Annotated in this window: 48 protein-coding genes and 1 pseudogene (1 of these 49 running past the window's edge); 29 read left to right on the top strand and 20 right to left on the bottom strand. The window is 34.1% G+C overall.

The genetic code is table 11. The annotated features are described in order from the left end of the window. From KKG99_09535 to KKG99_09515, 5 genes are all read right to left on the bottom strand, one after another. Positions 1-206, bottom strand: partial view of a hypothetical protein gene (locus tag KKG99_09535; protein MBU1013238.1) — the beginning only. It extends 625 nt beyond the left edge of the window; only the first 206 of its 831 coding nucleotides appear in the window; the start codon lies at positions 204-206; the stop codon falls past the left edge of the window. A gap of 237 nt (positions 207-443) precedes the next feature. Further along, positions 444-1,088, bottom strand: coding sequence for a response regulator transcription factor (locus tag KKG99_09530; GenBank protein ID MBU1013237.1), 645 nt, complete (start codon positions 1,086-1,088; stop codon positions 444-446). Between the two features lie 8 nt (positions 1,089-1,096). Continuing rightward, a complete protein-coding gene (locus KKG99_09525) occupies positions 1,097-2,893 on the bottom strand; it encodes a HAMP domain-containing protein (GenBank protein MBU1013236.1) in 1,797 nt (598 codons plus the stop codon). Positions 2,894-2,994: 101 nt separating this feature from the next. Then, entirely contained in the window at positions 2,995-3,390 is a 396-nt protein-coding gene (locus KKG99_09520) for a DUF2007 domain-containing protein (protein MBU1013235.1), read from the bottom strand. 27 nt (positions 3,391-3,417) lie between these two features. Further along, positions 3,418-4,056: a class I SAM-dependent methyltransferase gene (locus KKG99_09515; GenBank protein MBU1013234.1), complete on the bottom strand. Its 639-nt coding sequence runs from the start codon at positions 4,054-4,056 to the stop codon at positions 3,418-3,420. A 235-nt stretch (positions 4,057-4,291) separates the two neighbouring features. Here KKG99_09515 and corA point away from each other — a divergent pair, with 235 nt between their 5' ends. Then, complete coding sequence (corA, locus tag KKG99_09510; GenBank protein ID MBU1013233.1) at positions 4,292-5,356, top strand: magnesium/cobalt transporter CorA; 1,065 nt, start codon at positions 4,292-4,294, stop codon at positions 5,354-5,356. Positions 5,357-5,491: 135 nt separating this feature from the next. Here the strand turns inward: corA and KKG99_09505 are convergent, their stop codons facing one another. Further along, positions 5,492-8,083, bottom strand: a complete 2,592-nt coding sequence (locus tag KKG99_09505) for an ERAP1-like C-terminal domain-containing protein (protein MBU1013232.1) — start codon at positions 8,081-8,083, stop codon at positions 5,492-5,494. 110 nt (positions 8,084-8,193) lie between these two features. Here KKG99_09505 and KKG99_09500 point away from each other — a divergent pair, with 110 nt between their 5' ends. The 9 genes from KKG99_09500 (at position 8,194) to msrA (ending at position 19,123) form a co-directional block, all read left to right on the top strand. Continuing rightward, complete coding sequence (locus KKG99_09500; GenBank protein MBU1013231.1) at positions 8,194-9,726, top strand: M20/M25/M40 family metallo-hydrolase; 1,533 nt, start codon at positions 8,194-8,196, stop codon at positions 9,724-9,726. Between the two features lie 35 nt (positions 9,727-9,761). Beyond that, positions 9,762-10,907, top strand: coding sequence for a hypothetical protein (locus KKG99_09495; GenBank protein MBU1013230.1), 1,146 nt, complete (start codon positions 9,762-9,764; stop codon positions 10,905-10,907). Between the two features lie 135 nt (positions 10,908-11,042). Continuing rightward, positions 11,043-12,680, top strand: a complete 1,638-nt coding sequence (locus KKG99_09490) for a M20/M25/M40 family metallo-hydrolase (protein ID MBU1013229.1) — start codon at positions 11,043-11,045, stop codon at positions 12,678-12,680. Positions 12,681-12,685: 5 nt separating this feature from the next. Further along, positions 12,686-13,351, top strand: a complete 666-nt coding sequence (locus tag KKG99_09485; protein MBU1013228.1) for an oxidoreductase — start codon at positions 12,686-12,688, stop codon at positions 13,349-13,351. A 118-nt stretch (positions 13,352-13,469) separates the two neighbouring features. Next, positions 13,470-14,510 carry a 23S rRNA (adenine(2503)-C(2))-methyltransferase RlmN gene (gene rlmN, locus KKG99_09480; GenBank protein ID MBU1013227.1) on the top strand — a complete coding sequence of 347 codons (1,041 nt, stop codon included), beginning with the start codon at positions 13,470-13,472 and terminating at the stop codon, positions 14,508-14,510. Positions 14,511-14,580: 70 nt separating this feature from the next. Beyond that, positions 14,581-15,690 (top strand): response regulator, encoded by a 1,110-nt coding sequence (locus tag KKG99_09475; protein ID MBU1013226.1) that lies wholly within the window; start codon positions 14,581-14,583, stop codon positions 15,688-15,690. Further along, positions 15,677-16,327: a response regulator transcription factor gene (locus tag KKG99_09470; GenBank protein ID MBU1013225.1), complete on the top strand. Its 651-nt coding sequence runs from the start codon at positions 15,677-15,679 to the stop codon at positions 16,325-16,327. The genes KKG99_09475 and KKG99_09470 overlap by 14 nt, the downstream gene beginning before the upstream one ends. Positions 16,328-16,508: 181 nt before the next feature. Continuing rightward, positions 16,509-18,467, top strand: coding sequence for a response regulator (locus KKG99_09465; GenBank protein MBU1013224.1), 1,959 nt, complete (start codon positions 16,509-16,511; stop codon positions 18,465-18,467). Positions 18,468-18,652: 185 nt separating this feature from the next. Beyond that, the gene (msrA, locus tag KKG99_09460) at positions 18,653-19,123 is read left to right on the top strand and encodes a peptide-methionine (S)-S-oxide reductase MsrA (protein MBU1013223.1); all 471 of its coding nucleotides are present in this window, start codon (positions 18,653-18,655) and stop codon (positions 19,121-19,123) included. 13 nt (positions 19,124-19,136) lie between these two features. Here the strand turns inward: msrA and msrB are convergent, their stop codons facing one another. Next, a complete protein-coding gene (gene msrB, locus KKG99_09455; protein MBU1013222.1) occupies positions 19,137-19,535 on the bottom strand; it encodes a peptide-methionine (R)-S-oxide reductase MsrB in 399 nt (132 codons plus the stop codon). 216 nt (positions 19,536-19,751) lie between these two features. Between msrB and KKG99_09450 the strand changes: the two genes are divergently transcribed. Beyond that, positions 19,752-20,570: a purine-nucleoside phosphorylase gene (locus KKG99_09450; protein MBU1013221.1), complete on the top strand. Its 819-nt coding sequence runs from the start codon at positions 19,752-19,754 to the stop codon at positions 20,568-20,570. A 263-nt stretch (positions 20,571-20,833) separates the two neighbouring features. Here KKG99_09450 and KKG99_09445 read toward each other — a convergent pair whose 3' ends face one another. The 5 genes from KKG99_09445 to KKG99_09425 all read right to left on the bottom strand — a co-directional run bounded on the left by KKG99_09445 (position 20,834) and on the right by KKG99_09425 (position 25,807). Beyond that, entirely contained in the window at positions 20,834-21,364 is a 531-nt protein-coding gene (locus KKG99_09445) for a hypothetical protein (GenBank protein MBU1013220.1), read from the bottom strand. A gap of 23 nt (positions 21,365-21,387) precedes the next feature. After that, positions 21,388-21,762 carry a hypothetical protein gene (locus tag KKG99_09440; protein ID MBU1013219.1) on the bottom strand — a complete coding sequence of 125 codons (375 nt, stop codon included), beginning with the start codon at positions 21,760-21,762 and terminating at the stop codon, positions 21,388-21,390. Positions 21,763-21,949: 187 nt separating this feature from the next. Further along, positions 21,950-24,118, bottom strand: coding sequence for a carbohydrate binding family 9 domain-containing protein (locus KKG99_09435; GenBank protein MBU1013218.1), 2,169 nt, complete (start codon positions 24,116-24,118; stop codon positions 21,950-21,952). Between the two features lie 148 nt (positions 24,119-24,266). After that, positions 24,267-24,776 carry a GNAT family N-acetyltransferase gene (locus KKG99_09430; protein ID MBU1013217.1) on the bottom strand — a complete coding sequence of 170 codons (510 nt, stop codon included), beginning with the start codon at positions 24,774-24,776 and terminating at the stop codon, positions 24,267-24,269. Positions 24,777-24,862: 86 nt separating this feature from the next. Further along, entirely contained in the window at positions 24,863-25,807 is a 945-nt protein-coding gene (locus KKG99_09425; protein ID MBU1013216.1) for a glucosaminidase domain-containing protein, read from the bottom strand. Positions 25,808-26,052: 245 nt separating this feature from the next. Here KKG99_09425 and rsmG point away from each other — a divergent pair, with 245 nt between their 5' ends. The 8 genes from rsmG (at position 26,053) to KKG99_09385 (ending at position 35,108) form a co-directional block, all read left to right on the top strand. Further along, on the top strand, positions 26,053-26,679 hold the full coding sequence (gene rsmG, locus KKG99_09420) for a 16S rRNA (guanine(527)-N(7))-methyltransferase RsmG (protein MBU1013215.1): 627 nt from the start codon (positions 26,053-26,055) through the stop codon (positions 26,677-26,679). 155 nt (positions 26,680-26,834) lie between these two features. Beyond that, positions 26,835-28,400, top strand: coding sequence for an MFS transporter (locus KKG99_09415; protein ID MBU1013214.1), 1,566 nt, complete (start codon positions 26,835-26,837; stop codon positions 28,398-28,400). A 131-nt stretch (positions 28,401-28,531) separates the two neighbouring features. Then, a complete protein-coding gene (locus KKG99_09410; GenBank protein ID MBU1013213.1) occupies positions 28,532-29,992 on the top strand; it encodes an aminoacyl-histidine dipeptidase in 1,461 nt (486 codons plus the stop codon). Positions 29,993-30,112: 120 nt separating this feature from the next. Next, entirely contained in the window at positions 30,113-30,259 is a 147-nt protein-coding gene (rpmH, locus tag KKG99_09405; protein ID MBU1013212.1) for a 50S ribosomal protein L34, read from the top strand. Positions 30,260-30,429: 170 nt separating this feature from the next. Continuing rightward, positions 30,430-30,693, top strand: a complete 264-nt coding sequence (locus KKG99_09400) for a DUF4834 family protein (protein ID MBU1013211.1) — start codon at positions 30,430-30,432, stop codon at positions 30,691-30,693. A 43-nt stretch (positions 30,694-30,736) separates the two neighbouring features. Then, positions 30,737-32,053, top strand: a complete 1,317-nt coding sequence (locus tag KKG99_09395; GenBank protein ID MBU1013210.1) for a glycosyltransferase — start codon at positions 30,737-30,739, stop codon at positions 32,051-32,053. Positions 32,054-32,278: 225 nt separating this feature from the next. Beyond that, on the top strand, positions 32,279-33,463 hold the full coding sequence (locus KKG99_09390; protein MBU1013209.1) for a hypothetical protein: 1,185 nt from the start codon (positions 32,279-32,281) through the stop codon (positions 33,461-33,463). Between the two features lie 352 nt (positions 33,464-33,815). Beyond that, positions 33,816-35,108, top strand: a complete 1,293-nt coding sequence (locus KKG99_09385; GenBank protein ID MBU1013208.1) for a hypothetical protein — start codon at positions 33,816-33,818, stop codon at positions 35,106-35,108. A gap of 470 nt (positions 35,109-35,578) precedes the next feature. Here KKG99_09385 and KKG99_09380 read toward each other — a convergent pair whose 3' ends face one another. The 4 genes from KKG99_09380 to KKG99_09365 all read right to left on the bottom strand — a co-directional run bounded on the left by KKG99_09380 (position 35,579) and on the right by KKG99_09365 (position 39,432). After that, the gene (locus KKG99_09380; protein MBU1013207.1) at positions 35,579-36,625 is read right to left on the bottom strand and encodes a glycosyltransferase; all 1,047 of its coding nucleotides are present in this window, start codon (positions 36,623-36,625) and stop codon (positions 35,579-35,581) included. A 69-nt stretch (positions 36,626-36,694) separates the two neighbouring features. Continuing rightward, on the bottom strand, positions 36,695-37,564 hold the full coding sequence (locus KKG99_09375) for a 3-keto-5-aminohexanoate cleavage protein (protein MBU1013206.1): 870 nt from the start codon (positions 37,562-37,564) through the stop codon (positions 36,695-36,697). 28 nt (positions 37,565-37,592) lie between these two features. Continuing rightward, complete coding sequence (locus KKG99_09370) at positions 37,593-38,225, bottom strand: acetyltransferase (GenBank protein ID MBU1013205.1); 633 nt, start codon at positions 38,223-38,225, stop codon at positions 37,593-37,595. 88 nt (positions 38,226-38,313) lie between these two features. Further along, the gene (locus tag KKG99_09365; protein ID MBU1013204.1) at positions 38,314-39,432 is read right to left on the bottom strand and encodes a DegT/DnrJ/EryC1/StrS family aminotransferase; all 1,119 of its coding nucleotides are present in this window, start codon (positions 39,430-39,432) and stop codon (positions 38,314-38,316) included. A gap of 320 nt (positions 39,433-39,752) precedes the next feature. Here KKG99_09365 and KKG99_09360 point away from each other — a divergent pair, with 320 nt between their 5' ends. Both KKG99_09360 and KKG99_09355 read left to right on the top strand, forming a co-directional pair. Beyond that, complete coding sequence (locus KKG99_09360; protein ID MBU1013203.1) at positions 39,753-40,433, top strand: hypothetical protein; 681 nt, start codon at positions 39,753-39,755, stop codon at positions 40,431-40,433. A 50-nt stretch (positions 40,434-40,483) separates the two neighbouring features. Beyond that, positions 40,484-40,693, top strand: a pseudogene (locus tag KKG99_09355) (transposase). A gap of 353 nt (positions 40,694-41,046) precedes the next feature. Here the strand turns inward: KKG99_09355 and KKG99_09350 are convergent. From KKG99_09350 to KKG99_09335, 4 genes are all read right to left on the bottom strand, one after another. Beyond that, the gene (locus KKG99_09350) at positions 41,047-41,688 is read right to left on the bottom strand and encodes a hypothetical protein (GenBank protein ID MBU1013202.1); all 642 of its coding nucleotides are present in this window, start codon (positions 41,686-41,688) and stop codon (positions 41,047-41,049) included. Between the two features lie 263 nt (positions 41,689-41,951). Next, positions 41,952-42,869 carry a hypothetical protein gene (locus KKG99_09345; GenBank protein MBU1013201.1) on the bottom strand — a complete coding sequence of 306 codons (918 nt, stop codon included), beginning with the start codon at positions 42,867-42,869 and terminating at the stop codon, positions 41,952-41,954. Between the two features lie 261 nt (positions 42,870-43,130). Continuing rightward, the gene (cysC, locus tag KKG99_09340) at positions 43,131-43,739 is read right to left on the bottom strand and encodes an adenylyl-sulfate kinase (protein ID MBU1013200.1); all 609 of its coding nucleotides are present in this window, start codon (positions 43,737-43,739) and stop codon (positions 43,131-43,133) included. A gap of 256 nt (positions 43,740-43,995) precedes the next feature. Further along, the gene (locus KKG99_09335; GenBank protein ID MBU1013199.1) at positions 43,996-45,480 is read right to left on the bottom strand and encodes a polysaccharide biosynthesis C-terminal domain-containing protein; all 1,485 of its coding nucleotides are present in this window, start codon (positions 45,478-45,480) and stop codon (positions 43,996-43,998) included. A gap of 146 nt (positions 45,481-45,626) precedes the next feature. Here KKG99_09335 and KKG99_09330 point away from each other — a divergent pair, with 146 nt between their 5' ends. From KKG99_09330 to KKG99_09295, 8 genes are all read left to right on the top strand, one after another. Then, on the top strand, positions 45,627-48,116 hold the full coding sequence (locus KKG99_09330) for a YfhO family protein (protein MBU1013198.1): 2,490 nt from the start codon (positions 45,627-45,629) through the stop codon (positions 48,114-48,116). 297 nt (positions 48,117-48,413) lie between these two features. After that, entirely contained in the window at positions 48,414-49,529 is a 1,116-nt protein-coding gene (gmd, locus tag KKG99_09325) for a GDP-mannose 4,6-dehydratase (GenBank protein ID MBU1013197.1), read from the top strand. After that, complete coding sequence (locus KKG99_09320) at positions 49,529-50,629, top strand: GDP-L-fucose synthase (protein ID MBU1013196.1); 1,101 nt, start codon at positions 49,529-49,531, stop codon at positions 50,627-50,629. The genes gmd and KKG99_09320 overlap by 1 nt, the downstream gene beginning before the upstream one ends. Before the next feature lie 9 nt (positions 50,630-50,638). Next, positions 50,639-51,403, top strand: a complete 765-nt coding sequence (locus KKG99_09315; GenBank protein MBU1013195.1) for a glycosyltransferase — start codon at positions 50,639-50,641, stop codon at positions 51,401-51,403. A gap of 2 nt (positions 51,404-51,405) precedes the next feature. Then, a complete protein-coding gene (locus KKG99_09310) occupies positions 51,406-54,021 on the top strand; it encodes a YfhO family protein (GenBank protein ID MBU1013194.1) in 2,616 nt (871 codons plus the stop codon). A gap of 65 nt (positions 54,022-54,086) precedes the next feature. Next, positions 54,087-55,775 (top strand): methyltransferase, TIGR04325 family, encoded by a 1,689-nt coding sequence (locus KKG99_09305; protein MBU1013193.1) that lies wholly within the window; start codon positions 54,087-54,089, stop codon positions 55,773-55,775. Further along, positions 55,768-56,496, top strand: a complete 729-nt coding sequence (locus KKG99_09300; protein MBU1013192.1) for a class I SAM-dependent methyltransferase — start codon at positions 55,768-55,770, stop codon at positions 56,494-56,496. Before KKG99_09305 ends, KKG99_09300 begins: the two co-directional genes overlap by 8 nt. Next, the gene (locus tag KKG99_09295; protein MBU1013191.1) at positions 56,489-57,460 is read left to right on the top strand and encodes a glycosyl transferase; all 972 of its coding nucleotides are present in this window, start codon (positions 56,489-56,491) and stop codon (positions 57,458-57,460) included. The genes KKG99_09300 and KKG99_09295 overlap by 8 nt, the downstream gene beginning before the upstream one ends. The last annotated feature ends 211 nt before the right edge of the window (positions 57,461-57,671 follow it).

Here is a 57,671-nt window from a genome sequence, read left to right as displayed (position 1 = left end):
TGGTTTTCAGATCCAAACCCAAACTCCAAATAAGGTTGTATGCTGGGTGACGAAGCTCCGAGATTTAATCCGCGCCAAATATATCGGCTGGTAAAATCAACACCCATACTCCAGTGCGATTCTTTGGGTTCCTCTTGCGCAAATAAATTGCTCATACTCATTAAAAAAAGAAGTAAGACACTTAAAAGTTTAGCTTTTTGTTTCATAGGTTTTATTATTTAGGATTAATTGTCGGGATAGGAAAATAGTAAAGCATGATGCTTTGATGGGCGATGTAACTGCATGATTTCTCTCCATAGAACTATTGTGCATAGGGCAAAATTATCGATAGCAGTGCACACCTACAATCGGTAAAAAAGCTGAAAATTATATAGGAAAATCTTTGAGGAAGTCTAGGTAATATTACTTAGAACCAAAATTTTGTCTAAGTATTTCCCTCAATATTAATCTAGCATAACCAGATTGTTTTTAATGGCGTATTTTACCAATTCGACAGAAGATTTTAAGCCGAGTTTATGTAAAATGTTATTCTTATGGGAATCAACAGTTCTGACACTAATATTTAATTTCTCTGCAATCTCTTTGTTTGATAAACCCTCAACCACCTGATGAACAATTTCTAATTCACGGGAAGTTAAGTTATCATTTTTTGAAATCTTAGATTTGTTGACCATTGACTTTAGAATGGTATCTGAAATTCCTTTGTTGAAATAATTCTCCCCTTTAGCAATAATGTTGATGGCTTGGAGAAGCTCATTCATGCTGGTATCCTTGGGTAAATATCCATTTGCTCCGGCATTTAAGGCTTTTGTGATAAACTCTTCGTTTGAATGCATGGAAAGAATTAAAATGTTGATTTCGGGAAAGTTTTTGGAGACATATTTTGTGATATCGATTCCGGAAATGTCAGGCATCGAAATGTCGGTAATAATCAGATCAGGTGAGGTAGATTCCAGCAATTTATATAAGTCGTTTGCATGTCCAACTTCGCCAATAATCGCTATGTTTTCTTCATCTGATAAAACCGATTTGACTCCATCTCTGAACATCTGATGATCATCCACCAATATGACCTTAATTTTTCCCATAGCTTAACTTAAATTGGAATCCCAATTTTTATTTTAGTTCCTTCTTTTTTGTTTGTAATTAGATCAATTTCGCCATTTAACAAATGTACTCTTTCTTTCATGTTTGAAATTCCGTTCCCGCATAATTTCCTGCCCTCTTTATAACAAAAGCCGGAGCCATCGTCCGAAATATTTAAATACACCCGTTCTGCGTCTGCGATTAATTCAATTTTTGCAGATTTTGCATTAGAATGTTTAATGATATTACTCAGTGCTTCCTGAGAGATTCGGTATAGATAAGTGTTTATTTTATCTTCAACTTTGATCGAAAATTGTTTATGATTGAATTCTATCGCAATTCCTGAACTGTCCGAAATCTCACGACATAGATTTGAAAGTGCATCAACCAAACCAAATTCATTTAATATAGCGGGCATTAAATTATTGGAAATGCTCCGAACCTCATTAATGGTATTGGCAAAAAGTTCCTGAACTTCAGCCATAATTATCTTTGTCCTTTCTGGAGAGGAAGTTGCAGTGCGTTCTAATCGCATCTTAATTGCAAGAATCGACTGTCCGAGCCCATCATGCAATTCCCGCGACAATCTTTGACGTTCGAGTTCTTGCCCATCGATCATGGAGCTCACGCGCATCGATCGCTCTAATTTCAAGTTTTCCGTCTGCTCCTTAATCTTTGCCGACATCTCGTTAAATGCATCTACTAAACTTCCAATTTCATCGTTGCTAACAATATCTTCGACGATAACATCATAATTTCCATTTGTAATATTCTGTGCCGCATGTTTCAATTTAACAATGGGCAAGCTTATTCGTTTAGCGATGATATAGACAAAAGCAAATAAAAGCAGCGACATCAGTACGCTTAAATAAAGAATATTATTTCGGATGGAATCAATGGGGATCATAGCTTCTTTTTCGTCAATCTCTGCCAGAATGGCCCAGTTAAGAATAGGAATATCTACTTTGCTATAGGAGCTTAAAACCGAAATATCCCGATAATCTTTGATCACCTCTGTACCCGTTTCCCCATTAACCGCTTTTTTAAAACCCGTAGTTCGGACAAAAGTCTTAAAAATTGCATTGTCCTGAAAACGAGAGGTGCTACGCATCAGTGAGTCGCTTCCAACAAGATATGATTCCCCAGACTTTCCTAATCCGTTGTGAGGATTGTTTTCGTACATGATAGAGTTGATGGCATCAATATCTATTTCAATGACAACCGTGCCACCTTGATTCCCTGAATTATCTGTCACCTGTGTTCCAATAAATATACTGGGAAGATTTGTTGTTGAATCCAATTTGTAATCTTCAATTGAAATGCCTGAACTGAAGTTAATTTTATGGTACAAATTATTGATGGGCAATTGCTCCACCGCACCATAATCCATTCGCGTGGTTTCATCAAATAATGCTATAAAGGAAACAGCTTGCCCTGACTGATTTATCACAAAAAATCGTTTATAATAATTAGCCGATAAAAAATGTTTTCGTAAAAAATTGTCGTATTCCTGCTTTATAAGTGTATCATTATCATGATTCGGCAAATTATTATTCAGCAGTTGAATGATGTTTTTCACATCTTCCGATTTTGAAACGAGGTTGACATCCAACATGCGATCTTCGAAAAATCGTTCAATCCTGTATTTTTTTTCAATCCGTAAAGAGGTTAGTTGATCAAATGTCCTTTCTACCAAAGCATCTTTCGCCCGATAATAGGAGTAAGAACCTACTACGATTACAGTAAAAATATTTAGTAATAAAAAATAGATGATTAATTTTTTTACAATGGAAGTACTTTTCTTCATGTTAACTTATTGATCAATAAATATGCAATCCAATATCAACAAATATAAAGAAAGAACTACATCGCGTAATATATTTCCGGCTATTGGACCAATAAAATGCGTCAAATTTTAAATTCGGCTTTACAGTCCGTGCATCTATAACTGTAAAAATTGCTTTGCGGTGCAGTGTTCGCAAAGAGTGAAATGAATATTTTAAAGAAATTATGGAGTTTATTTTTTCCTAAACTTACAGTCACGTTTTTCGAACTACACTTTGGGCAAACGATGTGTATTTCGTTGTTGCCCAAATGTAAATCAACAATTTTTTTAGCTTCCTCGATGTCTGAATCATTAATAAAAATTTGAACTCCAGAATTTGAACCCATAAAAAGATGAGGTAATAAAGTTGCAGCATTTTCATTTGTAAGAAAACTGTCAATGCCTGCTAGTTCAAGTTTGTTCTTGATGAAATTGGCCTCAATTGCATCTTTACAAGTAGCTATTGCGATTGTTTTCATTAGTTGCTTTTCTAAAAATATAAAAAATCAGGAGGATTTTTTCATTACAACATAGACAAGTGGGAATCTACCTTCAACTTTCACAAATTTTTTAATTTCAAATCCATTGTCAATTAACACACTTTTAAAATCATTGATGCACCATTTGTTCACAATTTTAAAACCGCTCAGTGCACCAGCAATGCTTGAGATGATTTTGCTTTTCAGGCTTTCGCCAACACAAAAAGTAGGAGCAATAAAAATTCCATCATCTTTCATCACTCTTTTAATTTCGCTGATGGGTTGTTCAGGTTCATAAAGTAGGTGTAAGATATTGGAAGCAATTACCAGATCGAACGAATGATCGGCGATGCTTAATTGATAAGCATCCTGGACCTGAAAATCAATATTTTTGATGTGTAATTCGCTTTGCTTTTGTTTGGCAATCAGGATCATTTCGGGCGAAATATCTGTAGCAACTACGGAATTTACTTTGGTGCAAATTGTAAAAGGAATAATTCCTGTTCCCGTGCCAATTTCCAAAACATTTTGATTGGGATAAAGCGCTGTATCTATATTTTCTAAGATAACTTCATAGGTTTTGCCTAGCGTTTTTTTGATAAATAAATCATAATAACGGGCAAATTTATCCCAGAATTTCTGCTCTTTAAGTTGACGGGTTTTCATTTTTTAAGGCATCTTATTTATTGAACTATTTATTAAAAATCACAAGATATGAATCCAAGTTCCAGGAGGTGCCTATAATCAATACCATCATTGATTTATTAATGGTGTATATACTTAGGAAATACTAGTACTCAAATGTAATTGATTTTTTAATTAAGCCCAAATGTATGATCCTTCATTTTTCAAACATCAGATTAAAATTTAGTACATTTAACTAATTGAAAAATGATGACAAATGAATGAAAATCCAAAATCATTATCCAAAAAAGCTGGTTTACCTCCGGGAGCCTTGGTTCACATCGGGACACGCAAAGCCAACAAAATAAAAGTCACGGTTATTGATTACAACGAAACGAATTTTTCGGAAGTCAATTGCAAAACAATTGAGGAATGCTTTCCATACAAAGATACCTCTTCCGTGAGTTGGATTAACATTGATGGGTTGCATGATACGGAAGCTATCGGGAAGATTGGCCAACATTATGGACTGCATCCGCTTTTGCTTGAAGATGTACTAAATACGAGTCATCGTCCCAAAGTTGAAGAATTTGATGATTATCTGTTTCTTGCCCTTCAAATGTTTGAAATAAGTAAAGATGGAAAATATGTTGTTTCGGAACAGATTAGCCTTGTTCTGGGCAAAAATTGGGTAATCTCGTTCCAGGAGAAGGAAGGTGATGTTTTTGATACAATTCGACAACGAATAAAAGAGAAAAAAGGAAATATCAGGCATAAAGGGACTGATTATTTAATGTATCGCTTGATAGATACAGTAGTTGATAACTACTTTTTTGTGACTGAACATTTAACTGATGTCATTGAAAAGCTGGAAGAAAAGGTAATGAATAATCAGGATAAAGAAACCTTGCAAGAAATACAGCATTTGAAAAAGCAATTTGTAAATCTTCGCAAATCAGTTATGCCCTTACGAGAGGCTGTTTCAAGCCTGCAAAAAGATGGGAACGAATTTGTTAAGCCGGACACTATTCGTTATTTAAGAGATGTTTACGAACATCTGATCCAGGTGAACGAAACCATAGATTCAGAGCGGGATAGACTCGCAAGCATCATGGAACTTTACTTATCAGGCGTGAGTAATAAGATGAATCAAATCATGAAGATCTTAACCATCATCGCAACTATTTTTATCCCACTCACCTTTATTGCCGGTGTTTATGGCATGAATTTCGATAACATGCCTGAGCTTCATTGGCAATACGGCTATTTTGCCGTATGGGGAGTTATGCTTGCCGTTATTTTTATCATGATCATGTTCTTTAAACGAAAGCGCTGGTTATAGTGTTTTAGCTGTTAGCTGTTAGCTGTTAGCTGTTAGCTTTTAGCTGTTGGCTTCTATTTTTTTCAATCTGGAAAAGTCAATTAAAAAGTACCATTTAAGGTAAATGAAGAGTTTCCAATTTTTTAAAACTTCCATTTATTTTTGTTGAACCAGATTCTGTGATCTGAAAACAAAATCAGCTGATTGTAATATTTTGGCCTTCAAGTTTTCGGGATAATCCGGATGATCTTGCAGAAATTCATTTACAATATCTGCCGCTTTTTTCGACTGATATCCACCAAGCACGGCATCTAACCATTGTTTAGGGAAAAAGATATCACCCGTTAACTGAATTTCCTGTAAAAGTTCCAGGCTCACTTTCAAATATTTTATTGAATATTCGGCACGTAAAGGGTGATTCAGATAATTCAATGAGGTTACGACCCATCGCTCATGTTCACGGTTTATAGGGCTTCGCAAACTCTGGAAAAACAAATCTCGTTCCTTATCAACATTTGATAAAGAAGGCATCACAAACCTGATCTCGTCTTTACGGTCCTCATTCTTTATCCGATCTAGTTGTTTAAGGAGAATATCTTTGCTTTGATCAGGGATTTTTAGAGCCAAGATATAGGCCAGTACGGTTTTATTATTATCCGATAATTCCAAGCCTTTAATTGCTGTTTTACCTTCCCAAATATCAAATAATTTCATAAGGGCTTCAGCACTCAGGGCAATATCCTGGTAGCTGTCAAAATAATTCTTTTTAAGTCCGGGATCATTCGTGCTATTTATTAAATTCCACAGTTTTTCTTCCGATTTGGCAGTCCATTCCTGCCTTTCCTCCTTAGAAAAAAATTGCCAGTAAATGGTACCGGTTTGAGCCAGAATCTTACCAATTAACAGCGGATTGGTTTCGACATCCAGTGAATTTAGTTGAAGTTGGTAAAGTTGAGTTTTGTCTATATTTAAATTCAACATATTCTCCCAAAGGGTTATCCAGGCAATCCCCCGTTTAAGCGGGTCCTTAAATGAATTAATATTGTTGAGCAGGTACTGTTTACTGGTTTCATCCAATTCGAAATAAGCATAAGCGTTACCTTTGCTGTTAGGTGTTATCATCAATGGAACATCCATATTTGTTGTCTGATTCAGTCCTACTTTTAACGCGTCAAAATTGATATCAAAGACCTTATTTTTTTCAGGATTATCATAGTATAATTCAAATTCTAATTGTTGAGGCCAAACCCTGTTTTTACCGGCAGGGTCACTTTGGCTGATTGTTGCTGTTTTTATTCTATTGGATTCAATTTCAATATGAGTTTTAATAATCGGCATTCCGGCCTCTTTTACCCAAATATTGCTCCATTTTATTAAGTCAAATTCTGTTTGTTTATTTAAAATTTCAATTAATTGATCCCAGGTTGCATCACCAAATGCGTAATTTTTCAAATATTCCTGTAACCCTGATCGTAATTTTTCGGCACCCATTAAACTCTCCAAATGTCTCATCACAATTGGGGCCTTATGATAGATAATATTGCCATATAAGGCACCGGCATCTTTCATGTTTTCCAGTTGCTGACCAATGGGATTTGCGCCTAAAGTTCGATCGATTTCATAAGCTGCCGGATAATGAGAAAGCAAAAATTTAAGATCATGGTTAACCTCGGGGAAACTAGGGTTAATGATTTTATCGGACATAAACCCGGCAAAAACCTCCTTCAGCCAAACATCATCAAACCATTTCATGGTAACATAGTCGCCAAACCACATGTGGGCTGTTTCGTGTGAGATTAAACCTGCACGGGCCAATTTTTGATTTTGGGTTGCGTTTTTTTCAAGAAATAATGAATTTGCACGGTATTGAATTGCACCTGCATGTTCCATCCCTCCATATTGAAAAAATGGAATGGCAACAAAATCAAATTTTTTAAAGGGATATTTTATCTGGGTATAATCTTCTAGCCAATTTAATGCTTTGGCATGTAAACTGAAAATCTCATCCACATTTCGCGCTACCAGATTTGAATCAGGCTCCCGATGAAGCATGGTCATTTGCCTTCCGTCGGTATTTCTGGTAATTTGCTCAAACTTCCCTGCCACAAACGAAAACAGATAGGTACTTAATTTATCTGTTTTATCGAAAAAAATTGTTTTCCGCGCATTTTTTTCATCAAGTATTGTATTGTTAGCAGGTGCATTCGAAACGGCAGTCCAGCCTTTAGGTATGCTAAGCTCAAGGGTATATTTGGCTTTCATATTGGGCTGATCAAAACAGGGGAAAGCAGTTGATGCACGATCGGGGACAAATAGCGTGTACAAAAATTCTTTGTTCCTGTTTAATGATGTTTCCCCGGCCCTGAAAACGATATTTATTCTATTTAATCCTTTTTTTAAGGATGAAATTGGAATAACGAGATGGCCGTTTTGCATTTCAAATCCGGCGTTATTATTTGCATTTACTTCCTTAATATACTCAGGCGGGGCACTAAAATCAAGAAGAAGAGGATGGGACAAATCATTCAATTCTAATGAAACAGACATATTTGCCTCTATCGTTTGGTGAAGTGAATCAGGAATTGAAAAGTGTAATTTATATTCGGGATTTGAAATACTTTGGGTTCTATGATCAGCAATGGTTTTTGAAACTCCGTGTACTATTTCGATTTCTTGGGATTTGTTGCAGGCTATTAAGATTATTCCACTTAATATGATCGCCATACTATAATATGATACTTTTTTCATAAAACAGGCTTTTATTTCAACCCTTAAAAGTAGCCATTTTTGCATTTAAATTCTATATTTGAAGAAATAAGAAATCCGTTAATTTAATATTCATTTAAACAATATCTGTTATGCGTATTCGTGTAAAAGTTTTCTCTCTGGTTCTGGCCCTTTCGCTTTCATTATCAACAGCAGTTTATACCCAACATATTAATAAAGCTTTGATTAATGAATGGGTTCAGCCTCATTTGCAAAAATCTTTTTCTGAATTGAAAGCGTTTTTGAGTATCCCCAATGATTCGCATTTTGAGAACCAAATTTTGGAAAACATGCAATGGCTCGAAGAAGCTTTCAAGAAGCGGAATTTTAATACTGTTGTTTTAAAATCGAAGGGAAACCCATCACTATTTGCAGAAAAAGCGATTGATTCGAATCTTAAAACGGTACTTTTTTATATGCATTTCGATGGGCAGCCTGTTGATTCTTCAAAATGGTTACAGCCGAATCCTTACACCCCGGTTTTAAAACAAAAAAATCAAGCGGGTGGATGGGATATAGTGGATTGGAATCTTTTGCAATATGCCCCTGATGAAGAATTGCGGTTTTTCTGTCGTTCATCGTCGGATGATAAATCACCAATAAATATGCTGCTTTCTGCACTTGATATATTAAATGCAAATAATCATAAGCCGGCTTTTAATATAAAAGTAATATTGGATAGTGAAGAGGAAATGGGCTCCCCAAATTTGCCTGACATTGTTGATAATTACCATGATCTTTTAGCTTCAGACATGATGCTAATTCTTGATGGACCCCGACATATCAGTAATAAGCCAAGTATTTTCTTCGGTTGCAGGGGTTTAGCTTCTGTCGAGATTACGATTTTTGGCCCAAAGAATGCACAGCACAGCGGCCATTATGGAAATTATGCGCCAAACCCTGCTTTAAGCCTGGCTAAATTATTAGCCACAATGAAGGATGATGAAGGCAAGGTAATTATTCCCGGCTTTTATGATGGAATTAAGATGGATAAAAAAACTTTAGAAATATTGGCACAAGTACCTGATGACATAAATGAAATCAATCAAAATCTGGGGATCGCAATACCAGACAGGGTAGGAGCCGATTATCAACAATCCTTGCAATATCCTTCACTAAATATTCGAGGAATGTCATCCGGATGGGTTGGCTCTGAGGCCAGAACTATTGTTCCAACTACGGCAACTGCTGCGCTGGATATTAGGTTAGTGGTTGAAAGTAATCCGGTAAGACTGATCAATTTAGTAAAAAAACACATTGAAGGACAGGGTTTTTATGTAATTAATCATCTTCCTAACGATCAGGAGCGGGCTAAATATCCAAAAATCGCGATGTTTAATTCAGGGTTCGAAAATTTAGCTTTCAGAACCGAATTTGACTCGGAAATAGGGAAATGGGTGAACCGATCATTGATAAAAGCATTTGAAGAACAGCCGGTAAGGGTGAGAACAACAGGGGGTACGGTGCCGATATCAGCGTTTATAAGTAAACTAGGGATCGAGGCTGTAATTCTTCCAATGGTTAATTTAGATAACAATCAGCATGGACCAAATGAAAATTTGAGGTTAGGCAATTACATAGATGGGATTAAAACTATTGTTGCTTTGCTTACCGAAAAAATCTAAATCATGCTGTTGATAAGTCATCAACAAATTGTTCTATGATAAAAAATTTCGAAAAATTTGCAGTTTTATTCCTGTTGATCATTTCAGGTTTCCAATCTCTGCATGCTCAAGAAACAAAAAATTTGCAGGAGAAGTATCCCAAAGTTTTTAAAATTAACCCATATACTTTTGACCTGACTGAACTTGCCCAAATAGATTTGGTGGATTTGAAACATCAGGCATATTTTTTAATGCTTAATAAGGATTATGAAACTGCAGCACGCTTTTACTTATATATCGTAAGTCGAAGCATGAGCGATGCAAGTGCTTGTTATGATCTGGCAAGGTGTTATGCATATCTCGGTCAGGCGGGTTATGCAGCTAATTTTTTGATACTTGCTATCAATAATGGCTTCAATGACTTTACTTTCATACGTAAAGATGAGGCATTTAACCAATTACAGCAAAATCCTGAATTTTTTAACCGATATCAAGCCGTTTTGAATGCAGGAAAGAGTTTGGGCGAAAATATTTATGTAAAAGGGGAAAAACTCATTAAATGCCGTGTATTGTTACCTGAAAATTATCAGCCTGAAGTATCATATCCCTTAGTCATTGGTATGCATGGATTTGGTGGTACTACAGAGGAATTCACAAAACTTTGGGCATATTTTGAAAAGCATTCATTCATTTTCGTGATGCCGGAGGGCCCGTATAATGCTTATTCTGATGTTAGCGTTCGACCTAATGCATATTCCTGGGATATTCGTGTTGAGGACATAGATTTATATAAGCGAGCCGACAACTTGAGCTCCCAATTCATTGTTAATGTTAAGAAATATGTCAGAGAAAAATATAAAATCGAAAAATCATATATAATGGGGTTTTCGCAAGGTGGAGGATATGCATATGTTACTGGAATTAAAAACCCTGATGAATTTGAAGGGATCATTTGTTTCGGTGCCCGTTTGCCCGATACTAAAAAATATTCATGGTTTCTTTCGGATGAAGATATTGTTAAAGGTAATAAATTAAAGGTATTTATTGCGCATGGTAAGGAGGATCACATAAAGAATGCCAATGAGGCCAAAAAAATCTTAAAAAAGAATGGCTATGAGGTTAATTTTCATGACTTTGCAGGTGGTCATTTTGTTGATCCTACCGCTTTTAAAGCAGCGCTCGAATGGTTTGGGATACAATAACAAGTCAAATTTAATGCTGGCCGTATAATAATCGACAAACATCCATCTTTAGCATATAAATGTTGCACAAATTATTCATTTCTCATTTCAGTCATTGGTGAAAAAATTGTAATTTTCAAGAAAAAACCAAAAATCATGAAATTGAAATTTCTATCCTTTATTTTTTTGCTTGCAATATTGGCAAGCTGTAATCAAAAAGTTTCTGACCTTCGACAAGCAGAGAATAGTATTAATGTAATTGATATGGAAAAACATGTCATCACGCTTGCATCTGATGAGTTTTTAGGACGTCAGCCATTCACCGAAGGGGAAGAAAAAACAGTTTATTATCTAAAGTCTGTGTTTGAAAATTTAGGCTTAGAAGGTGCTAATAAAGGCAGCTATTTTCAAGAGGTACCCATGGTTGAAATTACATTTGGCTCACCTGAAAAACTGGAATTGAAGACTTCTGGTGGGATTTTGGAATTGGAGTTAATTAAAGATTATGTTTTTTCGACAAGTCAGGTTAAGGAGCAAATAAATGTTGAAAATTCTGAGCTGGTTTTTGCAGGTTATGGAATAGTGGCTCCTGAATTTAACCGAAACGATTATGAAGACTTGGATTGCAAAGGTAAAACTGTTCTGGTATTGGTAAATGACCCTGGTTTGATAACTCAGGACCCTGCAATATTTAATGGGAATGCCATGACTTATTATGGTCGTTGGTCATATAAATATGAAGAAGCAGCTCGTCAGGGTGCAACCGGAGTTCTTGTAATTCATGACACGAAAGGGGCGGGATATCCCTGGAAAGTGATAACAAATACTGCCGATAATAAGCTCTTTATTCAGTCAGAAGATGGAAATTTGTCGAATTGTGAGTTGAATGGATGGATTACTGATGAAGCAACTTCAAGACTTTTTGAGCAATGCGGGTTGAATTTTAAAGAAATATCAAAGCAAGCATTAAGCTCAGAATTCAAACCTGTTTCATTGAACACAAAGCTCAGTATTACCATGAACAATAAATTGCGTTACGCAAGTTCTAAAAATGTACTGGCGATGTTAAAGGGAACCGATCTGGCCGACGAATGTATTGTTTATACTGCTCATTGGGACCATTTTGGTATTGGCCCTGTGATGAATGGAGATTCCATATATAACGGTTCAGCAGATAACGGAATCCCAATAGCTGCAATGCTTGAGACTGCTAAAGCCTTCGCTAATTTAAAACAGAAACCCAGACGAACTGTTATTTTCTTAGCCATAACAGCTGAAGAAACCGGGTTGCTGGGATCAAAGTATTATGTCGAAAATCCGGTAATTCCTGTTCAGAAAACAGTTGCAAATTTAAATTATGAATTATTTTTACCCATTGGCCGGATGAGAGATGTTACCATTACAGGGTTTGGGCAATCCGAACTTGACAGATACGTGGAAGAAGCCGCAAAGGAACAAGATCGATATATTATGGCCGATCCTTTTCCTGAAAATGGAATGTATTACCGTTCTGATCATTTTAGCTTTGCACGACAGGGAGTTCCTTCATTATTTATAAAAGGATGGTCGGATCACCGCGAAAAAGGAAAGGATTTTGCCACTGAAAAAATAAACTATTATTGGGCAAATACATATCACAAGCCTTCAGATGAATATGATCCGGCAACGGCAGATTTGTCGGGGAATGTTGAAGATGCCAAATTATTCTTTAAAATAGGAATGAAATTGGCGATGGAAAACAATTTTCCAAAGTGGTCTGAAGATTCTGAATTTAGAGCCATGCGAGAAAAATAAATTAAGTGAACACTAACGACGGATATAATTTTTTTCAGGCGAATGTGCTGAAATTAGAAGAAATCACCACAGGTGTGTTTGTTCTTGCATATAAAAAGATACATGAATTTCTGGCAGGTCAGGTTGTTGCAATTACCACAGATTTGAATGATAAGCCAAGACTTTATAGTATTGCAAGCGGCATTCGTGAAGAGGAGGTAAGAATTCTATTTAATGTAGTGCCGGAAGGTAAACTAACTACACAAATGTCGCAATTAATTGAGGGGGACAAGATTTTTATTTCAAAGCCTTTCGGAAAGTTTACCGGGACAAAGGAACCTGCTTATTGGATAGCTGCCGGTACCGGAATAGCCCCATTTACATCCATGTTTTATTCCGGACTTGCATCTAATAAAATCATTATTCACGGAGGCAGGACATTAAGTGCCTTCTATTTTAGAAATGTATTTGAGGCTTATTTTAAAGATAATTATATCCCTTGCTGTTCGCAACAAACCGGACAGGGAGTTTTTAAAGGCAGGTTAACAGAATATCTAAAATCGTTAAATGAACTGCCTCCCAAACATAAATATTATCTTTGCGGCAGTGCTGAAATGGTGGTTGAAACCAGGGACATCCTTATTCAAAAGGGGATCCCGTTCAAACAGATAATTGCGGAAATTTATTTTTAATGATAAGCGTCCGATCGGGTCAGTTCTTTTGCCAAAATCGGGACAGGCTATCCAAGCAACCTTATTGCACCTGCCTGTCGGCAGACAGGGTAGGCAAGTTTTATAAATTTAATTACGGATGAAAGATAAATTATTCGGAAAAACATTAAGTGAACTACAGGAAATTGTTGTTCAGGAAGGGATGCCTACTTTTGTTGCAGGACAAATTTCTGATTGGCTGTATAAAAAGCACATCACAGAAATTCAGGATATGAAAAATCTGTCGAAGACTAATAGAACCAAACTTCAGGAGAAATATGAAATTGGATTAAACTTGCCTGTTAAGGAACAAACCTCCATCGACGGAACAAAAAAATACTTATACCCTGCTGCCGGAAAGAAATTTATTGAATCAGCTTATATTCCAGATAAGGATCGCGCCACGCTTTGTATTTCATCTCAAATTGGTTGCAAGATGGGATGTTTGTTTTGTATGACCGGTAAACAAGGTTTTCAAGGTCAGTTGAGTGCGGGTGAAATTGTGAATCAAATTCATAGTTTGCCCGAATTCGATCAATTGACCAATATCGTTTATATGGGAATGGGTGAACCTTTCGATAATTTGAAAGAAGTTCTGAAATCGCTTGAAATTATGACGAGTGAATGGGGTTATGCATGGTCTCCAAAAAGGATTACCGTGTCGACTATTGGCATTATCCCGGCAATGCAGCAATTTTTAACTGAGTCCAAAGCTCATCTCGCAATTAGTTTACATTCTCCATTCGAAGATGATCGAAAAAAAATTATGCCAATTGAAAATGTGTATCCATTAACAAAACTTTTACAAGCCATTCACGACTTTGAATGGGGCAAGCAAAGACGGATTTCATTCGAATATATTTTATTTAAAGGATTTAATGATAGCCAGCGACATGTCAATGAGTTAGCGAAAATCTTAAATGGAATAAAGTGTAGAATTAATTTACTTCGCTTTCATCCTATTCCTAACTCTCCCTTGGAAAGTCCTGATGAAAAGGCTATTAATGAGTTTAGGGAAAAATTAATGTCAAAGGGAATCACAACAACTATTAGAGCTTCAAGGGGTCAGGATATTTTTGCAGCATGTGGGTTACTTTCAACCAAGGAATTACAAAAAAATACAGAACCCATAGATTTTTAAACTTTTTATATGCCTTCAATTTTGCAGATAAGCGATAATGGCATATATTTGGTATAATCAATAAGAAGAAATGCTACCAAAAATATTAGTTGTTGACGATTGGGAACCAAATTTATTATTAGTTGAGAAGTATTTAATAGGGATTCGTGCTGAAATAACTACCTGTCTGAAATCAACTGAAGCAAAAAAGTTGGTCAAAAAGGATGAGTACGCCTTATTTATACTGGATGTTCAAATGCCATATTTGGACGGTTTTGAGTTAGCTGATATTATTCGGCAGACAAAACTAAACGCACTTACCCCAATCATTTTCTTAACGGGAGTATATTCTGATTCGGCAAGTGTTTTTAAAGGCTATTTGGCCGGAGCGGTCGATTATCTTACCAAACCTATTAAAAGAGAAGTTCTACTCGGCAAGGTGAAAATTTTTATTCAGTTGTATCAACAAAGATATGAATTACAGCAGAAGCAACTTTTATTGGAAGAGTATATTGAAAAATTAAAAGAAACTGAAAAATCAAGGATCAAACTTATCATTGAAGGTGAAGATAGAGAAAAGATAAGAATCGCCAGTGAACTGCATGATGGGATCGGGCAATATCTTTCAGCTGCTATAATGAATTTCAATGCAATAAAAGAGGATGTCGATCCTTTAAACATAAAGCTAAGGGAGAACTTTGAGAACGGGTTGAATTTTTTAAATCAGGCAATTACTGAGAGCAGGTCTATTACTGCTAATCTTATTCCAAGAGTTGTTCACGATTTTGGTTTAATTGATAGCTTGGATATTCTGATCAGGAAATTAAACGAAAGCTCAAAAACTCAATTCAAATTCATTCATAAACATATTCATCAACGATTAGATAAGAATATAGAATTACATTTATATCGAATTGGACAAGAATGCATTAATAATATCATTAAGCATGCAGATGCTAAAATGGCCACCTTGCAAATAATCTTGAGCGAGAATGAAATTCATTTGACTTGTGAAGATGACGGGAAGGGATTTAGGATTAACTCGAAACTACAAGATACATCAAGCTATGGAATGCAAAGCCTTTATCATAGAACCAAGCTGTTAGACGGTGCCATTACCGTTGAAAGTGAAATTGATAAAGGCACAATGATAAGTATAGATATCCCATTAACAAAATCAAAGGATCATGAAAAAAATTAAAATTTTAGTAGTCGACGACCATAAAATTATTAGAGACGGGATCAGTTCGCTATTGCATGATCAGCCGGAGTATTCGGTTATTGCAGAAGCTTCTAATGGGCGGGAAGCACTAGCGATTCTGGCTAAAACAAAGATTGACATTGCCATTGTTGATATAAATATGCCTGAGATGAATGGCATCGATTGCACTCGTGAAATTAATGAGAAATTCGAAGATACAAGAGTAATAGCCCTCACAATGCATAGTGAGGAAATCTATTTAACCAAGATGATAGAGGCCGGTGCTGTTGGGTATATTTTGAAAAACTTGGGAAAGAAAGAGTTACTTAGTGCTTTAAGCGCAGTAGTTGAAGGCAAACATTATTACAGTCCGGAAATAACCTTGGCTGTTATTAAAGAGTTAACCAATCCTCGAAAAAAGAAAGAACATGATGCAAAAATAGAATTAACGGCCAGGGAAATGGAAGTGTTGGAACTCATTGTCAGGGAATATTCAAATCAGGAAATTGCTGATAAACTTTCCATAAGTATGCGTACAGTTGATGCCCATCGAAGAAACTTGCTCGAAAAAACAGGAGTAAGAAACACTGCCGGTTTGGTCAAGTATTCAATCAATAATCACTTATTCGAATTGTAAGTATTCTTAGGTGTATTACCTAGTGTAAAATTGGGTATTATGCCGATGTGTTCCCGTAATAAATAAGCTTAAACTTGTTATCTCTTCAATTGTTTTTTTTAGTTGAAGAATATCCTGTATTATTTACTGAATAATGTCACAAAATAGCTTAGCTAATACCATGCTATCAAAAACCGAATTAATGAAGAAAGTAGAGCAGCTGACTGCGGAGGTGGATTATTATAGATCTGAGTTTAATAAAGTAGCCGATGAGAATGGTTATACATTGGCTCTCACTGCAGCTCAAGAGGGGATTTGGGATTGGAAGTTGGATCAAGATGAATTGTTTTATTCTGATCAATGGAAAGCACAACTCGGATACGGGCCTGATCAGATTAAAAATGAGTTTTTGACATTTCAGAATTTATTACACCCAACAGACTACGGTCGTGTTCATCGCGAATTAAAGCAATATTTAAATTACCCGGAAGGACAATTTCAAATATCCTTTCGTATGCGGCATAAAGATGGAACCTATAGATGGATTCAAAATAGGGGAGTTTCAATTAAAAATAAAAAAGGAAAAGCAATCAGGATATTTGGTACTCATACCGATATAACGGAGCAGGTTAGAGCTGAACAAGCTTTGCAAGATAGTAATCAAAAACTTAAAACAGTTATTTCGGAAGCACATGTAATTTTGTTTTCATTGGATAAAAATGGGGTATTTACTTTCGCAGATGGTAAAAGTCTAATAAGCTTGGGTATAAGTCCGGATGAATTAGTTGGATATTCAGTTTTCGAATCGAAAATGAATCATCCCCATATTGTTGAGAGTGTGAGTAAGGCATTAAATGGGGAGTTTGTTAGAACTGTGATAGAGATCAATGGATTATTTTTTGACACTACTTATTCGCCAATGAAAAATTCGGCAGGTGAAGTTGAATCAGTGATAGGTGTTTCATCAAACATTACCGACCATCTTAAACTGGAGAAAAAGATAAAAACTACAAATTTAGAATTAGCAAAAGCAAAAGTGAAGGCTGAAGAATCGGATCGCCTTAAGTCTGCTTTTTTGGCAAATATGTCACATGAAATCCGTACCCCAATGAATTCTATCCTTGGGTTTTCTGATCTGTTACGCTATACTGATAACCCGGCCGAACGAGATGAATATATTGATATAATTGCAAGGAATGGGGAAGTTTTGTTAACTCTCCTAAATGATATTTTGGATTTAAGTAAAATTGAAGGAAGCCAGCTGCCAATAAAGCCAACAACTGTAGATGTGTTTGAATTGATGAGTGAATTGGAACAGGTTTATTCTGCTAAACTTAAAAAATTAGTAAAGCCGGGTTTAGAATTCAAAGTTGAATGGCCATCCGGAATTAAAAAGTTACATATAACAACCGATCGTACAAGATTATTTCAGGTATTGGTCAATCTCATTGATAATGCCATTAAGTTTACAGATAAAGGATTCGTTGTTTTTGGATGTGAAATACTTGAATCAACTGCCCGTTTTTATATCAAAGACACAGGAATTGGGATAAAAAAGAGCGACCTCAGTTTTATATTCGAAAGGTTTGGACAAGTACGTGGACCATTTGATGGTAAATACAGCGGATCTGGATTGGGCTTGTCGATTTCAAAAAAATTGGTTGAATTGCTAGGAGGCAATTTAACTGTTGAATCAAAGATTGATCATGGCTCTGAGTTTTCTTTTTCACTCCCATTAATGGCCAAAATAATGCGAAAACCATACAATAGGATAATTACAGGGATCAGTAATAAGCTAAATGATAAAACCATATTAATTGTTGAAGATGTAGATTCAAGCAGGATTCTTATCGAAAGATTGCTTGCACCGCTAAATGTGCATGTAATTTCAGCAAGTAATGGCGAAGATGCCTTAAAATTATGTCAGAAAAACAATGATATTAATTTGGTGCTTATGGATCTCAAACTTCCAAAAATGAGTGGTTTTGAAGCAACAACACAGATAAAAAAACTGAATAAAAATATTTATGTGATTGCCCAAACGGCACTTGCATTTGATTATGATAAACAGAAATCCATTGATTGTGGATGTGATGATTATCTTACCAAACCGATCAAACATAAGAGTTTGATGAGCACCATCAGTAAATATTTGTGTTAAAAAATATTTTTACTACGCTGAGAAACAGCCCTTTTTTAATTGTCAAAATAGCTGGCTTGAATATTATCTGGATTCATTCCAAATAAATTTCCTAAAAATGAATAATCGGCATAATCAATGATTATCTTTGCAGGTGTTTATTATTCATTATAATCAGGTTTAACATAAAATTAAAACAGAAAAAAATGGAAATTGCTACATTTGGAGCCGGATGTTTTTGGGGAGTGGAAGATGCATTTATGCAAATAAAAGGGGTAATAAATACAACGGTCGGTTATTTGGGAGGTACTTTAGGAAATCCAACTTACAAAGATGTTTGCGACGGTAATACCGGACATGCCGAAGTAGTTCAAATCGAATATAATCCTATGGAAGTTAGTTATCAGGAATTACTAGATGTTTTTTGGCAGATGCATAATCCAACTACTTTAAATAAGCAAGGAGTGGATATAGGAACACAGTATCGGTCTGCAATATTTTATCAAACAGAAAAGCAAAAAAAAGTTGCTGAAGAAAGTAAAGCAAACCTTGAGAAATCAGGTTTGTACAATAACCCAATTGTAACCGAAATAACTAAAGCTTCAACATTTTATAAAGCTGAGGAATATCATCAGGAATATCTGAAAAAAAATGGATTAAGTTCTTGCCATTTTTAAATAGACAAAACGATTATTTATTTTCGAAATCAAGGGCTGCAGAATTGATACAGTATCTTAATCCGGTAGGTTTGGGGCCATCATCAAATACATGTCCCAAGTGACCGTCACATTTTTTGCATCTGATTTCGGTTCTGATCATTCCAAGTGTAGTGTCTTTAACAAGGTTAACGTTGGCTTTATCAATCAAATCGTAAAAACTTGGCCAACCGCAGCCCGAATCAAATTTCGTGTCCGAACTAAAAAGTTTATTGTTGCAAGCCGCACAGTAATAGGTTCCTTTATCATCATTTTTATAAAATTCACCGGTGAAAGGTGCTTCTGTAGCATTTTGACGTAAAACCTTAAAGGCTATTGGCGACAATTGAGCTTTCCATTCAGATTCAGTTTTTTTAATTACCTCTGTCTCCATATTCTTTTTTGGTTGTATTTCTAATTCAACTCTAGCTTTCTTATCCTGTTTGCCAGGAATTTGTATCGAAAATAAGTTAAGTATGTATATAAGTATAATTGTAATGATCATGTCAAGTTATTTAAAAACATTCTAAATAACAAAAGTAATTCAAAATATTAGCTTTGTCACTAATTTTAACAAATTTTACGAAGAATCCACTTAACGATTAATATGATAATGGAAAAAATTAAAGAAACCGTTCAATTTTTAAAGGATCATGGATTTACAAATCCTGATATTGGGATTGTTTTGGGAACCGGATTGGGTAAATTTGCCGAAAGAGTAGAGGTTGTTAAAGAACTAGAGTATGAGCATATTCCAAACTTCCCAACTTCTACGGTCGAATCTCATAAAGGGAAGTTAATTTATGGCAGATTGGGAGATAAGAATTTGATCCTGATGCAGGGTCGGTTTCATTATTATGAGGGTTATTCTTTCCAACAACTCACTTTTCCCGTTCGTGTAATGAAATTACTAGGTATCAATTATCTTTTATTATCAAATGCTTGTGGCGCATTGAATCCTAAAATGAGAAATGCATCGCTAATGGTTATTGATGATCATATAAACCTTTTACCGGGCAATCCGTTAATTGGTAAAAATCTTGATGAAATGGGACCAAGGTTTCCGGATATGAGTCAGCCCTATAATTGGGAAATGAATCGTAAATTTCATCAAATTGCTGATAATAATCAGATCGAGCTTTTCGAAGGTGTTTATGTTGCCGTAACAGGGCCTAATTTGGAAACCAGAGCAGAATATCGCTTTTTAAGAGGGATTGGTGCAGATGTTGTTGGAATGTCAACAGTGCCTGAAGTTATCGTTGCCAATCAAATTGGTTTGCCTTGTGCAGCAATTTCGGTCGTTACCGACGAATGTGATCCTGATAATCTGGAAGTTGCAAATATCAAAGATATACTGGCCAATGCCGCTAAAGCTGAGATTAAATTAAATCAATTATTCGAAGTATTCATTAGGGAGTATGGGATTTAATCAAACAATTCCTCGTGGCTTGCCTCGAGGTTTCCTAATACTCTCCCCTGAAAATCAGGGGACCTGCCTCGCCGTCAGGCAGGGATGTCAGTCGAATGACTGACAGAGGGGTGAAATAATGAAAATTCGGTTTTCAGCTTTTTGCTGAAATAAAGTTGTCCTAGGTTCTGCCACGGGGATAGTCAACTTTAAGAATTTTCTTTATTTTCTATTGATGCTCAAAATAAGTTAATCCAATAGCCAGATCTATAAAATTGATTGCCCTATTTTTGCATGATTTCTTTGTTAAGCTTTTTCAGGATCGACTTTGCTGTGCTCTTAAATCCCTGCGAGCCTTCCTCATAATGAAATTCAATAATTGCCTTGAGTTCATCTTTGAAATCCGGTATAATATTCGAAGCTATGTATAAAATTTGCATTGCCAAAGCACGTTGAGCAATTTCAGCTGAGGGTGATTCAAGTAGTTTGAAGCAGAAATCTACCAGTTTTCCGAATTTCGATTCATCGAGTACTTCAATATTATCCAAATATAAGTGTAACAAATTTCGGATGGTTGAACTGTTTTTGGTTAAACAGAGTTCATCTAATATTTGAGGAATCTGGTTTTTTACCAAAGCCGGATTTTGATAATAGGTGAGGAGTACAACTCGTGAAGCCCGCATCCCCATTAATTTATCATCTGAAAAGGAAACCTTGATCATTTCACTCAAAATTTCCGGATTTGCTAAAACAAACGCCGTAGCGAGATCAGCTGTTTGTCTAAAACTGTCTGGTAATAGGCACTCGATCTTCATTTAAACAACCAGCATTTTTAAGGTTAATCCTTAATATAAAAACAAAAAATTGCCAGAAAATAACAAATTAGGGCGTCTGAGCCATAGAGCCAAATTGGTAAAAAATTGAGATAACCAACAATAAGCATTACCGTTCCTGAAACAAAAAGGGCCAAAGCATAAGACCCAAATATTGACCTGTATCTGACCATGTCTCTGGAGATGCCAAAAAATAAGATGGCGTGAAATAAAATAAACCCTCCTGAAGCTTTAAATAAGTATTGTAAAAGAATCTCACTTGGCCATAAGTCTCCATTTCTTAAATATTCAAAGGTTGATTGATTTGCAAATACCCTGATAATTCCTAAAATTAGAAGCGCAAGGGAAACAAATCGCAAGATGAATACTTTTGCTTTCATAGATCGGTAATTTGAGTTTATGATTGAATTATCAAATCTTCATATTAGGCATAAACTATTGACCAATTGATTTGAAGAATGCTTAAAGTTAAATATTTTATTTAATCTGAATGAGTTTTCCAAATATTTCAATCAAATAATAATCAACAGCATCTAAACATCATGATTGTGTTCAGAATAATCTTACTTAAATCCTCCATAAGTACGACACTTTAAAAAAGAATCCACGACGGAACTCAATAAATCGCTCACTCTCGTCATATCTATTGTTAACATTATCCCATTCCAGTTTGTCATAAACTGATCCGTATCCAAGATGAATTACCGTACCTGGTATGTAAGTAAATGAGGCCAGGAAATCAGTCAATAATTCTTCTCTGTAACTGTTATATTCGGTTATGCCTCTGAAAAGTAAATATTTATTAAGTTGGTAAGTTAGTTTCAATCGATGGATGGAATAGTCGTAAAGCAGAGCATGATCCAAATCACTTTTGAAATTGGCATAACTTAAGGAGTAATCAGCCGTAATTTTTTCAGATGGCTGATAGGTTACTCCGCCGGTTAATCGGTAGGTTTTACCTTGTTGAGGATTGCTGTAATAAATAGCGTTGTTCCATCGTGACACTAGCCCGACTGCCAATTGTTTTGATAATTGTGTTTGAAGTAAAGTATGAAATCCATTGGTTTTGAATCTTTCGCCATCATAAATTTCAGTTGTTAAATAATATTTGGCAATGAATTCTGTTTGACCTCCGAAAGAAATATTTACAGAAGAGTAATTAAAAGTTTCCCACATATTATAAAACTTATCACGAACCTGTCCAATAAACAGCTCTGGCATAATTTTCCTGATCAACTCAGTTTTTGGATAAAATTGTGGGGCCGCATAAGCGGTATATATTTCAAGTCCGGTCCGTGTGATATGACCCATATCTGCAATAAAGTTTTTACTGATGTCCTTAAAAGTAAATACCAAGCGCCAGTCGCGTGTCATCCGAGCCAAACGTAACCCAATGGCATGCCCATCTAATGATTGATCAGCGTCCGCTCTTTTTGTGTTGGAATACAATGCATGGTAAACAAGGGTGGTTGATTTGTCAATCCTAGTGCTACCGTCGATCCCACTTAATCGATTGAAAGCACCATCAGATTCTCTGCTCGTATAAACCCCACCCAGATAACTGTCGTTACCAAACGAGCGTTTATAACGGAATATCGGTACATTTACAAATTTGATATTATCAGCCGAATTGTTTAATTCGTCTTTTGCATACATGAAAGAAATGTCATTTTTATTTCTAATTTTCCCGGCAAGTTTGATCCCAAATTCAGGATTTACAATAGTTCTTGTATGGATTACCGAATAAATAGGGTCGACAGTTGATGACCGAATGGCTCCAAAATTATAAGTTTCGCTTCCTTCTAAAAAGAAGGGTCTTTTTTCCGCAAAAAATAAATTACTTCTCAGGTTTATATCTATCTGACCTGCATCAGATTCTATCTGACTAAAATCTGGATGATAGGTTGCATCAAGAACAAGGTTAGAGGTTATTCCATATTTTAAAGTTAAGCTCGCTGCTCCATCACTCAAATCTTTATTTAATTTTCCTTCATGATGACTGTATTGTTGATTGTAAGTTATAGCGGGCAGTATTTCTAAAAACGATTGATTCGTAATATTCTCGAAAATAATAGGATTTAACTGGGTAAGAATGGATTGACCCATATCAGGGTTTAAAGCAGGGTATGACCCTTGTTCAGATCTGCGGTTGATTTTTCGTTCAAAAAACAAAGCCATTTCTACGGTTTTCCCACTATTAAAACGAATGCTTTTGAGCGGAATTTGGATTTCGATTGTGTAGCCGGCACTATCTATTTTACCGGCACTGTACCAAATGAAATCACTGCTTGCATCCTCCACATTGTTTGAAAAGCGACTATCCATTTGAATGCCGTATGGATTCACATAAAAAGCCGTTAATGATTGATGATCGTTATAAGTGTCTAGATTGATGCAGATCCAGTCATCCGTACTGATGTTATCACGGTTCGTAATTGTCGCCTTAATTTTTTCGGGTTCACGATCATAGCATCGATAAGCAAAGTACAGATTGTTCTTATCGTATGCCATATACACCACGGTTTTTTCCGACATATCTTTACCAAAGTCGGGTACAAAAGTTTTGAAGCCACCTACCTGTGGAGCTACTGTCCAAACTTGATCGTCTAATGATCCATCAATCAGCGGGGCGTGTTTTGTAAAAACCGGGCGTAGAGGTTCATTCGTGTTTTGAGATTGTAAACTTAAGTGACAAAGAAAAAAGAAGATAATAATGGAAATTAAAAAATGTTTCATAAACAGGTTTTTGCATTTAGGTGAATGATAAAATGCAATTTGCTGAAAGTTAGGCGATGGTGCGGATGCCTTTTTTACGAAAGTGCAAAGATATTAGATTTTTTTTATTAGCCAATATTCTTGATTATTAAATGATAATGACAGAGAATTATTTTAGAATTGCATAAATCAGTTCGTTCATGATTTTTCCATTTTTTATGATTGCTTGATGATGAACCGATTCGAGGTAAAATCCGCATTTTGTTAATACCCTGGCCGAAGCAATGTTATTTTCAAAAACTCCTGCATAAATTCTGATTACTTCGGTATTGTCAAATGCGTGTTTTACCAGAATATTTATTGACTCGGTCATAATTCCTTTGGACCAATAGGCATCACCTAGCCAATATCCTATTTCTGCCGATTTCCGATAAACATCTGTTTTATAAATTAGTCCTATACCTCCAACCGCTTTTGAATCTACTTCAATTGCAAAAAGTAAATTTTGATTGCCTAACGCAAATTCAAGCCAGGTTTTGGCATCGTGCAAAGTATAAGGATACGGGAATTCATCACGCAAATTGTCTGCTATTTTTTTATTATTTGCATACTTTGCCAGTGAGTTTGCATCGCTCATTTGCCAGGGCCTTAGAATACATTTATTCAGATGAAACTGCATATTTATGATGATGGTAATTCAGCTAAAATTAACGTTTTTTGTAAAATGTAAAAAGATTTATTTCTTTTTTAATGCAGATGAGACGATTATCTCAATTTGATTTGCTGGCCTACCTGAATGGGATCACTTAATTCAAGTTTGTTTTTGTTAAGGATGGTTTTAAGTTGTACACCATATAACTGGGCTATTGAATAAATAGATTCATTAGCTTTAGCGATATGATATTTTTGGGTAGCTTTTCTTTTCTTCTTTTGTATGTAAAGCATCTGTCCTTCCTTAAGGGTATCGTTTTTTTTCAATTCATTGTATTTATAAACCTGCCATGTGTAAATACCCAAATCACTGGCAATGGTTGAAAAACTATCACCGGCTTCGGCAAAAATGAATTTTATGCCATTATTTGAATACAAAGGGCGATTGTTAGTACTGATGTCGATTGGTTCGAAATCACTTTCGGAAGGAGGATTCGTTTGCTGATTACCGGAAACTGCTTCATTTTTCGAATATCTTGCAAGTAATTTTTTGTTGTCAAATTGATGTAAGTTATTCTCTTCAATAATTCGAATAAGTAATGTGGAGTATTTACTGTTGGTTGCATAACCCGCTTTTTGAAGACCGATTGCCCATCCTTTATAATCAGTTATTGGTAATTCAAAAAGCTGGCTGTAATGTTTTCGGGTAGCTAGAAATTCAGAATGATCACGATAAGAATCAGCTACAGAATTATATTTACGGAAACATTCGTTACTGGTATCGTCATCCCAAAGTATGGTTTTGCCATTCCACCCAACATGACATTTTATCCCGAAGTGATTCTTGCCATCTTTTGCAAGTCGGCTATTTCCATTTCCTGATTCCAATATGCCTTGCGCTAAAATTATACTGGCTGGAATACTATACTTGTCCATCTCTTTGATGGCAAGGTCTTTATACCTCTTAATGTATTCGGAAGTATTTGTTTCTTGGGCAAATACAGTTAAACTGAGTAAGAGCAGTAAGACACTGGTTAGGTATTTTATATATTTAATCATTAAAAACACCTGTTAAGTTAGTTAAACCAAAAATAATACAATACATATAGAACAATTTAAATAAATGTTCCTTTTATTCACAACGAAATGTTACTAATAATGGTACTCAATTTTAAAAAATATTAACGATCAATATGTTCATCACACGGCAAAATAATTCGCATATTTGTTACAGTTAATTCTAATAATTTATAAAAGGTAACCTTTAACTAAGATATCTTTTTATTAATCAGTGAAAGAACACAATGGAGATTCTTTTAAAGTATTTTGATGATTTAGATTCTCAGAGACTTAGTCAATTTAAAATGCTTGAGCCATTATATATCGAATGGAATGAGAAAATTAATGTGATATCCAGGAAGGATATTCAATTTTTATATGAAAGGCATATATTGCATTCTCTGACAATTGCCAAGCTAGTTAGATTTAAACCTCAAACTTCAATCTTAGATGTTGGAACCGGTGGTGGTTTTCCGGGCATTCCACTTGCAATAATGTTCCCTCAGGTAAAATTTCATCTCATTGATTCTGTTGGGAAAAAGATTAAAGTTGTAAATGCAGTTGTTGAAGCATTGGGCTTACCGAATGTTACAGCAAATCATATGCGGGTTCAGGATGTCAAAACTAAATTTGATTTTGTTGTAAGTCGGGCAGTTACTAACTTACCTGATTTTGTAAATATCACACAAAATTTGATAAGTCCAAAAGGATTTAATATGCTGAATAATGGGATATTATATTTGAAGGGAGGCGAGTTTAATGATGAACTGAAATTACTGAAAGCTCAATTAACGACTTTTAATCTTTCTGATTATTTTAATGAAGAATTTTTTGAGACCAAAAAACTTGTTCACATCTATCGTTGTATATAAAGAATTGGGAATAATTAAATTAGTTGCGCCATTAACAATTATACAAATACAGAGGTCAAACTATACATGTTAAAAAATAAACAGATCGAATAATATTTTCTATATTAGCCAACCTTATTAATTAGCAATCAATTAAAAAATTAAATAATAAACTTATGGACACTATTAAAAAAACACTTAAAGATTCACCAGCAATGAGGTGGTTCGTATTAGTCTTGATTAGTGGATTAATATTTAGTACTTATTGGTTCCAGGACTTTTACGGAGGTCTGAAAGGATTAATGGAGAGTGAGCTAGGTTATTCGAGCGAGGAGTTTGGTCGAGTAATTGGACTCACAACTATAGCAAATATGTTTGGGATGATTATCGTTGGTGGTATTATCTTAGATAAATGGGGAATTAGAGTTGCAGGTATGCTATTTGGTGGATTGGCCGTATTGGGTGGTGCTATCTCAGCTCTTGCTACAACCGGATTCTTCGGAAGTGAAAGTTCAACAATGTTGAATTTCATGATCTTAGGTCGTATTTTGTTTGGATCAGGCTTGGAGGTTGTTTGCGTTGTTGCTACTCGAACGGTTGTTAAATGGTTTAAAGGTTACGAATTAGCATTGGCTATGGCTATCAATATGGGCTTTGGCCGACTTGGGAGCGCTATGGGTATTGCGTTATCGATAGATATTGGAGGTGGACATGTTGCTCCTGCTGTTACTTTTGCTGCTTCTTTAATAGCTATTACTTTGTTAATGTTTGTTATTTATTTGGTTTTTGACATTAAATTAGATAAACAAATTAAGAGTGGCAAGGAAAAAGTTGCTGATGAGGATTTTAAGTTTTCAGATCTTATAGTACTTATTTCGAACAAATCATTTCTTTATATTGCCTTATTATGTGTTTCTTTTTATGCAGCTGTATTTCCCTTTATTCAGTATGCTCCCGACTTATTAATCAATAAATTTAATTTTACAAGAGAAATGGTTGCTGAAGGGAATATCATTCTCTTTGGCAGTGCCACATTGGGTAATGCCAGTGTTTATTTGATATTTTTTCTTTTTGCAATTGCGTTCTCGGTAATTCCGGGTAGAATTGAAAAGAAGCAAAATCGTCTTTTATTTAAAAGCATAACATTTTTGGTATTTGTTGCTTATCTATTTAATATTCATGAGCAATTACAACTCTGGTTTCAAAACGGAGCAAAAACCGCAAGCTTAATACCGGTTGGGACTATTCTTTTTACACCAATATTCGGAAATTATGTTGACAAGCACGGGAAGGCTGCTACTTTAATGATATTCGGATCCCTATTGTTAATATTCGCACATATTTCTTTATCATTATTCGATAGTGTTTATTTGGCATATCTTGGATTACTTTCATTAGGAATAGCATTTTCTTTGGTTCCGGCTGCAATGTGGCCTTCAGTTGCCAAGATTGTTCCTGAATCCCGATTAGGAACTGCTTATGCTTCTATGTTCACACTTCAAAATTGGGGACTTGGTGCATTTTTTTGGGGTATAGGTGCTTTATTAGACTATGTAAATAAATCAAATATCGAAGATATTCGTGCAGGAATTGCAATGTATGATTATACATATCCAATCTTAATACTGGTTGGTTGCGGAATCATTTCGATCTTCTTGGCATACAAGCTCAAAGCCGCTGATAAACGTCAAGGATATGGATTAGAATTGCCTTCCAGTGCAGTTGCTCCACGAGACGAATAAGACACAAATTCAATAAAAAAGGTGCTCAAAGGCACCTTTTTTATTGAATCAAAATGAACATGTACTTAATTATTTGTAATTTTGCACGATAAAATAATAAATTAAAATATAATATTTCGGAGGAAAAATAAATGGGTTACGTTTACGAAGGATTAAAACCAGCTAATTTATGGAAGAATTTTGCATCCATGAATCAAATACCAAGACCATCAAAACACGAAGATAAAATACAAGCATTTGCTAAAAAATTTGGTGAAAACTTAGGTTTAGAAACGATTATTGATGAAGTCGGAAATATCATTATCAGAAAACCTGCCACACCGGGCATGGAAAACCGAATGGGCCTGATCTTGCAAGGACATCTTGATATGGTCCCACAAAAAAACAGTGACATCAATCATGATTTCCTGAACGATCCAATCAAAACCTATGTTGAAGATGGTTGGGTAAAAGCAAAAGGTACAACCTTAGGTGCCGATAACGCAATTGGTGTTGCGGCAGCAATGGCTGTATTGGAGGCTAATGACATAGCTCATGGCCCTATAGAAGTATTAATGACCTCAGATGAGGAAACAGGGATGACGGGCGCCAATAACCTAAAAGCCGGAATCCTGAAAGGTGACATTTTAATGAACCTCGATTCGGAAGATGAAGGTGAATTGTACATAGGTTGCGCCGGAGGAGTAAACACAAAAGTAGTTTTTAATTATACCGAAGAAAATGTTCCAGCAGGGATGAGTGCCTATAAAATTAGCGTGACCGGATTAAAAGGCGGTCACTCGGGATTGGATATTAATTTAGGAAGAGGTAATGCCAACAAAATAATCAATCGATTGATGTTGAATGCTTCAGAGCGCTCTGGATTGAGATTGGCCAGTATTGATGGAGGCAATATGCGCAACGCGATTCCCAGGGAAGCATTTGCAGTAGTGGTTGTTCCTGAATCAGAGAAAAAAGAGTTTATATCATTTGTTGATGAATATTTTGTATTTGCCAAAAATGAGTTAAAAGATAGTGATCCGGGTTTGAAAGTTGTAATTGAACAAGTTGGGTTGCCCGGCAGTTTAATTGATGCCGAAACACAAGCAAATCTTTTCGAAGCAGTTAATACTTGTCCTAATGGCGTTTATGCCATGAGCAAGGATATGCCCGATTTGGTTGAGACCTCATCAAATCTTGCCATTATCAAATCGGAGAATGGGAAAATAGAAATTGCTTCTTTGCAAAGAAGTGCAGTAGATTCGGAAAAACGAAAAGTAGCTCAAGAATTCTACGATGCATTTACTAAAGTTGGTGGAACAGCAGCATTTTCAGGAGAATATCCCGGATGGAAACCGAACGTTAACTCTCCTATCTTAAAAGCAATGAAGGAAGGTTACAATGCCAAATTCGGAAAAATACCGGAAGTGAAAGTCATTCATGCCGGTTTGGAATGCGGGATTTTAGGTTCAAAATACCCAAATTGGGATATGATTTCGTTCGGGCCAACCATCAGAAATCCGCACTCTCCGGATGAAATGGTAAATATTAAAACTGTTGAACTATTCTGGGAATTCTTGCTTGAAACACTTAAAAATGCACCTATAAGATAAGGGCTGTAATTATCCGGCAAAAAGGAATATTGATCAGGATAATATTTTAGATAAAAAAGTGAAATAATTTGTGCAAAATAAAAATTTAAGTATCTTTGCACTCCCAAAAAATGAATAACGATGAGTAAAAGAACATTTCAGCCTTCGAACAGAAAGAGAAAAAGTAAGCACGGATTCCGTGAAAGAATGTCAACAGCTAATGGTCGCAAAGTTCTTAAAGCTAGAAGAGATAAAGGCCGCAAAAAATTAACTGTTTCTGACCAATAAGGTATTTACTTATAAAAAGATAACTTAGGGAAAGTGACACATTGTTGCTTTCCTTTTTTTGTTTACCAAGTTTTCATCTTTCAAAAAATGCAGATTCAATATCATTTCTTATGATCTGCTCAAAAAAAATAAATATCTTCGTATTCAGTTATTTCTTTAAATAATTATGAATGGGCTTTCTTAAATTTCTTTTTATTGTTATCGTCATTTATTATCTCTTGAAATTCATTGGGAGATATATTTTACCATATCTGATCTCTGTTTTTATAAAGCGCGCGCATGATCAGATGATGAGAAATGAATCAAATAATTCGAATGCAAAGACTTCTAAAAAAGTAGGAGAAGTTAGTATAGATTCAGCGCCTAAAAAAAGCAATAAGGCAAGCAAAGATAATGTTGGGGATTATGTTGATTTTGAAGAGGTGAATGATTGATTTTTTATTTATATTTTTAAGAACGCACCTTTTGTGATTATTCATGAAAAATAAAAAAATCCTAATTATTACTTATTATTGGCCTCCATGCGGAGGTGGAGGAGTGCAAAGGTGGCTTAAATTCGTTAAATATTTGCCTTCATATGGCTGGAACACTTTTGTGGCAGTTCCGGAAAATCCCGAATATCCTGTAATTGATGATACACTTTTAGCCGATGTGCCTCGGGATGCAGAAATTATTCGCTTACCCATATGGGAGCCCTATCATATTTTCAAAAAACTAACCGGCAGAAAAAAGGAGGAGAAAGTAAACTCGGGTATCTTATTCGATGATGGTCCAAGATCATTAATGGAAAAAATATCACTTTGGATCAGAGGAAATTTTCTCATTCCCGATCCACGTTTATTTTGGGTAAGACCCTCTATTCGGAGATTGAAAAAACATATAATGATCATTAAACCATCGGTAATTGTTACAACTGGGCCTCCTCATAGTGTTCATCTTATCGGAAAAGGTTTGAAAAAAGAATTTCCGGATATTTTTTGGCTTGCTGACTTTCGGGACCCTTGGTCCGAATTTGATCTGTTAAATAATTTCTATCCTTCGAAACTGGCTAGAGCCCGCCAAAGGACACTTGAAAAGCGTGTACTGGATTTAGCCGACATAGTGATTACTGTATCGCCAACTTGGGTTGAGAACTTACAAAAATTTACCAATACGCCAATTAAGTTCCTAGCAAATGGCTATGATCATAAAGATTTTGCTTCTTCCTGTGAAACTATTCCTAAGAAATTTATAATTACATATACAGGACTGCTAAATACCTATCGAAATCCTTTACCATTGTGGAAGGCGCTGGAAGAAGTTTGTTTAGAAAATGCAGACTTTAATAATGATTTGAAGATTAAGATATTCGGAATTTCTGATAATGGACTTAAAAATATTTTATCTGAATTCCCAAATATTTTAAATAAAACTGAACTATGTGGATATGTTTCACATAATGAGGTTATTCAGCATTATAATGAGTCTTCCTGTTTCTTGCTCTTACTTAATAATACTAAAAATTCTCAAGGGCATATCCCTGGAAAGTTTTTTGAGTATTTGGCTGCCAAGAAACCTATCTTAGCTATTGGGCCCAACAATTCTGATGCCGCTGGAATAATTAAAGAATTGGGATCAGGGATAATATGTGCATTCGACGACAAAGAAAATATTAAGAATGCGTTAATTGAAATTCATAGAAAGTGGAAATTAAATTCAAAATACGAAATACTTAATCTAGGTAAGTTTTCGCGTGCAGAACTTACTGAAAAACTGGTTGAACTTATTGATAACAATGTTATTCGGAATGGATAGAAATACTAAACTAAACATTTTATTTATTTCCCAATTATACCCGGTTTCTGCAGATTCAAAAAATTCGTTTGCGCTGCACTATTTCATTAAGGAATGGAGCAAATATCATAATGTACAAATAATCTGTCATGCGAAGAATTAAGCCTAACCGAACTATGTGATTACTTTTGGTATAAAAAACTAGAACACATAAAATGAACTAAGAGTATAAACCCAACTGTGTTAATGGAAATTCGAAAAAATATTTCGATTGTTGAATTTGATTATCATACAGAAGTATTGATAAACTCATTATTAGTACTGCGAACACTTCCTTTTAATATAAGTCTTTTTACAAGTTCAAATATTTGGGCTGAAATTAGTAAATCTGATAATTGGGAAGATTTAATAGTTTACAAAGTTGACAGTCATCGTGATGTAAAGAAATTAATACTTGATAATATTGACGTTCTTAATGAATCTCAATTCATTCTTTTTAATACGCTTGCCTCAAATTTTAAATTGTTTTCGAATTTTGATTTTAAAGCAATTGTAATTTTAAGGATACATAATGCCAATGCATATTTTAATGCAAGGAGAAGTATTAATCCAAAACTTTCTATTTTTTATATATGGAAGGACATGTCTTATTTAATCCACCGAGGAATTTTAAAGGGTGAAATAGTTTACAGATCAAGATTTGTAAAAAATAAGGTTGACTATTTTCTATTACCTAATAAAGTGGTTAAAGAATTTGTCCTTAATCAGAAATATACGACACCTGACAAATTATTATCATCAATTCCATATATATATCAAAGTGAAAGAGCAGCTAGGAAATCGCCTATATCAGTAATTAGAATTGTAATTACAGGGATCATTGATAAAAGAAGAAGAAATTACCAAGAGGTCTTAAATGCATTTAAAAACATAGCTCCGCTGCTTAATATAAAGGTTGAACTATGTTTGTTAGGTAAACCAGCAGGATTGTATGGGTTGGGAATGATAAAAAAGTATAAACAATTAGAAACGGATTTTTTAAGGATCAGAACATTTAGAAAGTTTATTGATCAAAGCATATTTAATGATATAGCTGAGCAGGCAGATTTCTTTATTATCCCGACAGTAAGAGAAACACGATATAAACTTTATAAAGAATTGTATGGCTTTTCAAAAATATCCGGAGGGGTAAATGATATGATTATTTATAAAAAACCCGCATTAATTCCTAGCTTTTACCCAATTGAGGATTCCTTAAAATCATATATCCAAAGTTATAAAGATGAGAATAATTTAACCGAGATTTTAATTAGTTGGATAAACGATAGAGAATTCCAATCACATGTTATGTCATCAATAATAGATGAGTTTAGATTTGACTTTGTTGCAAAAAAAACCTGGAACAGTCTGCAACATATTTTACGGGATTAATCTGTATTCGAAGATTCAAATGAGAATACAAAATTAAGAGTTTATGAGCGAGCCAAAATTTCATTAGCTATACCCGTTTATAATAGAGTAAAATATTAATATCGCTGTCTTGATTCTTTAATAAATCAAACATTAAGTGAGATCAAAAATTGGTTTTTGATGATTACTCAACCGATAATTCTGTAGAAATTATTCAACAATATTTGGAAAAGAATGATCAATTTGTTATTATTCAAAATGAAAAAATATTGGAGCTGGAACTCTTCGGAATTAATGTGTTGAATTGGCTACTGGCAAATATATAATGTTTGTGAACAGCGATGATTGGATAAATAGAAATTTTTAAGCAAATATGTTTAGTTATTATAAAATTAGAAGAAGTATTCAAAAAGGATACTTCTTAGAAATTATCAAAAGACGTTTGAATCGATTACGGTTAAAATTATTTCATAACAACATTTATAATTATGATAGACAAATTTCTGCAGGTAATTATGAAAAAGCATTCGAAATTGGTAAAAAAGAATTAATTAAATATAAGGACGATATTTATTTAACTAAAAAAAATGCTTTTTTAGCACATCGTTCCGGAAATCATGAATATGCTGAAGTTTTAATGAAAAAAGCACTTGTATTGTTTTTGAATTCGGATACAAATAGATTAATTCAGTTATCGAGAATAGGGCTACCTGCTAATTGTGGATATGACTCGGGTTTTAAATACTTTGGTGGGAATACTAATTTTGGTTTTATATTGCACAATAAAGAGTCTGCTAATGGTTCTTCATATAACTATATAACTAAAATAATGGATAGTTCTGGGAGAATGAGATCAATAAATAAAGGGATATATTTTTATCTGAATATTTATGAAAAATATCCAAAATTGAAAACAATTTGCCCTAATTTTTTAAATTCTATAGAAAAAGTAGATTCAAAATATTCATTATTAACAGTTAAAATGATCGAAGGGAAAATATCTTCTATCAATGATATTTCAGAAATTTTAAAAATTAACAGCATAATTGAAACTATAAGTTACAATGAAGCTCTTCCTTTAATTGAAATATTTGGCTCAAGTTTAGATACTCAGCGGCTCGCAGCTGGCGAATTACATACTAGAATGATGAATGAGCATATTTTCTCTGAGATGAAATACTTGTTAAATAAGTCCAAGAATGACCATAACGAATTGCTTGAAATAATTAAGAATCTTGAGAGAATAATAATTTCAAAAAAACTATATAGAAATATAATTCCGGAAATCCATTATTCTTTTTGTCATAATGATTTTCACAAGAGTAATATTATTTCAGAATATGAAAGTGATAAGAAATGGGTGATAGATTGGGGGGCATATGGCGTTGCGCTTAGAGGTTGGGATATGAATAACTATTTTTGGAATTTTGCTTTTAGCTTTGATGAAATATTGAAATTATATATTAACAAATGTGATTTTTGTGAAGGTAATAACCTAATTATTGCTAAAATATTTTTTGTTTATATGCAAATATATAAATGGGTTCTCAAATTGAAAGGAGAAGAAAGTCAAGATAAGTTAATTAAGTATTTTCGTCCGGCAAGTATTTATATTGAAGAATTGTATAATGAGTTTTTGAAAGAGTCTCGAAATTTACACGAATAAAAAGTTTTAATCTTGTAAGTCTTCAATCTGGTTTTTTAGGCTTAAGACCGAATAATTTCTTTGAAGAGGATCTATTATTCATTTATTCGTGAAACTAAATTTTTATAAGTGCGAGCGCTATAAAAATTCTAAGCTGAACGAATCCCGAAAGTGCAGCGTATCGGGATGAATGAGACTAACCTGCCAGCCGGCAGGCTGGTACTCCGCCACCTGCCGGCCGCAGGCGGGCTTGTGGCGAAAAAATTAAATACTATTCCAATTGATACCCCGCTACTCTGCGGCGGGGAGTTTCATTCTCTGCAATGATTGTTAAAGTAAATTTATGGTCTTAAAGTTAAGATTTGAAAATTCTTGATCAACAATGTACTTGCGATAATGCGTATTTCATTTTTCGAAAATAAAGGAATATATTCTTATGGGAAAGAGTAGGAAAATATTTTTGCAACTGATTTTTTATAAATTGTTTCATATCAATATTGCACTGTTTTAATATGCTTTTTCAACACTACTTTATTCAGTCGACTCTTAATTTTGTCAATGAATCGAAAAACAGTAATATAAGTGGAGGGAGAGAGATATATTAATAATTTTTTAAGGTATGGAATTTGCTTTAATGTCATAAAATAGGGCTGACCTATTCTAATGAACTCTTCCATTTTTGCGATATATTTTTCTTGAAGGTCTTTATTCTTCCCTTGATATCTTCTTAAATAACTTAAATGAGTCTGTATTCGTCCTGATATAACTTTTCTTATTGGACCATCTAATTCCGAAGAGTCATTGTCGCGATATAGGTTAAGATAGAAGTCAGATAAAATTAATTTGTCTATTAATGATTCATCGTTTATTGGTTTATTCATGACAGAGAACTTGTTCCCTTTAAAATAATGATAAAATGGGAATTCAATTTTAGAAATCCTTTTGGCATATATCAAGCCTTGTATTGACAATGTGCTGTCGCTGAATTGATTCCCAGAGAGACAGTAAATTTGATTCTCAATCATAAATGCTCTTTTCCAAATACGGTTCCAAATGATTGGGTTAAAAGGATATTTACTAATATATTCAGCACCTGAATACACCTTTGGAGTTTCTATTTGCTTTTCAAGGGTTCTTGTATTTATGCCAGAACTTTTTGAGTCGTGAATATGTGTGGCCTCTAAGATGTCTAAATCGTTCGAATAAGCAATATTATATAATACTTCACAGGCATCTAGATTTAGCCAATCATCATGATCTACAAACATAAGGTAAGTCCCTTTAGCTGAACTAATTCCTATGTTTCTTGAACCTCCACCTCCAATGTTGGTTTTGTTATTAATTATTCTAAGTCGATTATCTTTAGCTGCCAAATCTTCCAGAATCTTCTGTGATTGATCGGTTGAGCAATCGTTTATGGCAATAACTTCAATTTCTTTAAAGCTTTGATTTAAGATTGAATGAATGCACTTTGCAATAAAATTTTCACTATTATATACCGGGACTATAATACTTATTTTGGGAAATTTCGTATGCATATTAATTTGAATATTTAAAATATTACTGAGTCATACTTTGATAATACTTGATGCCAATATTACCTTTAATTAACTTCGACTAAAATCTTTTCCATAGAATCCAAATCCAGGATTCAGACCCAAGATTTTCCTAAGTTCTGATGGTTGCATTATCTTTCTTTCATTGGCTTCTGCCAGGGTATGAATCCGATTAATTAATTCGCTGTTTTTTGCAAGACGAGTTCGTTTAATATCATAAAAAATATTGTCTTCCAATCCTACTCTAACTCCACCACCCGAAGCAACAGCAAGAGAGTTCATCATTAACTGAGTGTCACCAATTCCTCCAAAACTCCAAACCGAACCTTTGGGTAAATCACGTACCATGAGGCCTGCATGAAGCAAATCTGCTTGTGCACAAGCAATATTACCTAATAATAGGTTAAAATAATGAGGAGGTTGAAGTAAACCCTTTCTTTCCAGGTATTTTGCGTAATTGATCATACCTGCATCAAAAGCCTCCAGTTCAGCTAATATTCCTTTATTTTTCATTTCCTCAGCCAATTTCTTGATCATCTCTGGGGAATTCATACTCTCCATACTATTAAAATTCAGGGAGCTGAGTGTAAGACTTCCCATATCAGGTTTTAAATCGTTTTCCAATTGCAGGGGAGAAGCACGATGAACAAATTCTTTAATTCCCCTGCCACTTAGAGATACGCATATGACTAGTTCTTTAGAATATTTTCTAATGCCTTCAATAATCTTTCCATACACCTTTTTTTTATAGGTAGGTTCTCCTGTTTTTTCATCTCTTGCATGCAAATGAACCATTGAGATTCCTATTTCAATAGCCTCGTGTACATTTTCGATAATTTCTGTGACAGAAATTGGTACATGTGGGGTTAATTCCTTGGTAGGAATCATTCCAGTGGGTGTGAAGTTGATAATAAGGTTCATAGTTAATATAAAGTTACTGTTTATAAAATTAAAATATTTTGGTAATTCTTGCCGGAATCCCCATCACCTGAACATTATCGGGTACTTCTTTTGTGACTAATGCGCCAGCACCGATTACAGAATTTGCTCCTATGGATATTCCATCCAGTATGATAGCTCCCATCCCTATATATGCACATTCTTTAATCGTAACTTTACCTGCAATATTTACTCCCGGAGAAAGAGTAACATAGTTTTCAATGCAAACATGGTGACCGATAAGGCATCCTCTGTTTATGATCACATGCTCTCCAATCTTAGTTTTTGTCGAAATCACGGTACCAGCTCCAATTATTGAACCCATCGATATAAATGCTGAAGGAAATATTTGAGCAGACGGATGGATTAATGAAGTAAAACCAAAACCTTTTAATTTAACAAGCTCGATTAAATTTTTTCGCTTAGGTGAGCCGATCGCACAGATACATTTATGTGACAAATTTAAATCATTCATCTCATCAATCCATATAACTGGTACCCCATTTTCATTTACACCACAATTTTCTCGATTAACACCTTCTATGAAAGCCATAATCTCGCCAGTGAATGATGTTTGGATCAGATCAGTTATTTCCTCCGAATATAAACCAGCTCCTATTACAATAATTTTATTTGAGTCCATATTTTATCAGGTTAAATCATCTTTATTCATACATAACATTATAAAAAAAAACAGGCATATAGCAGTTCTTTATCTGTGATTTCATCATCTAATGTTCAATAATAGTACGAATAATTCTATCAAAACTTTCAGGTTTCATTAAGGGGAAGATTGGTAAGCATATAACAGAGTCAGCCTTTAGGGTAGCCACCTTCAAATTTTCAGGTTTTGAAGAATCTAAATCGTTATAAATTGGAAAATTACTTATTAAAGGATAGAAATAGCGCCTGCCAAATATCCCATTTTGTTTTAATTTTTCGTAAAGAGCGTCGCGAGATATTCCATAATCTTTTTCATTTATAAAAATTGGAAAATATGCATAATTACTTATGGTATCAGTAGGTTGGGCTAAGGTTGAAATTCCTTTGCATTGTTTCAGTTTTTTTCGATAGTTTTCAGAAATTATTTTTCGTTGTAAAATATTATCTTTGTGTTTTTTTAGTTGCAATATACCGATCGCTGCCTGTATTTCATTCATTTTTGAATTAATTCCAGTAGCAATTACTGTTGTTTCGTCTTTAAACCCAAAATTTGTTAAGTGGTCAATTCTCACTTTAGTCTGGGCATCATGACAAACGATAGCTCCACCCTCAAAAGTATTAAATACCTTGGTTGCATGGAAGCTTAATATTGAAAGATCGCCAAAATTGCAGATGCTTTGCCCTTTGTAATTTACACCAAAGGCATGCGCAGCATCATATATAACCTTTAATCCGTATTTAGCAGCAATCTCTTTAATTTGTTCCACTTTGCACGGGTTGCCATAAACATGTACTGGAAGTATGGCTGTTGTTTCTGAGGTTATTGCGGCTTCAATTTTTTCAGGATCCATAGTGCAATAATCAGATTCAATATCGATGAAAACAGGCTTTATGTTGTTCCATCTTAAACTATGTGTTGTTGCAACAAAACTGTAAGGAGTTGTAATGACTTCTCCTTTGATGTCTAGTGCTTTCAATGCTGTCAACAAGGCTAATGTTCCATTTGTAAAAATTGAGATGTACGGAACACCTAAAAATTTTGCTAGCTCAGTTTCAAATTGCTTATGAAACGGACCAAAATTTGTTAATCGTTTACTCTTCCATATCTCTTCTAGATATGGAAGAAGTTCTTCTAAGTCAGGCAAAGAAGGTTGAGATACGAAAATAGGGGTTAAGGAATTTTTCATATTCTTGATCAAAGATAAGTTTTTTAGCGAAAATTGTTTGATTGACATCGAATTTATAAGAAAAATTACAAGTTTGTTATAATTAACTTCTTGAGCTAGTTGTTGACGATTACAACACTATAATTCCATCATGCGGCTTGAACATCTTCTCAAATGTTTTGATTGTTCTTTAACCAAATTTTAATTATTCTCTTAATTTAGGATGATCTAAGGGAGGATGCTAAATATCAAATATTACAGTTACCATAGAAACGTCAATTCCAATAAATTCTGTATTTTTATTCTCAACTCCAGTATGATTACAATATATAAAACATAAAATGCTAAAAATATTTAAAAAAATTAAATCAGTTGGTTTTAGGATAATCTGTTCTGTTCTTTATGTAAACAGTCAAAAATTTTTTTGCATCGGAAATAATAAAACCGGAACAACAAGTATGGCAGAGCTTTTTAGGCAAATAGGATTAAGGGTGGGGCCTCAAAGACCAGCAGAATTATTACTTAAAGATTGGATTAGAGGTGATTATAGAAGAATCATCCGCTACGTAAAATATAATGGAGAAGCTTTTCAGGACATACCATTTAGCCTCCCAAACACATTTAAAATAATGGATAAGGAATTTCCTGATAGCAAGTTTATCTTGACAATTCGTAATTCGCCGGATGAGTGGTACATATCTTTGACATCCTTTCACTCCAAATTATTTGGTAACGGACAAATTCCAACGAAGGAACAATTACAAATTGCTGAATATGTTTATCCAGGCTGGATGTGGGAACGAACCCAGATATGGGAAACTCCTGAAAACGATATTTATAATAAGGAAATTATGAAAAAGAAGTATATTGATTATAATTCGTCAGTAATTGATTATTTTAAAGATAGACCGGGAAAATTACTTGTGATTAATGTGCAAGAACCTGATGCAGCGATTAAGGTATGCAACTTCATTGGATCAGAGAAAATCATACACAAAATGCCATGGAAAAATAAATCTTAAATCATTGCCTTTTTTATCAAATAAATTCTTGGGTAATTTATTCTAAATTGTCATACGACAACAATGTAGTATTGGACTTTTCAAGACCGGGAAAATCAACGGATAACCCATTTATTGAATATTTTAACGGAAGTTTCAGGGATGAATGTTTAAATACAAATTGGTTCTTATCTTTGTTGGATGCAAGAGAAAAAATTGAACAGTGGAGAAAGAAATATAATGAGTTTCGACCTCATAGTTCTTTGAATAATTTAACTCCGAATCACGTACATGGTAATATGAAAAATACGCTTAATTTCTCTATTTTATCATGTGTCGAATAATGGGAGGACGTCACATAATGTGTAAATTTTAAAGTTAACAAAAAAATATCGGGGGTTGCAACCCCCGATATTTTCTATTTACACCCTTTATGAGATAGTCCTTTGAAATGTTTAATTATGATATAAATCCCTTTGATAAAAATTGAATTCTCACTTTTAAGACGTGACGCTGATGCTAAACAACCAAAATCCAGCTGACAAATCCAAAATAATTTATGATAGCGATTTCGTCCAAATCTCTTACAGAGTTGAATAAAATGGTGAAAGTTATAGAAAAACCTGTAAAATTGTCAGCTATTTGAGTTCTTTGTATCATTATTCCTGAAGTTGGTAGTATCATCCGAGTAGGGGTCATCAATACCGGATTTATCTAAATTAGGCGGTATAATTAATTTCTCAATATATTTAGTAAATTTCTCAGCAACTTCCCTATGTCCAATATTATTCAAACTAACTCTGTCACTTTTGTTATTAACAAATTTACACTCATTCTTTGTTGTGTATTTACCAAAAATATCTATATAGGTTCCCCCCAAAGAAGTTATCAATTTTTCGGCGTATCTATTTAAACGCTTTGCAAATAGGTTCGCAACTTTGCAATCTGGCCGAGATGTTACTCCTAAAAAAAGAACAGGAACTTTTTTGTATTCAGCATACTGTAATGTATTGGTTATTAGTTTTGCGTATGTTATTTTTGCAAAGTTCTCAGCTCCAAATAAATACCCCAGGAAATAACCTATTGGTCTTACTAATTTACGTTTTATAAAAGACATTTGTTTGTAAATATAAATGCTCGCAAAATTATTTCCGTGTCTCAGTTTGTTCTTTGGATCCTGAAGAAAATATGGACTTTTTTGTATGGTAACCTGTTGCCCTTTTTTTGTTAAATTAACCCGTTCAATAGTTTTATATGTTTTAAAAAAGTTAACCATATTTAGGTAATAATGGCCCCGAACCTGAAATATTATTATGTTCGCCGGTTTAGATTCAAAACTTTCTATAATATTTTCATAACAGAGATGCAATTCATTATAATTAATTATTTCAAAATTTAGCAATTTATGATACTCTTTCAGAAAGGTTTCCTTTAAAATGCTATGATATAAATCCTCCGGCTGTAAATTTCCTTTGTAGGCCTGAATTGCCATACAACCGCTAACTATCAGAATATTTGTCTTTCCCACTAAATAAAATGTTAATATCCTAAAAATAATCTGGCCATTACAACTTCTTGCGGACATATAAAATTGTTATAACCATTGATAGAAAAGCTCTTATCAGATTTTTTCATGCTGTCTTCTTTAATTAACTCCAAAGCAAATTCAACTTTATCAACACTCTTTATGTAGGGGTATTTCAATGAACCAAAATCTCTTTCCTTAAAGTTATTACACATGGAGGTTTGTCTCAAGGTCAGTGTCATTTGACCAAATCTTACTTTAAAGATATCACTAAGCTTTTTAAGGTTAAAATTAAAAAGATCATTATCATCCAAAAATAGACAAGGAGAATTAATAAAAATAATATTTGAATCTACAAGATCAATAAACATTTTCTCGACCCAACTCCAGTATTGCGATTCCGACTGATGAATAAATGGGAAAATTCTGTTATCTAAATTGTAATCAGCATGTCCAAAGATTACATATTTTAATTCAGGAATATTGTTGAAAATTATTTCTTTTAATGCAGACATCCCATTTTTAGTTTCTATAAAGATTGCAATATTCTGAAATTTGACTTGATTCTTTTTGAGTTCCAGCAAGGTGATTTTAATTTGATTTATGTTTTCGACCTTGGGAATTATTATTGTGTCCCAGTGAATACCATTTATTTCTTTTAGAAGCTTTATATCTTTTGAAAATTCCTTTATTAAAGGATTATTTATCCTTATTGCAATAGAATGATAATGATGTATATTGAGATTCTGATTCAATACGTTTTTAAGGATCTCTCTGTACTTTTCTTTAAGGAGGCGACTCCTATTCTGGTCATTGAAATCATGAATACTATCCTCTAAATCAAAGGTAAAAGTAGCAATACAATTATTAATCTTCTCAAAATAGGCATTGAACCCATTTTCAAAATATTTGATAAAATAAAAAACTTTCATAGCCTAGCGTATCCTTCAAATATAAAATTAGTTATTTTTTATTTCTTTTCTTTTAAAGGTACATTACCAGTTAGCATATGTACTGTCTGGCTTTTCTCCTAATCTCTTTATTGTATTTAGACGTGGATTGTTTCTTCCTTGTTTCCATAATAGTATAAATTTATGATTTATTGGGAACATTCTCTAAGATCACCTTAATGTTAGTACACTTTTTATTGACTATTTAAACGTTCAAATTCACTTTTAATAAAAGTTTGGATTTTAATTCTTTTCTGCCAAGGTAATATTTGGGAGAATAAATTCTAAGCATTTATTTACAGACTCTTCAATTGATAGTAAGTCAGTTCTAATTTCCAGATCTGGATTTTCTGGATATTCAAATGGTGAATTTATCCCGGTAAAGTCTTTTATCAAACCCATTCGGGCTTTCATATATAATCCTTTTACATCTCTTTGCTCACAAACCTCTATTGGCGCATTAATGAAAACATCAAGAACATCATTTCTCCCTATAATTTCATAAGCCATCTTTCTTATTTCTTTTGTAGGTGCAATGAATCCGTTTAAGCAAATGATTCCACTATTCAACAATATTTTTGAGACTTCTGCAATTCTCCGGATATTTTCTTTTCGGTCTGATTCTGAAAATCCCAAATCTTTACTCAATCCTGAACGTATGTTATCTCCATCTAAAATTTGTGTAAGAAATCCAAGTTTGTTTAATTCAATTTCGACCCCTCTTGCAATCGTAGTTTTTCCTGACCCGGATAAGCCAACTAACCATATCACCTTAGATCTTTGGTTTAGAATTCTTTCCTTGTCATTTCTGGTTAGAAGTTGATCAAATACGGGGAAAATATTTTTTGCCATAAATTGTTATTATAATTACTTAAATAATACAAACAAAAGATATGAAAATAATTAGCACAGTATTGATATTTTAAAAAATGAGCCCATGATAAACAAACTTGTCAAAAACTCGTAGTTTAACAATTTTATTTCTCTGGCGAACATTATGGCAATTTTCTACTGCTTTTAATACTGCTATTATATCAATCAAATAATGTTCCTTCATATCGTTTAATTTAGCAGAAACTATTTTTTTTAAAGATTTAAAGCCTAAAGCTTATTTTTTTAGCTTCAAAACGGATTGCCATGCTACATTAAGGAGCTTAGTTATGTCTTCAGAAACATTAAGTTTCCATATTAATGCGATATATATTGCGCTAATTATACTGCTTTTAAAAACAAAGTTGATGATCCAATTATCAAAACCTGAAAGCACATTTCCAAGAAGAACCAAAGGAATCGCGATAAAAAGTACTATTAAATGCTTTTTCCCGAAGCAATTCATTCCAAAATTGATTTTAATAAATAAAAATTTTGCCGCATTTATGATGATATAGGTTAGTGATGTTGCAATAGCTGCACCAATAATCCCAAAAGGAGGTATTAGAAGAACACTTGAAATAATAGAAATAGCAAATGTTAAAATAACAAAGTATGATAATGCTTTGTAACGTGCGGATGTTGAAATAATGGTACCATTCATGCTATTTACTGTACTCACAAGTACTCCAAATGCATAAATAATAATAACCCATTTGCCTTTAGAATAAGCAGCAGGAAGGATTTGAAATATGGTATCAATATTAATCAAAAGCCCAATAAATAGGATTGAGCCAACCACCATTTGGGTTATACTTGCCTTGTAATAAATTTCTTGAATATGTTTTACATTATTTTCCTTCCATGATTGAGCAATTAGTCCGGTTGAGATTGAAGACACCGAATGTCCCGGTATAGATATCACTTTGGCGAATAATGAACATACACTGAATATCCCGAGTGATTGTAAAGAGAGGTAATGATGCACCAGAAGTTTATCAATATTTGAAGTCAATTGTCCGCTAAAGCCGTTAAACATTCCGTATGCCGATATCGAAATCATCTCCTTCGTATACTTTTTTACATAACCTAGATTAGGCTTCAAACTGAAATCGCCTCTTTTTATTAAAACAAAAATTATGGGAATTACCGGCATACAAATTGACACAATGTATCCAAAGAAGAACTGCCTGAAATTGAACAAATCCAATGCAACTCCAATAATTAGGAGTAAATTAACAATTCTGTGAACAAATTCAGACCAAAAAACCCCGGTAACTGAATCTAATAAGACCCTGTTGTATGTATTAAAAAGAGAGTACATTAACTTGAAAAAAATCAAGGGTAACAACAACATGATATATTCCACAATAATTGGAGATGTTTGTATGTTGGCTTCAATGATATGTGGTTTTAGAATAAAAAAAGCTACTGTAGCTAATGTGAATCCAATCAGTGTGATAGAAATAGCCAAAAAAAGAAAGCCATTGTGTTTATTCATTCTGTCCCTAAAATAGGGGAACATACGATTAGTAACACTATTGAATCCAAGAGATGAGAACTGTGAAAATATGGTTGAAGTTGCAACAAAGAGATGAATGAGCCCAATTTTACCAGGTGAAAAAACATGAGGCATTATAATGCCAAGGTTTAAATAACCAATAATTAATCCTAAATAGGACCAGATTGTTCCTTTAATACCTTGTTTGGTAATTATCCCCATAGTATCATTTTGAGATGAATTAAATGATTGTTAAGCTAATCAAAAATAGGAAATCTTTCGGATTGAACAATTATTAGTTTTGACTGATTCAAAGCAGAAATAAATTTTTATCTTCGTTAAATCAATGCTTATTAAACTTTTAATATATGGTAAAGAAGAATGCCGAAATATGGGGTAAAATGATGCATGTTTTTATTATGCTGTTCATCATTGTTCTGTCAGCAATATATTTCTCTCCTGTTTTTGAAGGAAAAAAAATTCAGCAATCTGACATAACCCAATGGCGAGCTATGTCCAAATCGGTGAGCGATTTCAGAGACAAGACCGGTGAAGAACCTTTATGGACAAATAGTATGTTCGGTGGAATGCCTGCTTATATGATTTCGGCAAAATATCCCGGAAATATAAGTTCTCAAATTAATAGTATATACCGTAGCCTATTTCATCCCGTTGGAATGTTAATCTTATATATAATTGGTTATTATTTTTTATTACTAACACTTGGGATAAATAAATGGCAGAGTCTTGCAGGTGCCATCGCATATGGATTTTCTACCTACCTGTTAATTATTATTGGTGTCGGACATAATACGAAAGCTTATGCGATAGGGTATATGGCTCCTGTTATTGCAGGGATAATCATGACTTTTGAGGGCAGGAAAATTTCGGGTTCACTCTTATTCACAGTTGCATTATCCCTTCAATTGCATTCAAATCATTATCAAATAACATATTATACTTTAATTTTAGTGATCCTCTATGGATTAGTCGAAATTATTTATGCGATTAAAAATAAAAGGATTTTAAATTTCGCAGCTAATGTTGGGGTTTTGCTTTTGGGTATTATACTCGCTATAGGGATGAATTTCTCTAGATTATATACTACTTGGGAATATTCTAAGCAGACCATTCGTGGACAATCCGAATTATTAGCTGAAGATGCAAATAAAACTAGAGGTCTGGATAGAGATTATGTATTTGAGCATAGTCAAGGCATCGATGAAACCTTAACACTTTTAATCCCAAGTTTCAAAGGAGGTTCAAGTTTATTGATCCCAGGTACAAATTCTGAAGTATTCAAAAAGACAAGGCAAAATATTGAAAAGGCACGTCAAAGTCAGAGAAGTGGTCAAAGTATTTCTTATTATTATGGCGATAAGCCAATTACTTATGGGCCTGTCTATATAGGTGCAATTGTAGTGTTTTTATTTGTACTTGGGTTATTTATAGTTCGGGGTCCATATCTATGGTGGCTCTTAATAGCAACAGTTATTTCTATCGTATTAGCCTGGGGTAAAAACGTTTTGGGCCTATCTGATTTCTTACTCGATTATCTGCCTCTTTATAGTAAATTTAGAGCTCCCGATATGATATTAGTAATCGCTGGATTTACTATGCCATTACTTGGGTTTATTGGTTTGAACAGAATTTTAAGTGGTCAGGTTAAAAAGAAAGATATTTTTGAAAGCACAGTATCTTCATTGATTATCACCGGAGGTTTCGCTTTGTTGTATGCGTTGTTTCCGGCAATATCCGGAGACTTCACGGGAATTAATGATTTGAGAATCAATCCGGATTGGCTGCTCGATAGTATTGTGATTGATCGTAAAAATATGCTTCAAGCGGATGCATTTCGATCCTTTGTTTTTATTGTTTTAGCAGCCGGATCTATCTATTTATGGTATCTGAATAAAATAAAATCTAACGGTTTAATATTTTTGTTAGGAACACTCATTATTATTGATCTTTGGGCTGTTGATAAAAGATACTTTAATGAAAGTAATTTTTCTTCTAAACGCGAAACCCAGAATCCTTTTCCAAAAACATTGGCGGATAATGAGATATTGAAGGATCAGGATATAAGTTTTAGGGTTTTACAATTGAAAGATCCTTTTACGGATGCTCGTGCATCCTATTATCACCAAAATGTTGGTGGTTATCACGCCGCAAAATTAGGACGATACCAGGAACTTATTGATTGTTGTATCAACCGGGAATTAATGCAAATAAGTAATGGGCTAAGATTAGGTTATTTATCTGACTCAATTCTTTTGAAAATGAGCGTTTTAAATATGTTAAACACCAGATATCTTATTAATGACTTAAATATTCCCCCTATTAAAAATAAATATGCAATGGGGAATGCTTGGTTTGTAAATAACTATCATATTGTTAATAATCCTGATGAAGAATTAGCTACTTTGAGACTAGTAGATCCGAAGACAATTGCCATTGTAGACAAAGATTTTGAAGATTATATAGTTGATAAATCATTTTCAAGTGAGTCAAAGAACAGAATTGTAATGGTCGAAAACCAACCAAACTATCTGAAATATTCTTATAATGCTAGTTCAGAACAGTTTACCGTTTTTTCTGAAATATACTATGATAAAGGTTGGAATGCATACATCGATGGTGAGAAGGCAGATTACTTCAGGGCAAACTATGTATTACGCGCAATGGTTATTCCGGAAGGAGACCATGTTGTAGAATTCAAATTTGAACCAAAGTCTTACACTATTGGTAATAAAATTTCCTATGCCAGCTCTTCTTTAATGATTTTGATTTTTTTAGGATATTGCTATTTCGAAATTAAGCGTTGGAAGCATTCAAGAAATAAAGAAGAATCATCCTAAAATGTAATGATATAAGTCGGTAGTTTTTTTTAACTTTGACATGCTCAATATGCTTGATATATTTATATGAGTTTGTTTCGAAGGTGCTGTTAAATAATATAAATCTATTGATGATCCTATACCTTAAATTAACATAGAAGGTTTTCAAGTTAGGAATAGTATCAGGGAAAAAGCATCATTTGAAAGCAAAACTTATTCAGGATTCGTAAATAATTTAGCTGCTGACTGCTAAATAAATCCTCTTGTAAACAGGCAAGTATAATGAATGATGATAAAATTAACGAAAGAACTCGAAATATGAATAAAATTGCACTAATTACAGGAATAACAGGTCAGGATGGGGCTTATCTTGCAGAATTTCTTCTTCAGAAAGGTTACATAGTGCATGGAATAAAAAGAAGAAGTTCATTGTTTAACACACAGCGCATTGACCATCTCTATCAAGACCCACATATAAAAAATCAAAATTTTATTCTGCATTACGGCGATATGACAGATGCTGCGAATTTAATTAGAATAATACAGCAGGTGCAACCGGATGAAATTTATAATTTGGCCGCACAATCGCATGTGCAGGTTAGTTTTGAAACACCGGAGTATACCGCAAATACTGATGGATTAGGAACTCTTAGAATATTAGAAGCAATTAAATTGTTGGGATTGACCCAAAAAACCAGATTTTATCAGGCATCTACTTCCGAACTTTATGGCAAAGTTCAGGAAATTCCCCAATCTGAAAATACGCCATTTTATCCAAGATCGCCTTATGCGGCAGCAAAGCTTTATGCCTATTGGATAACGGTTAACTATCGTGAAGCATACGGATTGCATGCCAGTAATGGGATTTTATTTAATCATGAGTCGCCCATAAGAGGTGAAACTTTTGTCACAAGGAAAATTACAATGGCTGCTGCGCGGATAGCACTCGGCTTGCAAGAGAAACTTTATCTTGGGAATCTATCGGCAAAAAGAGATTGGGGCCATGCAAGGGACTTTGTTGAGGCTATGTATTTGATGCTCCAACAAGATCAGCCTGATGATTATGTTATTGCAACCGGAGTTACGACCGAAGTCAGGAAGTTTGTTTATTTGGCATTTGCCCAATTAGGCATTGAAATTGATTTTGTCGGAAAGAATGAAAAAGAGTGTGGTTTTGTTAAAAAAGTAATTAACAATGATTTTAAAATAAAAGCAGGCACAAAAGTTATTGAAGTTGACCCTAAATATTTCAGGCCTGCAGAAGTAGAATTATTATTGGGCGACCCAACTAAAGCTAATTCTAAACTTGGCTGGAAACCAAAATTTAGTTTGGAAGACTTAATAAAAGATATGGCACTATCAGATCTCGAGTTAATGAAACGGGAAAAATATATATCCGAAGGCGGATATAAAACTTTAAACCAGTATGAGTAATGCAGAAGGATGCTAAAATATATATTGCCGGGCATAATGGATTGGTTGGGTCAGCCATATTAAAAAATTTGAAAACAAAAGGGTATTCTAATATCATTTTCCGGAATTATGGCGAATTAAATTTATTGGATCAAGCTGCTACTGAAGCGTTTTTTATGGCAGAAAAACCTGAATATGTGTTTTTAGCTGCCGCAAAAGTTGGGGGAATCGCGGCGAACAATACTTATCGTGCAGATTTTATTTATGAAAATCTGATGATTCAGAATAACGTGATCCATAACTCCTGGAAGTATGGTGTTAAAAAATTACTTTTTCTGGGAAGTACATGCATCTATCCAAAAGATTCGCATCAGCCCATGAAAGAATCAGAACTATTGACTGGGCCACTTGAGTATACCAATGAACCCTATGCCATAGCTAAAATTGCCGGGATTAAAATGTGCGAGAGTTATAATTTGCAATATGGTACAAATTTTATCTCGGTGATGCCTACAAATTTGTATGGTCCGAATGATAATTTTGATTTAGAAAAATCACATGTATTGCCTGCATTAGTTCGAAAGGTTATGCTCGGAAAATTTCTTGAAAATGATGATTGGAAATCCATTCGGAAAGATTTAACCAATAATCCCATCGAAGGAATTGATGGAGAAGCTAATCAAGAGGATATACTTACGGTACTCATTAAATATGGTATTAAACTAGATCGGGAAAGGGAGAAAGTGGTAGTTGAAATTTGGGGTACAGGTGCCCCAAAGCGAGAGTTTATGCGGAGTGAGGAGATGGCCGATGCATGTGTACATATTATGAAGAATATAAACTTTAACGATTTAATCCCTCAAATGGCGGATCAGCCGAAAGAAATTCGAAACACACATGTTAATATAGGTACCGGTGAAGAAATCACCATTAAAGAATTGGCCGAACTGATTAAGAAACAAATAAGTTTTAAAGGCAGTTTTCAATTTAATCCTGATAAGCCGGATGGGACCATGCGAAAGGTCACAGATCCTTCTCAGTTATGGAAACTTGGTTGGAAGCATAAAATTGGTTTAGAAGAAGGAATTAAAATGCTTATTAGTTTACAAAATAAAAGATAGTCATAATTGATGATTCCAAAAGTTAGTATAATTACCGTAACATATAACTGCGGAGATATCCTTGAAGGGACACTCAAGAGTATTTTTGAACAGTCTGCTAAAATTTATGAACTTATCATCATTGATGGTGGTTCAACAGATTCAACAATTAGGGTAATAAAAAAATTTGAAAAATCAATTGCTCATTGGATCAGTGAGCCGGATAATGGAATCTATGATGCCATGAATAAAGGAATTGGTTTGGCAAAAGGTGATTATCTGTTGTTCTTAAATGCAGGCGATTCTTTTAATGAAATTGATACTCTTGAAAAAATCCCATTTGAAAAGTATCCTTCAGCTGAAATATTTTATGGAGAAACATTGATTCTTGGTAATGAAGGAGAACAATTAGGGCTTCGTCGTAAAAAATTACCCCAAAATTTAACATGGAAAAGTTTCAGACGAGGAATGGTTGTTTGTCATCAGTCGATATTTGTAAAAAGGGAGATCGCTCCATTTTATGACTTGCAATATAAATTTGCAGCCGATGTTGACTGGGTAATTAAATCCTTGAAAGCCTCAAAACAAATTATTTTTACAAAAACGATAATCTCAAATTTCACTGAAGGAGGGTTTTCGAATCAAAATTTGATAAAGAGCTGGCTCGACAGGATCCATATCCTGAACACGCATTTCGGAATATTTCAATGTTTGCTTTCTCACATCTTCTTTATCTTTGATAATGTTTTACTTAAATTAAAAATTGTTCCATTATTCAGAACGAAATATTTATAGCGATGCAGAAAAAAAATATATTAAAAACAGTTCTACCTCACATCATAGCAATTGTTGCTTTTCTGATTATTTCATACATTTATTTTCTACCTGCAAGTCAAGGTAAAGTATTGCACGGAACAGATAATATTACGGCAAAAAGCCAACAGGGTGAAATCATACCTTATGTGTCGCTTACCGGTGATGATTGTGCATGGACGAATTCAGCCTTTGGTGGAATGCCGGCTTATACGATTTGGATAAAAGGTGAGGCACCCTTGTATATTATAACGCAATTCATTAACTTTTTTACCGGCGATGGGCCAATAGCTTATCTTTTTATTGCCATGATATCGTTTTATCTATTATTGATTTGTTATGGCGTAAATCCATGGCTCAGTATAGTTGGCAGTGTAGCTTATGCTTTCTCATCCTATTTTATCATAATTATTGGTGCGGGCCATGTAACCAAGGTAATTGGTTTGGCATATATGCCGGGAGTTATCGCCGGGATTTACCTGGCTTACAAAGAGCGAAAAGTGATCATAGGTGCAATAGTTATGGCATTATTTCTTGCCATGGAAATTGCATCGGGACATTATCAAATAGTTTATTATAACATACTTATTGTTGTCGCGATTGGGATACATTATTTAATAATGGCTTTAAAGACTAAAACTCTCATTGACTTTTTGAAAATAACAGCCATTTTATTCGTTGCTGCATTATTGGCCGGCTTAACAAATATCAGTTCGATATGGACTACCCGTGAATATACCCGGTTTTCTGCTCGGGGCAACACAATTTTATCTGCAAATACCGCTTCCGGACAAGCAGCTAAAGCAGATGGATTGGACTTTGAATATGCCACACAGTGGAGTTATGGCCTTGGGGAGTCATTTAATTTATTGATTCCCAATTTTAGAGGGGGCAGCACGGTCGGAGAGCTTTCTGAAAAATCAGAAGTTTATAAACTTTATAGCCAGAGTAATCGGGCACAAGCCAACCAGGTAATTAAGCAATTGCCTTTATATTGGGGGCCTCAGCCATCTACTGAAGGCCCTGCATACATGGGAGCATTGGCTGTTTTCTTGTTTGTATTTGCAATGTTTTTCCTTCAGAACAAAGAAAAATGGTGGATATTAAGTATTTCTTTATTTGCATTGATTTTAGCCTGGGGTTATCATTTTGATATTTTTAACCGATTTATTTTCAACTATTTTCCGTTATATAATAAATTTAGGGCAGTCACTACCATTCTTATCATTATTCAATATACGATTCCTTTTTTTGGGATACTTGCTTTAAACGAATTATTTAAAGATTATAATAAAAAGAAATTTCTGTTTGCAATTAAGTGGGCATTTGCAATCGTTGGTGGTATTGCCTTAATTTTTGCTTTGTTTCCCGGATTAGCAGGAAGTTTTACAGGCCCGATCGATGCTAATTATGCGAACAACCCTGAGTTTGTTAATGCATTGATGATTGACCGTAAATCAATGTTAAGGATTGATGCAATCCGTTCTTTTTTCTTCATAATTGCCGGTGCTGGTGTATTGTGGCTATATCATACCAAAAAACTCAAAAAATTATTACTGGGTACTTCAATGTTAATTCTCATGTTGTTGGATTTAGCTTTGGTTGATACAAGGTATGTTTCATATAAGGATTTTAAAACGGTTCGTTCTACCGAAGCATCTTTTGCGCCAACAAAAGCCGATTTGTCAATTTATAACATTGAAACACTTTCACCGGTGGTTAAATCCGGAGTTGAGTCATTTCTTGCTACGTATAAAGATGCCCCGATTTTAAAAAATAATGAGAGTCCACCTTTATTGGCATTGAATTTAACCACCAACTATCGGGTTTTAAACTTATCGGGAGGTATCAACTTTTCGGATGCATTAACATCTTATTATCATAAATCATTAAGCGGATACAGCCCTGCTAAATTAAGGCGTTATCAGGATTTGATCGATAGCAGGGTACTTGAACAACAAATTGTAAATTTCGGAAGAAATGTCCAATCCGGGCAAAATCGTGATTCTTACAGCTTGTTAAACATGTTAAATACAAAGTACATTATAACAAATCCTGATCAGTCTGCTTTCCTTAATAGGGATGCAATGGGCAATGCCTGGTTTGTTAAAAATATAAAATGGGTCGAAAATGCAAATGATGAATTTGCGGCTATGACAAGCGTAAACCCACGAGAAGATGCAGCCGTAAATATTGAGTTTAAAGGGATGGAATTGGGAAATTTAGGATTTGACCCAATGGCTTCGATCAAACTGGAAAATTATAAACCGCATATCTTAACCTATAAGTCGAGCTCAAATGCCAATATGCTGGCAGTATTTTCAGAGATATATTATCCCAAAGGATGGCATGTATATATTGATGATAAACCTGTGGATTATTTAAGGGCTAATTATTTATTCAGATCGCTTGTTATTCCGGCTGGCAATCATACCATAGTGTTTAAGTTTGAACCCAGATCCTATATTCTGGGAAATGCAATTAATAAATATTCATCTTACTTATTACTCTTGTCAGTTTTTTCTTTGCTTGCTTATGGTATTTGGAAATTTATTTCAGCATCTAAAGTTACAAGCGTGAAAGAAGATGCGATTATATAATCATAATTGGGAATGCTATGCATTTGAAATCAAAGATTGTCGTATAAAAACTTTAACTATTTAGCATGAAGTTGGCTCCTATTGTTCTTTTTGTTTATAACCGTCCTTTGCACACAATGCAAACGGTTAAAGCATTGCAGCAAAATGAACTGGCAAACGAGAGTGAACTTTTTATTTATTCAGATGCCCCTGCAAACGAAAATAGCGTAAAAAAGGTAAATGAGGTTAGAAATTATATTCATACAATTAAAGGATTCAGGAAAATTACGATCCTTGAAAGAGAAAAAAATTGGGGACTCGCAAATTCAATCATCGATGGAGTTACAGATATTGTAAATAAATATGGAAAAATAATTGTGTTGGAGGATGACCTTGTAACAAGCCCCATGTTTTTGAAATTTATGAATGAGGCTTTGGAAATCTATAAAGATGAAGATAAAGTCGCTTCAATTCATGGATATGTTTTTCCGATAAACAATCTCCCTGATACCTTTTTCATTAAAGGGGCCGATTGTTGGGGTTGGGCAACCTGGGACCGTGCCTGGAGACATTTTGAACCGGATGGAAAGAAACTTCTTAAGGAAATCAATAGGAAAAATTTAAAAAAAGAAGTTGATTTTAACAATAGTTATGGATATGTCAGAATGTTGAAAAATCAAATTCGGGGCAAAAATAGTTCTTGGGCCATAAGGTGGTCGATGAGTGTATTCTTAAAGGAAATGTTGACACTTTATCCTTCAGTATCATATGTGCAAAATATTGGTGACGACAGTAGCGGGAGGCATTGTGGACCATCCGATGTATATCGTGTTCAGCTTAATAAGGATATTAAAATTTCAAAAATTGATTTACTCGAAGATGTAAATTCAAGAAAAAAATTTCAAATTTTTTTCAACTCAATTAAACAAAATCTAGTTAAAAAGTCAAATTCGAAAATAAAGGAAAATTCCACAAAAATTTATGTAAAAAAGCTCCTTCCACCAATATTTACAACGTTTCTGGAACATTTTAAAAATCGAAAATTTGGATGGAAAGGGGATTATACTACATGGGAAGAGGCAAAATCAGAGGCAAAAGGCTACGAAGATGATATAATCATTCATAAAGTAAAAGAGGCGCTCTTAAAGGTAAAGAATGGGGAGGTAGCCTTTGAGAGGGACAGTGTAGTTTTTAACGAAATTGAATATTCATGGCCATTATCAACAGGGTTAATGCTCGCGTCTGCCAATAAACCTAAAGGATTAAGCGTTCTCGACTTTGGAGGCAGCCTGGGGAGTACTTATTATCAAAATAAAAGATTTCTCGATGCACTTCCTCATATATCATGGAATATTGTTGAGCAAAAGCACTTTGTTGAGATCGGAAAACGTGATTTTGAGGATGAAAACTTGCATTTTTACTTTGAGGTTGAAGCGTGTGTGAAAAATGAGAAACCAACGGTACTTCTTTTATCAAGTGTTTTGCAGTATATCGAAAAACCTTACCAATTGCTTGATGGGATATTAAAACATGAGTTTGAATATATTTTGATTGATAGAACCCCTTTTAGTTTCGATAACCAGGATAAAATCAAACTTCAAATAGTCCCACCAAGTATTTATGAAGCGAGCTATCCTTGTTGGTTTTTTGATAAGCAATTTTTTACAAAGTATTTTCTTTCAAAAAATTATAGATTGATAGAAGAATTCGAAGCGAATGATGGAAAAGGAAAAGAGTGTATTTTTAAAGGAATGATCTTGAAAAAGAATGCTTAATCAACTGAAAAAAATATATAAAAGAGAACAATTTGCACCTAAGTTTATAGGGCTCTTTACCAATCCATTTTATTTTGCACGGAAAGGCTTAAATAAAAATGTAGTAGCGTTGGCTAAAAATTTAAAGGGTAAGCTTTTGGACGTTGGATGCGGGAGCAAGCCCTACGAGGGTGCCTGCAATGTTGATGATTATATTGGTGTTGAAATTGAAAATGAAGCTAATAGGAATAATCCAAAAGTAGATTACTTTTATGATGGAAGGACCTTGCCATTTGAGGACAAGCGTTTTGATAGCATCATCACAAATCAGGTTTTTGAACATGTATTTAATCCTCACGCTTTTTTAAAAGAAATAAACAGGGTCACTAAAATAGGTGGGCTGATGTTAATGACTGTTCCGTTTGTTTGGGACGAGCACGAACAACCCTTTGATTATGCAAGATATTCATTCTTTGGCTTAAGACATATTTTGGCTGAAGAGGGATTTGAGACTGTTGAGCAGCGAAAGAGCAATAATGGAATTACCGTTATATTCCAATTACTCAATGCCTATATTTATAAAATTACATTGACAAAATATGTATTCTTAAACCTCTTATTCACATTAATTTTAATGGCTCCAATAAATATCCTGGGACTTATTTTCTCCGTAATTTTGCCTAAAAACAACGACTTGTATCTGGATAATATCATTCTTGCAAAAAAAGTTAAAGATGTATAATTACTGCACTTTATTCGATCGTAATTATCTGACCCGCGGGTTGGCAATGTATGAGTCGCTGAAAAAGCACAGTGCGAATTTTCATTTATATATTTTTGCTTTTGATGATCAAAGTTATTCTCTGCTCAAAAAACTAAACCTTGAATCGATTACGGTTATCTCGCTAAACGAATTTGAAGACGAGGAATTGTTGAAAGTAAAAAGTGATAGAACTGCAGCCGAGTATTGCTGGACCTCCACCTCCTCAATTATTAAATATGCCATTGAAACTTATAAGTTAAATTGTTGCACTTATTTAGATGCCGATTTGTACTTCTTTTCCGATCCTTCCGTCTTAATTGAAGAAATGGGAGAAAAATCGGTTTTGATTACCGACCATCGATACACCAAAAAGTATGATCAAAGTGCAAAAAGCGGGATTTATTGTGTGCAATTTATGACTTTTAAAAACAGTCAGGATGGAATGAAAGTGCTTAATTGGTGGCGAAATGCTTGCATCGATTGGTGCTATGCAAGGCATGAAGACGGGAAATTTGGCGATCAAAAATATTTGGACGACTGGACCGAACGATTTAAAGGAATTGTTCATGTGCTTGAAAACAGAGGCGGGGGAGTGGCCCCCTGGAATATTCAACAATACGATTTATCCGATAAAAATTTTAAGCTCGTTTTTTACCATTTTCATTATTTCATTTTATTGGAAAACAATCAAGTTGAACTAGGCATTTATAAATTGAAGGAGCAAGACATTCAAATTCTTTATGTTCCCTACATCAAACATCTTAAAAAAATTACCGAAAGATTGTTAAATCCTGGGGAAAATGATTTTAACGGGATTGCACGAAAAAAACCGTTTTCATGGAGAACACCGTTAAAATTCATTAAACGAAAAATCGAAGGGGCCTATAATGTTTACGATATTAAAGAATTATTAACTGAGTTTGACGGAAAAAATATTTTATAAAGAAACGTCAATTCGAGTGATTTTTCGAAGAAAAATCGAAGGAGAGTTTATAATGTTTACAGTACAAAAGAATTATTAACTGAGTTTGACGGAAAAAATATTTTATAAAGAAACGTCAATTCGAGTGAATTTTCGAAGAAAAGTCGAAGGAGAGAATATAATGTTTACAATACAAAAGAATTATTAACTGAGTTTGATGAAAAAGATATTT

Source organism: Bacteroidota bacterium (genome assembly GCA_018816945.1).
Classification (GTDB): Bacteria; Bacteroidota; Bacteroidia; order Bacteroidales.
The sequence above is the reverse complement of the archived record's forward strand: the minus strand, read 5'-3'. Positions and strand labels throughout refer to the sequence as shown.

Excerpts from the sequence above, each read along its gene's own strand:
- KKG99_09415 (MBU1013214.1), top strand. The coding sequence starts at position 26,835 with ATGGACACTATTAAAAAAACACTTAAAGATTCACCAGCAATGAGGTGG.
- KKG99_09435 (MBU1013218.1), bottom strand. The coding sequence starts at position 24,118 with ATGAAACATTTTTTAATTTCCATTATTATCTTCTTTTTTCTTTGTCAC.
- KKG99_09515 (MBU1013234.1), bottom strand. The coding sequence starts at position 4,056 with ATGAAAACCCGTCAACTTAAAGAGCAGAAATTCTGGGATAAATTTGCC.
- KKG99_09365 (MBU1013204.1), bottom strand. The coding sequence starts at position 39,432 with ATGAAAAATTCCTTAACCCCTATTTTCGTATCTCAACCTTCTTTGCCT.
- KKG99_09330 (MBU1013198.1), top strand. The coding sequence starts at position 45,627 with ATGGTAAAGAAGAATGCCGAAATATGGGGTAAAATGATGCATGTTTTT.
- msrB (MBU1013222.1), bottom strand. The coding sequence starts at position 19,535 with ATGGAGACAGAGGTAATTAAAAAAACTGAATCTGAATGGAAAGCTCAA.
- KKG99_09430 (MBU1013217.1), bottom strand. The coding sequence starts at position 24,776 with ATGCAGTTTCATCTGAATAAATGTATTCTAAGGCCCTGGCAAATGAGC.
- KKG99_09500 (MBU1013231.1), top strand. The coding sequence starts at position 8,194 with ATGCGTATTCGTGTAAAAGTTTTCTCTCTGGTTCTGGCCCTTTCGCTT.
- KKG99_09525 (MBU1013236.1), bottom strand. The coding sequence starts at position 2,893 with ATGAAGAAAAGTACTTCCATTGTAAAAAAATTAATCATCTATTTTTTA.
- KKG99_09350 (MBU1013202.1), bottom strand. The coding sequence starts at position 41,688 with ATGGTTAACTTTTTTAAAACATATAAAACTATTGAACGGGTTAATTTA.
- KKG99_09400 (MBU1013211.1), top strand. The coding sequence starts at position 30,430 with ATGGGCTTTCTTAAATTTCTTTTTATTGTTATCGTCATTTATTATCTC.
- KKG99_09375 (MBU1013206.1), bottom strand. The coding sequence starts at position 37,564 with ATGAACCTTATTATCAACTTCACACCCACTGGAATGATTCCTACCAAG.
- cysC (MBU1013200.1), bottom strand. The coding sequence starts at position 43,739 with ATGGCAAAAAATATTTTCCCCGTATTTGATCAACTTCTAACCAGAAAT.
- KKG99_09380 (MBU1013207.1), bottom strand. The coding sequence starts at position 36,625 with ATGCATACGAAATTTCCCAAAATAAGTATTATAGTCCCGGTATATAAT.
- KKG99_09320 (MBU1013196.1), top strand. The coding sequence starts at position 49,529 with ATGCAGAAGGATGCTAAAATATATATTGCCGGGCATAATGGATTGGTT.
- gmd (MBU1013197.1), top strand. The coding sequence starts at position 48,414 with ATGAATAAAATTGCACTAATTACAGGAATAACAGGTCAGGATGGGGCT.
- KKG99_09385 (MBU1013208.1), top strand. The coding sequence starts at position 33,816 with ATGTTTAGTTATTATAAAATTAGAAGAAGTATTCAAAAAGGATACTTC.
- KKG99_09395 (MBU1013210.1), top strand. The coding sequence starts at position 30,737 with ATGAAAAATAAAAAAATCCTAATTATTACTTATTATTGGCCTCCATGC.
- msrA (MBU1013223.1), top strand. The coding sequence starts at position 18,653 with ATGGAAATTGCTACATTTGGAGCCGGATGTTTTTGGGGAGTGGAAGAT.
- KKG99_09425 (MBU1013216.1), bottom strand. The coding sequence starts at position 25,807 with ATGATTAAATATATAAAATACCTAACCAGTGTCTTACTGCTCTTACTC.
- rlmN (MBU1013227.1), top strand. The coding sequence starts at position 13,470 with ATGAAAGATAAATTATTCGGAAAAACATTAAGTGAACTACAGGAAATT.
- KKG99_09475 (MBU1013226.1), top strand. The coding sequence starts at position 14,581 with ATGCTACCAAAAATATTAGTTGTTGACGATTGGGAACCAAATTTATTA.
- corA (MBU1013233.1), top strand. The coding sequence starts at position 4,292 with ATGAATGAAAATCCAAAATCATTATCCAAAAAAGCTGGTTTACCTCCG.
- KKG99_09490 (MBU1013229.1), top strand. The coding sequence starts at position 11,043 with ATGAAATTGAAATTTCTATCCTTTATTTTTTTGCTTGCAATATTGGCA.
- KKG99_09390 (MBU1013209.1), top strand. The coding sequence starts at position 32,279 with ATGGAAATTCGAAAAAATATTTCGATTGTTGAATTTGATTATCATACA.
- KKG99_09310 (MBU1013194.1), top strand. The coding sequence starts at position 51,406 with ATGCAGAAAAAAAATATATTAAAAACAGTTCTACCTCACATCATAGCA.
- KKG99_09300 (MBU1013192.1), top strand. The coding sequence starts at position 55,768 with ATGCTTAATCAACTGAAAAAAATATATAAAAGAGAACAATTTGCACCT.
- rsmG (MBU1013215.1), top strand. The coding sequence starts at position 26,053 with ATGGAGATTCTTTTAAAGTATTTTGATGATTTAGATTCTCAGAGACTT.
- KKG99_09335 (MBU1013199.1), bottom strand. The coding sequence starts at position 45,480 with ATGGGGATAATTACCAAACAAGGTATTAAAGGAACAATCTGGTCCTAT.
- KKG99_09470 (MBU1013225.1), top strand. The coding sequence starts at position 15,677 with ATGAAAAAAATTAAAATTTTAGTAGTCGACGACCATAAAATTATTAGA.
- KKG99_09465 (MBU1013224.1), top strand. The coding sequence starts at position 16,509 with ATGAAGAAAGTAGAGCAGCTGACTGCGGAGGTGGATTATTATAGATCT.
- KKG99_09445 (MBU1013220.1), bottom strand. The coding sequence starts at position 21,364 with ATGAAGATCGAGTGCCTATTACCAGACAGTTTTAGACAAACAGCTGAT.
- KKG99_09360 (MBU1013203.1), top strand. The coding sequence starts at position 39,753 with ATGCTAAAAATATTTAAAAAAATTAAATCAGTTGGTTTTAGGATAATC.
- KKG99_09505 (MBU1013232.1), bottom strand. The coding sequence starts at position 8,083 with ATGAAAAAAGTATCATATTATAGTATGGCGATCATATTAAGTGGAATA.
- KKG99_09315 (MBU1013195.1), top strand. The coding sequence starts at position 50,639 with ATGATTCCAAAAGTTAGTATAATTACCGTAACATATAACTGCGGAGAT.
- KKG99_09370 (MBU1013205.1), bottom strand. The coding sequence starts at position 38,225 with ATGGACTCAAATAAAATTATTGTAATAGGAGCTGGTTTATATTCGGAG.
- KKG99_09305 (MBU1013193.1), top strand. The coding sequence starts at position 54,087 with ATGAAGTTGGCTCCTATTGTTCTTTTTGTTTATAACCGTCCTTTGCAC.
- KKG99_09520 (MBU1013235.1), bottom strand. The coding sequence starts at position 3,390 with ATGAAAACAATCGCAATAGCTACTTGTAAAGATGCAATTGAGGCCAAT.
- rpmH (MBU1013212.1), top strand. The coding sequence starts at position 30,113 with ATGAGTAAAAGAACATTTCAGCCTTCGAACAGAAAGAGAAAAAGTAAG.
- KKG99_09410 (MBU1013213.1), top strand. The coding sequence starts at position 28,532 with ATGGGTTACGTTTACGAAGGATTAAAACCAGCTAATTTATGGAAGAAT.
- KKG99_09345 (MBU1013201.1), bottom strand. The coding sequence starts at position 42,869 with ATGAAAGTTTTTTATTTTATCAAATATTTTGAAAATGGGTTCAATGCC.
- KKG99_09295 (MBU1013191.1), top strand. The coding sequence starts at position 56,489 with ATGTATAATTACTGCACTTTATTCGATCGTAATTATCTGACCCGCGGG.
- KKG99_09440 (MBU1013219.1), bottom strand. The coding sequence starts at position 21,762 with ATGAAAGCAAAAGTATTCATCTTGCGATTTGTTTCCCTTGCGCTTCTA.
- KKG99_09530 (MBU1013237.1), bottom strand. The coding sequence starts at position 1,088 with ATGGGAAAAATTAAGGTCATATTGGTGGATGATCATCAGATGTTCAGA.
- KKG99_09495 (MBU1013230.1), top strand. The coding sequence starts at position 9,762 with ATGATAAAAAATTTCGAAAAATTTGCAGTTTTATTCCTGTTGATCATT.